Consider the following 56,601-nt stretch of genomic DNA (forward strand, 5'->3'; position numbering starts at 1 on the left):
GGCAGATCATTGCCGTCGGAACGCCTGAAGAAGTGTCCGAGATGAAGCAGTCGCATACCGGCTTCTACCTCAAGCCACTGCTGGAGCGTGATCGGCTAAACGACGAAAGGTCAGCCAGCCACCGCGCAGAAGGCCATGATTTTCTATGGCTTCATACGCGTAGCAGGAACAACTGGGGTAGAAACGACAGTGACTGGCCATCAGGGGACTGATGGCATAGCGATAAAACTGGATCGGAACGAGTGCCAGTTTACGCATCGGGACTGTCTACCCCTACAGTTTCGGTTTTGACTGCTGGTACCGGCTTGCTGCGTGCCAGACGTTTCCAGAGCTTGTCGAAATGCTGAATCAATTCGGGGCTTTCTACGTCACCCAAACCTTTGCGCGCGACGATAACAATGTCCCAACCGACCAGTAAATCCTGGTTCAGGCGAAACGATTCGCGCATCAGACGTTTGAGGCGATTGCGCTCGACGGAGAGCTTTACGCTCTTTTTCCCGATAACCAGCCCGAGACGGGGGTGATCAAGATCGTTATTGCGCGCAAGGAGCAGGAGATTTTTCCCCGGAACCTTGCCGGTAGGGGAGTCAAAGACTGCCTTGAAATGCCGGGGAGTAAGCAGACGCTTTTCCCGACTGAAGTCCTGACTCACCTCCAGTGCCGGATTATCAAACTGCCAGACGCGCACGACCTTTGGCGCGACGACGCGACAGGACGGCACGACCGTTCTTGGTAGCCATGCGAGCACGGAAACCGTGGGTACGAGCGCGTTTGATAGTGCTTGGTTGGAAAGTACGTTTCATTGTCGTGTTACCTGGTTCGTCCACAACGGGCCGGAATGGCCCCCGTTTTAAGAGACCGGGGATTCTAGAGAAAGCAAGCCTCTAGGTCAATTTCCAACCAGCGTTTCCTTATAAATAGATCTCCAGACGATTTGCTCGACGAAGGTCGTTCGCTAGATATAGAAATAAAGAAGGGAATTATTTAAAGCTTTTCTGTAAAGCTTATAAAAGCTAGAGGCACGTTCGTCTGTGGATAACTGCCTTTAGCCCTTCTAAACCGCGATGTACAGAGAATGACAACTACGGTGGAAAACGGTGGTCAGCCTGTGCTGCGCTGTCGGATAAGCTGTGTGTGGAAAGGCTAGTTATCCACAAGCAGCTTATCCACCGAGTTTCGCCCCCACTTGTCCAGTGCCCTCATGGGCGGTTATCCACAGAGCTTATGCACATACCGTTGGTCTTCTTTTCGAGGGTTAACGCATTGATAAATCATGCCCTGTGCGCAACCTGCATGTGGATAAGTGGACGACTGGTCGCTACAATGACTGCTTGTTTTTGCCTCACCGGCTTTCAACTTAGGGGATATCCGTGTCAGTGGAACTTTGGCAGCAGTGCGTAGAGCTTTTGCGCGATGAGCTGCCTGCCCAACAATTCAACACTTGGATCCGTCCACTACAGGTCGAAGCCGAAGGCGACGAGCTGCGTGTCTACGCGCCGAATCGTTTTGTTCTCGATTGGGTCAATGAAAAGTACCTGGGTCGCGTCCTTGAACTGCTCGATGAGCATGGCAATGGCCTGGCGCCGGCGCTCTCCTTATTAATAGGCAGCAAACGCAGTTCGGCACCGCGTGCGGCACCTAATGCTCCATTGGCCGCCGCGGCGTCTCAGGCTCAGGCCGCTCAAGCGCCTGTCAGCGCTCCAGCGCCAGCCCCGGCAGCTGCATCGACCAAACGTGCGACACAAAAGGTTGCTGAAGTCAGTGAAGAGCCGTCCCGCGACAGCTTCGATCCAATGGCCGGTGCCAGTTCGCAACAAGCCCCGGTTCGCTCCGAACAGCGTACGGTGCAGGTCGAAGGCGCACTCAAGCACACCAGCTACCTGAACCGCACCTTCACCTTCGAGAACTTCGTCGAAGGCAAGTCCAACCAACTGGCCCGGGCTGCGGCCTGGCAGGTGGCGGACAACCCCAAGCACGGCTATAACCCGCTCTTCCTTTATGGCGGTGTCGGCTTGGGTAAAACCCACTTGATGCACGCTGTGGGTAACCACCTGTTAAAGAAGAATCCGAATGCCAAGGTTGTGTACCTGCATTCCGAGCGTTTCGTTGCGGACATGGTCAAGGCCTTGCAGCTGAATGCGATCAACGAGTTCAAGCGCTTCTACCGCTCGGTGGATGCGTTGCTGATCGATGACATTCAGTTCTTCGCCCGCAAGGAACGCTCCCAGGAAGAGTTTTTCCACACCTTCAACGCCCTGCTTGAAGGTGGCCAGCAGGTCATTCTTACCAGTGACCGCTATCCGAAAGAAATCGAAGGCCTTGAAGAGCGCCTGAAGTCACGTTTCGGCTGGGGCCTGACGGTTGCCGTCGAGCCGCCGGAGCTGGAAACCCGCGTGGCGATCCTGATGAAAAAGGCCGACCAGGCCAAAGTCGATCTGCCACACGACGCGGCGTTCTTCATTGCCCAGCGTATTCGCTCCAACGTCCGCGAACTGGAAGGCGCGCTCAAACGCGTGATCGCCCACTCGCACTTCATGGGCCGCGATATCACCATCGAGCTGATTCGCGAATCCCTGAAAGACTTGTTGGCGCTGCAAGACAAACTGGTGTCTGTGGATAACATTCAGCGCACCGTCGCCGAGTATTACAAGATCAAGATCTCCGACCTGCTGTCCAAGCGTCGTTCACGCTCGGTAGCACGTCCGCGTCAGGTCGCCATGGCGTTGTCCAAGGAATTGACCAACCACAGCCTGCCGGAAATCGGCGATGTGTTTGGCGGCCGCGATCACACGACTGTTTTGCACGCCTGCCGCAAGATCAACGAGCTTAAGGAATCCGACGCGGACATCCGCGAGGACTATAAGAACCTGCTGCGTACACTGACTACTTGATGAACACCAGCGCAGCTTATTAAGGCAAGGGACTAGACCATGCATTTCACCATTCAACGCGAAGCCCTGTTGAAACCCCTGCAACTGGTCGCAGGCGTCGTCGAGCGCCGACAGACCTTGCCGGTGCTCTCCAACGTGCTGCTGGTTGTCGAAGGCCAGCAATTGTCGCTGACCGGTACCGACCTGGAAGTCGAGCTGGTCGGTCGTGTGCAACTCGAAGAGCCTGCGGACCCGGGCTCCATCACTGTGCCTGCGCGCAAGCTGATGGACATCTGCAAGAGCTTGCCGAACGATGCGCTGATCGACATCAAGGTCGATGAGCAGAAGCTCGTGGTGAAGGCCGGCCGTAGCCGCTTCACCCTTTCGACCCTGCCGGCCAATGACTTCCCGACGGTGGAAGAAGGCCCGGGCTCGCTGACCTGCAGCCTTGAGCAAAGCAAACTGCGTCGTTTGATCGAACGCACCAGCTTCGCCATGGCGCAGCAGGACGTACGTTATTACCTCAACGGCATGCTGCTGGAAGTCTCGGCCGGGATCATCCGCGCCGTGGCCACCGACGGTCACCGTCTGGCCATGTGTTCGATGCAGGCCGATATCGGTCAGCCGGATCGTCATCAGGTGATCGTACCGCGCAAAGGTATTCTGGAACTGGCGCGTCTGCTGACCGAACCGGACGGCAACGTCAGCATTGTGCTGGGCCAGCACCACATCCGCGCCACCACCGGCGAGTTCACCTTCACCTCGAAACTGGTCGACGGTAAATTCCCTGACTACGAGCGTGTTCTGCCTAAAGGCGGCGACAAGCTGGTACTCGGCGATCGCCAAGCCTTGCGTGAAGCGTTCAGCCGTACCGCGATTCTGTCCAACGAGAAGTACCGTGGCATCCGTCTGCAACTGGCCAATGGTCAGCTGAAGATCCAGGCGAACAACCCGGAGCAGGAAGAAGCGGAAGAAGAAGTGGGCGTTGAGTACAACGGCGGCTCTCTGGAAATCGGCTTCAACGTGAGCTATCTGCTCGACGTACTGGGCGTGATGACCACCGAGCAGGTTCGCTTGATCCTGTCCGACTCCAACAGCAGTGCGCTGGTACAAGAGTCCGACAACGACGACTCGGCTTACGTTGTCATGCCGATGCGTCTGTAAACATGCTCAGCAGAACCTAGATGTCCTTAAGTCGCGTCTCGGTCACCGCGGTGCGCAATCTGCACCCGGTGACCTTCTCCCCTTCCCCCCGAATCAACATTCTTTACGGCGCCAACGGCAGCGGCAAAACCAGTGTTCTGGAAGCCATTCATCTGCTCGGGCTTGCCCGTTCGTTTCGTAGCAGCCGTCTATTACCCGTCATTCAATACGAGCAATTGGCGTGTACTGTGTTTGGCCAGGTCGAACTGGCCGAGGGTGGACACAGCGCGTTGGGGATATCTCGTGACCGGCAGGGTGAGTTCCAGATCCGCATTGATGGGCAGAACGCGCGAAGTGCTGCGCAACTGGCAGAGATCCTGCCGTTGCAGTTGATCAACCCGGACAGCTTCCGCCTGCTGGAAGGTGCGCCGAAGATTCGCCGACAGTTTCTCGACTGGGGTGTGTTCCACGTGGAACCCCGATTCATGTCCACGTGGCAGCGCTTGCAGAAGGCCTTGCGCCAGAGAAACTCTTGGCTGCGACATGGTACACTTGACGCCGTTTCGCAAGCGGTTTGGGACAGGGAACTGTGCCAGGCCAGCGCTGAAATAGATGAATACCGCCGCGCTTACATCAAAGCCTTGAAACCAGTCTTTGAACAGACCTTGAGCGAACTGGTTGAGCTTGAGGGCTTAACGCTCAGCTATTACCGAGGTTGGGACAAAGACCGTGAGTTGAGTGCAGTGCTCGCCGGGTCCCTTCAGCGGGATCAGCAAATGGGTCATACCCAAGCCGGACCACAACGCGCTGATTTGCGTCTTAGATTGGGCGCACATAACGCCGCGGACATCTTGTCTCGTGGCCAGCAGAAGTTGGTGGTCTGTGCATTGCGGATCGCCCAAGGGCACTTGGTTAGCCAGGCCCGTCGCGGCCAGTGTATTTATCTGGTGGATGACCTGCCGTCCGAACTGGACGAGCATCACCGTCGCGCGCTTTGCCGCTTGCTGGAAGACTTACGCTGCCAGGTCTTTATCACCTGTGTAGATCACGAATTATTGAGGGAAGGCTGGCAGACGGAAACGCCAGTCGCTCTGTTCCACGTGGAACAGGGCCGTATCACACAGACCCACGACCATCGGGAGTGAAGGCATTGAGCGAAGAAAATACGTACGACTCAACGAGCATTAAAGTGCTGAAAGGCCTGGATGCCGTACGCAAACGTCCCGGTATGTACATTGGTGACACTGACGATGGCAGTGGTCTGCACCACATGGTGTTCGAGGTGGTCGATAACTCGATCGACGAAGCTTTGGCCGGCCATTGCGACGACATCAGCATCATCATCCACCCGGACGAATCCATCACCGTTCGCGACAACGGTCGTGGCATCCCGGTAGACGTGCACAAAGAAGAAGGCGTCTCGGCGGCCGAGGTCATCATGACCGTGCTGCACGCCGGCGGTAAGTTCGACGACAACTCCTACAAAGTATCCGGCGGTCTGCACGGTGTAGGTGTGTCGGTGGTGAACGCACTGTCCAAAGAACTGATCCTGACCGTTCGCCGCAGCGGAAAAATCTGGGAACAGACTTATGTCCACGGTGTTCCGCAAGAGCCGATGAAAATCGTTGGCGAAAGCGAAACCACTGGCACCCAGATCCACTTCAAGCCTTCGGCTGAAACCTTCAAGAACATCCACTTCAGCTGGGACATCCTGGCCAAGCGGATTCGCGAACTGTCCTTCCTCAACTCCGGTGTCGGCATCGTCCTCAAGGATGAGCGCAGCGGCAAGGAAGAGTTGTTCAAGTACGAAGGTGGTCTGCGTGCGTTCGTTGAATACCTGAACACCAACAAGACTGCGGTCAACCAGGTGTTCCACTTCAACATCCAGCGTGAAGACGGCATCGGCGTTGAAATCGCCCTGCAGTGGAACGACAGCTTCAACGAGAACCTGTTGTGCTTCACCAACAACATTCCACAGCGCGATGGCGGTACTCACCTGGTGGGTTTCCGTTCCGCACTGACGCGTAACCTGAACACCTACATCGAAGCTGAAGGTCTGGCGAAGAAGCACAAAGTTGCCACCACCGGTGACGATGCCCGCGAAGGCCTGACAGCGATCATTTCGGTAAAAGTGCCGGATCCGAAGTTCAGCTCCCAGACCAAAGACAAGCTGGTGTCTTCCGAAGTGAAGACCGCGGTTGAACAGGAAATGGGCAAGTACTTCTCTGACTTCCTGCTGGAGAACCCGAACGAAGCCAAGCTGGTCGTCGGCAAGATGATCGACGCGGCGCGTGCGCGTGAAGCAGCGCGTAAGGCCCGTGAGATGACCCGCCGCAAAGGCGCGTTGGACATCGCCGGCTTGCCGGGCAAACTGGCTGACTGCCAGGAAAAAGACCCTGCCCTTTCCGAACTGTACCTCGTGGAAGGTGACTCTGCTGGCGGCTCCGCCAAGCAGGGACGCAACCGTCGCACCCAGGCCATCCTGCCGCTCAAGGGCAAGATCCTGAACGTCGAGAAGGCACGCTTCGACAAGATGATCTCTTCGCAAGAAGTGGGCACCTTGATCACCGCGCTGGGCTGCGGCATTGGCCGCGACGAGTACAACATCGACAAGCTGCGTTATCACAACATCATCATCATGACCGATGCTGACGTCGACGGTTCGCACATCCGTACCCTGCTGCTGACCTTCTTCTTCCGTCAGTTGCCGGAGTTGATTGAGCGCGGTTACATCTACATCGCCCAGCCGCCGCTGTACAAGGTCAAGAAAGGCAAGCAAGAGCAATACATCAAAGACGACGACGCCATGGAAGAGTACATGACGCAGTCGGCCCTGGAAGACGCGAGCCTGCACCTGAACGAAGAAGCTCCGGGTATCTCCGGCGAAGCGCTTGAGCGTCTGGTGAATGACTTCCGTCTGGTGATGAAGACCCTCAAGCGTCTGTCGCGCCTGTACCCGCAGGAACTGACCGAGCACTTCATCTACCTGCCAGCGGTGAGCATGGAGCAACTGTCCGATCACGCAGCGATGCAGGATTGGATGGCTCAGTTCGAAGTTCGCCTGCGCACCGTCGAGAAATCCGGCCTGGTTTACAAAGCCAGCCTGCGTGAAGACCGTGAACGTAACGTCTGGCTGCCAGAGGTCGAGCTGATCTCCCACGGCCTGTCGAACTACATCACCTTCAACCGCGATTTCTTCGGCAGTAACGATTACAAGACTGTTGTGTCGTTGGGCGCTCAATTGAGCACCTTGCTGGACGACGGCGCGTACATCCAGCGAGGCGAGCGCAAGAAGCCGGTCACCGAATTCAAGGAAGCCCTTGAATGGCTGATGGCTGAAAGCACCAAGCGTCATACCATCCAGCGCTACAAAGGTCTGGGCGAAATGAACCCGGATCAGCTGTGGGAAACCACTATGGACCCGAGCCAGCGCCGGATGCTCAAAGTGACCATCGAAGACGCCATTGGCGCAGACCAGATCTTCAACACCCTGATGGGTGATGCGGTCGAACCTCGCCGTGACTTCATCGAAAGTAACGCCTTGGCGGTTTCCAACCTGGACTTCTGATCCGGCAGGACCGCTAAAATAAAAAAGGCCAACGCTTAGCGTTGGCCTTTTTTATTGATCGTCGAAAGGTCGTCATTCGCTAGCAGTGGCCACGCTCTCGAGCCGATACCCATACCCGTAAATCGTCAGCAGTTGCCAACCGCGATCGGCCGTCAGGCCCAGCTTGTTGCGCAGGCGATAAATATGAGTATCCAGCGGGCGGGAAGATACTATTTCTTCGTGGGTCCAAAAGCGCTCATACAAGTATTCGCGGGACAAAGGTCGGCCCAGATTGGCGAACAGGCAGCGAGCGAGCCGGTATTCCCGTTCGGTCAGGCTGATGGGGGTGGCGGCGCGGGTGACGGTGAGTTCGGCGTCGTCGAATTCAAGGTCATTGAAGGTCAGTATTTCGGTGGCCGCGGCGCGTTGCAGCCCATGCCGACGAAGCACCGCGCTGACCCGAGCCATCAGCTCATTGGGACGAAACGGTTTGCTCACGTAATCGTCGGCCCCGGCGTTCAACGCCTGGACGATATCGCTTTCGGTATCGCGACTGGTGAGCATGATCGCGGCCGGTGGCACATCCATGTGTTCACGGGTCCAACGCAACAAAGCCAGACCGCTGATATCGGGCAGTTGCCAATCGAGGATCAGCAAATCGAAGGTCTCCCGCCGGAGTTGCCGTCGCAAGTCCTCTCCCCGCTCGAAACAATGCAGCGTCCACGCCTGCTCACCCGTGACGGGGATCTGTCGCAGTGTCTGTTCAACCCGGCGCAGTTCAGCGGGCTCGTCATCCAGTATTGCGACACGCATGCCGAGTGTTTCCTTCATCTCGTTAGTGCAAAGTGAAAATTCCTACGGGAGTTTAGGCTGATTGATCGAATCTGAACAATTGTGGCGAATTGCTGCGAAGGTCATTTATGCCGGTAAATTCGTTGTCGCTGAGCGGCACAGGGGCATTGGGATGTGCTCCGGCGCAGGGAGCGCCAAGTCACTTTGCAGGCCCATCGATTGCCGGTTTTCGGCGGTAGCCTGCTCAGGGGAAACACACGGAGTGCCTGCTCGGTTCCGACACAGGGATGTGTCATCTCCAATATCCTTTGCTCCCATGGCTATCTGCCAGAGCGTCCGCTCAGGTATCGTGCGTCAAATACTTGTGTGCGTTTCCCGGCATGATTTCCATAAGAGCATAAAAGCCAATCCATGAACCCCATGACCTTATTGCTCTCACGCCGTTCTGGCGTCTGTATCTTACTGATGGTTGGCCTGATGGGATTGTTCGCCCAGAGTGCTGTCGCCTCGGCAAAACGTCTGTCTTATATCGATCAAAACCAACAATGCCGTGGTCAACCGCTGCCGGCGACTGTCGAGCATCTGACCGGCGAAGCCTGGAAGCTGGATGCCAAAGGCAAGCAGACGCCACTGCAGGAAGGTATGTCGATCGACGAGCAGGAAGGCGTCAAAACCTCGCCTTCGGCATTTGTCAGCCTGTCCCTGGGTGATGGCTCGCGGGTGGTGTTGCCCTCCAGTTCCCATATCACCCTGCATCTCAATGAAGAACATTCGATCCCTCAGGTCATTCTAGAGCAGGGCCAGGTTGAGTCGTATGTGATCAAACGTCCCAGCGACCATGATCGCTTTCAGATCGTCACGCCGGTCGGTGTACTGGGCGTACGAGGCACGCACTTTCGGGTGCGCAACGATGACGGTGGCGAGGCGCTGCTGGAGGTTCTGAACGGACACGTGGCGGTCAACCGTGATGAGGAAACGTCGGGCTCCCGCCCTGCCCGGTCGGCTGCCAAACGGACTCAGAGCCCTGAAGACGAGGTCCAGGTCATGGCCCGTCAGGGTTTACGTATTCAGAAACAAGGCACATTGACGCCGATCGACTTGCTACCTGCCCCACGTTTGTTGGGGCAAGCCGGTCAGACGGGTAATGTGCCTGTGTGGCAATTGATCATGAAACCCATCGAAGGGGCCACGCGTTATCGGGCGCAAGTGGCTACCGACGCAGCCTTTCTGGACATCAAGCAAGAGCAGTTTTCCAGTACGCCAGAGGTCAAATTCAGCGGGCTGAAAGCGTTTTTCTACCATGTTCGCCTGTCGGCCTATGACGCTCAGGGGTTAGAGGGAGAGACCGGGGTGTATGACATTTTCTATTACCCCAGGACCACGCGTGTCCAATAGCGCCCTGGCCGACGACCGATGAAGAGACGACCAAGGAAGGATGACCGCGAGCCGACCCAGGCTCAGCGGTTGTTTCAGCGGATGGTGCGCGAGTGGCTGTGGGTCTGTCTGATCCTGTTGCCGCTGACGGCGATGCTGTCCATGAATCAGGGGCTGGCCCTGAGCAATCTGCTGTATGACAACCTGCGCCGGCTGAGTCCGCTGCCGGTAGACCCACGAATACTCATCGTCACGATCGATGACTATAGCTTGCAGCAGCTTGGCCAATGGCCGTGGTCGCGGGCCATGCACGCGCAACTGCTGGATCGGCTCGGCGCCGCGAACGTTAAAGGCGTTCTATTCGACGTTATCTTCAGCGAGCCCGATAGCCATCCCGGCAACGATCAGCTTTTGGCCCAGGCGACCTGTCGAACCGGGAATGTTTTTGTGCCGTTGCTGCGCGAAGGCGTCGCACGTTATGGACAACCCTTGGGGGAAATTGAACCGGTGGCTGCGCTGAGCCATTGCGCCAAAGGCGTCGGGCACATCAATGCCGAAGCGGACGCTGATGGGATCGTGCGCAGCGTGTATTTAAGCGAAGGCCCGGCGCAAAAAGCACGCCCGCAACTGGCCTGGCTGCTGTACGAAGAATCCCTTACCGACAAGGGAAATGTACCGATGCCTGGTACTCCGGCCCTGCCATCGGCGCAGGGCTGGCAGCGAGCCCACGAAATACGGATTCCTTTCATACATTCCGACGCGGGCTTTCCCACGGTGCCCTACGTCAGCGTATTGCGCGGCGAAGTCCCGCCCGAGTTGTTGCGCGATCGCTTGATCCTGATCGGCTCGACCGCTCCAGGCTTGGGCGACCGCTACGTGACGCCGCAATCGGCCAGCATCGGCACCACACCGGGCATCGAGATCCAGGCGAATATCCTCAATGGGCTGCTGCAACAGCGCAACATCGTGGTGCTCGATGAGCGCTTGGCGGCGTTGCTGTCGGTGATGATTGTCGGTGAGTTGCTGGGCCTGTTGCTGGTGCGTCCGCGTCGCGCCTTATGGCTGACTTTGGGTGCAATGGCGGCAGCTCTGCTGGGCTCGGGTGTACTGTTGCGGCTCGGCTGGTGGTGGTCACCGGCGGCGAGCCTGCTAGGGATGATGCTGGGCTACCTGATCTGGAATTGGCGAAGGCTGAACGCGGTGCTCGCCTATTTCGGCTGGGAACTGGCACGCCTGGATGGCGAGCCAAAAGTCTTTCCCGAACGTCGTCGGACCCAGGCCCCGGCCGGCGATGTGCTGCAAGGGCAAATCGTCGCGCTGGAGCAGGCCATGAGCCGGACCCGCGACACCCGACGTTTCATCGCCGATGGACTTGAATACCTGCCGGTGGCGACGCTGATCAGCGATCCGCAAGGGCGCATTCTGCTGGCCAACCGCAAGGCTCGAGAAGTGTTTTGTCATGGCCTGGTGGGCGAGGACATGCTCGAGCAACTGAGCGACTTGGGTTACCCGGTGCCGTCCAACGGAATGCCATCTGCGTTGTCGACCCTGGAGCCGCTGGAGTTTCGTGACACCCAGGCACGCAGCCTGCGTCTGGACCTGGCGCCGCTGTTGCCGGCCGAGGGTGACTCCGTGATTGGCTGGCTACTGAGCCTCACTGACTTGAGCGTCGAGCGGGACGCCGAAGAACAGCGAGCCGTGTTGTTGCGTTTTTTGTCCCATGACCTCAGGGCTCCCCATTCGGCGATACTGGCCTTGCTCGATGTTCAGCGGCATCAGGTGTCCGGCGACACTCAAGTGTTCAGTCAGATCGAGTTACAAGTGCGCAAGGCGCTGAACCTGACCGAGGCTTTTGTGCAGTTGGCAAAAGCCGAGTCCGAGGCCTATCAGTTTCAGCCGAGCATGTTCGCGATGTTGTTACTCGATACCTTCGACCAGGCCTCGAGCATCGCTCATCTGAAGAACATTCAATTACTGCATGACCTCGACGAAGACGCTGAAGCGCTGGTCCTGGCCGATCAATCGCTACTGACACGGGCTCTGTTCAACCTGTTGGAAAACGCCATCAAGTACAGTCCGGCGGGCTCGCGGATCTCAGTGCGGGTGAGTTATGCCGAAGGTTGGCTACTGTGCGAGATCGCCGATCAGGGTCGAGGGATTGCTGTCGATGAACTTCCTGAGTTGTTCAGTCAGTATCGGCGTTTTACCTCGGCTCACGACAGTGACGGCCTGGGACTGGGTTTGTCCATGGTCAAGGCGGTGGTGGATCGTCATGGCGGGAGGATTTCCTGTCGTAGCGTGGTGGGACAAGGCTCGACGTTCAGCATCCAGTTACCGCTATTGAGCGAGTAATCCAGACGTTTTCAGCGAGCATAAAAAAACCGGCTATATCAGCCGGTTTTTTTACGTCCGAAATAAACTTATGCACCTTTTTCGACATTTTATTTGCTTAAGAAATATGTATGTAAATCATAAGCTTAAAAACTAAAAACGACGTTTTTCAACAAAACGGTACACAGGTTATCCACAGAATCTCAGACAGTCACTTGATCGGTGGCGTTGGGTGCCGCCGGGGCTGCTGGCAGCGAACCCATCTCGCGCTGCATCTGTTCGTTCCAGGCCTGCACCCGATCATTCAGGTCGGCAATGGCTCGCGGCCCGTTACCCTCGGCGTACATCGGCGCGCCAATGATCACGGTGATCACGCCTTGCTTCTTTGCCCACCCGGTTTTTGGCCAGAACTTGCCGGCATTGTGCGCAATCGGCAGTACCGGTAATGACGCATTGACGGCCAACGCGGTGCCACCGCGGGAAAACTTGCCGATCGTGCCATAGGGAACGCGAGTCCCTTCCGGGAAGATCAGTACCCAGACCTTGTCCTTGAGCAGCTCATCGCCCTTCTTCGCCACATGCTTGAGCGCAGCTTTCGGATTGCCACGGTCAATGGCGATCGGTCGCAGCATGGCCATGGCCCAGCCGAAGAACGGAACATAGAGCAGTTCGCGCTTGAGCACCTGGCTCAGCGGCTCGAAGTAAGCCGAGAGAAAGAATGTCTCCCAGGTGCTCTGGTGGTTCGACTGAATCACGCAGGGCTGGTCAGGCACGTTCTCGGCACCCTTCACTTCGTAACGGATACCCAGAAAGACTTTGCTCAGCCATAAGGCGCAGCGGCACCAGTACACGTTGATAAAGCGATAGCGCGCCTTGAACGGCAGAAACGGCGCGATAAAAAAGCTCAGGGTGCACCAGAGCAAAGAGCTGGTGCCCAGCAGCAGGTAAAAGAGGAAAGTTCTGATGGCCTGCAGTATCGACATGGCGACATTTACCGTTGCGGGCATTGCCCGCCTATTCAAGCGCACTCCCGATCAGTCCTTGGCCAGGATGTCAGAAGAGCCTTAGTTGTGGATAAGTTCCGCGGCAATCGCCGCCAGATCGTCAAAAATCAAGGTGCCTGCCGGTAGGGTCTTGCCCTGAGTCTTTTCGCCTTTCCCGGTCTTTACCAAAACTGGCTGACAGTCGACGGCTTTGGCGGCTTCCAGGTCACCGAGAGTATCGCCGACGAACCATAGATTCGTCAGCGAAACGTTGTAATGCGCGGCGATGGTTTTCAACATCCCGGGTTTTGGCTTGCGGCAATCGCAGCCATCGTCTGGCCCGTGCGGGCAATAGACGATCAGCCCGACTTCACCGCCCTGCTCCGCCACCAGCTCGCGCAAGCGAGCGTGCATGGCATCCAGGGTGGCGATGTCGTAATAGCCGCGAGCGATGCCCGACTGGTTGGTAGCGACCGCCACCGTCCAGCCGGCCTTGCTCAACTGCGCGATCGCTTCGATCGAACCGGGCAGCGGAATCCACTCTTCCACCGACTTGATGTACGCATCGGAGTCGTAATTGATCACTCCGTCCCGATCGAGAATCAGCAGTTTCAACAGCAACCCCTCAACCCAGCAGCGAAATGTCAGCGACGCCGAGGAACAGCCCACGCAGACGCGACAGCAGCGCATAACGGTTGGCGCGGACCTTGGCATCTTCAGCGTTGACCATTACGGCTTCGAAGAATGCATCCACTGGCTCGCGCAAGGCAGCCAGACGTGCCAGCGATTCGCTGTACTGACGCGCCGCAGCCATCGGCTGGACAGCCTGGTCAGCCTGCTGGATCGCCGAGTACAGAGAGAACTCGTTGGCGTTGTCGAAGTACTTGGCTTCAACGACCGAAGGAACAGAGCCTTCGACCTTGCTCAGCAAGTTCGAAACGCGCTTGTTCACCGCGGCCAGCGCAGCGGCTTCCGGCAATTTGCGGAACGCTTCTACCGCTTGTACACGCTGATCGAAATCCAGCGCCGAACCCGGCTTCAGGGCACGGACCGACAGGTAAGTCCCGACATCAACGCCTTCGTCTTCATAACGGGCACGCAGACGATCGAAGATGAATTCCAGCACCGAGTCATTCAGGCCGGCAGCCTTCACCTTGGTACCGAACGCATTCACGGCAAACGCCACGGCGTCATTCAGGTCGAGGTCGAGCTTCTTGTCGATCAGGATCCGCAACACACCCAGCGCAGCACGGCGCAGGGCGTACGGGTCTTTGCTCCCGGTTGGCAACATGCCGATACCGAAAATACCCACCAGCGTGTCGAGCTTGTCGGCGATGGCCACGGCCGCACCGGTCAGGGTGGTCGGCAGTTCAGCACCGGCACCGCGCGGCATGTACTGCTCGTTCAGCGCCAGGGCGACTTCTTCCGGCTCGCCGTCGTTGAGGGCGTAGTAGTAACCGGCGACACCTTGCATCTCCGGGAACTCGCCGACCATTTCGGTCGCCAGGTCGCACTTGGACATCAGGCCGGCACGGGAAGCCCAGGCCGGGTTGCCACCAATGCGTTGAGCGATGAACGCGGCGAGTCTGGAAACACGTTCGGCCTTGTCGTAGACGCTGCCGAGTTTTTCCTGGAACACCACATTCTGCAGGCGCAGATTGAACTCTTCGAGTTTTTGCTTCTTGTCTTGCTTGAAGAAGAACTCGGCGTCGGTCAGGCGTGGGCGAACCACTTTCTCGTTACCGGCGATGATCTGCTGCGGGTCTTTGCTTTCGATGTTGGCCACGGTAATGAAACGAGGCAGCAACTTGCCGTCGGCATCCAGCAGGCAGAAATATTTCTGGTTGTCCTGCATGGTGGTGATCAGCGCTTCTTGCGGCACGTCGAGGAAGCGTTCTTCGAACGAGCACACCAGCGGCACCGGCCATTCAACCAGCGCGGTCACTTCGTCGAGCAGGCCCGGTGGCACGATCGCCGTACCTTCCTGCAGCGTCGCCAGTTCTTCGGTGCGCTTGCTGATCAGCTCGCGACGCTCGTTGGCGTCGGCCAGCACATAAGCCGCACGCAGATCGCTCAGGTAGTTGGCCGGCGAGGTGATGCGCACGCTTTCAGGATGGTGGAAGCGGTGACCACGGGAATCGCGGCCGGACTTCTGGGCAAGGATGGTGCAGTCGATGACATGGTCACCAAGCAGCATCACCAGCCATTGGGTCGGGCGAACGAATTCTTCTTTGCGAGCACCCCAGCGCATGCGCTTGGGGATAGGCAGGTCGTTCAGGGAGTCTTCAACGATGGTCGGCATCAGGCTCGCGGTCGGCTTGCCGGCGATGCTTTGGCTGTAGCGCAGTTTTGGACCGCTCTGATCGATCTCGCTCAGGTCGACGCCGCACTTCTTGGCGAAGCCCAGGGCTGCTTGAGTCGGGTTGCCTTCGGCATCGAACGCGGCCTGACGTGGCGGGCCGTCGAGGTTGATGCTGCGATCCGGCTGCTGGGTCGCCAGCGCGGTGATCAGCACGGCCAGACGACGTGGCGCGGCGTAGACGGTTTTGGTTTCGTAGTTCAGGCCGGCAGCTTGCAGGCCTTTGTCGATACCGGCCATAAACGCTTCGGCCAGGGTATTCAGGGCTTTGGGTGGCAGTTCTTCGGTGCCCAGTTCAACCAGAAAATCTTGAGCACTCATTGTGCAGCCTCCAGCTTGGCCAGTACTTCATCACGCAGGTCCGGGGTCGCCATCGGGAAGCCCAGCTTGGCGCGAGCCAGCAGGTAGGCTTGCGCAACGGAACGCGCCAGGGTGCGTACACGCAGAATGTATTGCTGACGCGCGGTCACCGAGATCGCCCGGCGCGCATCCAGCAGGTTGAAGGTGTGGGAAGCCTTCAACACCATTTCGTAGCTCGGCAACGGCAATGGCTGATCAAGTTCGATCAGGCGCTTGGCTTCGCTTTCGTAGAAGTCGAACAACTCGAACAGCTTCTCGACGTTGGCGTGTTCGAAGTTGTAGGTCGACTGCTCCACTTCGTTCTGGTGGAACACGTCGCCGTAGGTCACCTTGCCGAACGGACCGTCAGCCCAGACCAGGTCGTAGACCGAGTCCACGCCTTGCAGGTACATGGCCAGACGCTCAAGACCGTAAGTGATCTCGCCGGTCACCGGGTAGCACTCGATGCCGCCCGCTTGCTGGAAGTAAGTGAACTGCGTCACTTCCATGCCGTTGAGCCAGACTTCCCAGCCCAGACCCCAGGCGCCCAGCGTTGGCGACTCCCAGTTGTCTTCGACGAAACGGATGTCGTGCACCAGCGGGTCGAGGCCCACGTGCTTGAGGGAGCCCAGGTACAGTTCCTGGAAGTTGTCCGGGTTCGGCTTCAGGACTACCTGGAACTGGTAGTAGTGCTGCAGACGGTTCGGGTTTTCGCCGTAGCGGCCGTCAGTCGGGCGACGACTGGGCTGCACATAAGCGGCGTTCCAGGTTTCCGGGCCGATGGCGCGCAGGAACGTGGCAGTGTGGAAAGTGCCGGCGCCTACTTCCATATCGTAGGGCTGAAGTACCACACAACCTTGCTCGGCCCAGTATTGCTGGAGGGCGAGGATCAAGTCTTGGAAGGTACGCACGGCTGGCGTAGGCTGGCTCACGAAATTCACCTGTTTCTTGGGCTGCGATTTAAAGAGCGGGAGTATACCCGATTCGAACCTGCGCACGCCCCCTGGAGCCTTATGCCACGCTGCTTTTGGTGTACCGAAGATCCGCTGTACATGGCTTATCACGATCAGGAGTGGGGCACGCCGCTACGCGATGCGCAGGGTTTGTTCGAGTTGCTTTTGCTCGAAGGGTTCCAGGCCGGGCTTTCCTGGATCACTGTGTTGCGCAAACGAGAGCGTTATCGCGAGGTGCTGTTTGGCTTCGACGTGCAGCGTGTGGCACAGATGAGCGATGCGGAAATCGATGAATTGATGCTCGATCCGGGGATCATCCGCAATCGCCTCAAACTCAACGCGGCCCGGCGTAATGCCCAGGCCTGGCTGGCGCTGGAGGACCCGGTGGCGTTTCTCTGGTCGTTCGTCGGTGGCACGCCTGTGATCAATCATTTCAAGGATCGCAGTGAAGTGCCGGCCGTGACACCGGTTGCCGTCGAGATGAGCAAAGGCCTGAAAAAAGCCGGATTCACGTTCGTCGGCCCGACCATTTGTTACGCGTTGATGCAGGCCTCGGGCATGGTCATGGACCACACCCGGGATTGCGATCGCTACGCCACCTTGGCGAACGGCGGTTAGAATAGCCGCCTCGCGCACAGCACAAGATCAGGAGTGACCTGTGGATAAGTTGAAAGGCGCCTTGCTGGTAGGCGCTCTGCGTCTGTTTGCCCTGCTTCCTTGGCGGGCAGTGCAGGCGGTGGGTTCAGCAATTGGCTGGATCATGTGGAAAACCCCCAACCGTTCCCGCGACGTGGTGCGGATCAACCTCGCCAAGTGCTTCCCGCAGATGGACCCGGCCGAACGCGAGCGTTTAGTCGGACAGAGCCTGAAAGACATCGGCAAGTCCCTGACCGAGAGCGCCTGCGCATGGATCTGGCCGGCCCAGCGTTCCATCGACCTGGTGCGCGAAGTCGAAGGTCTCGATGTGCTTAAAGACGCCCTCGCCTCCGGCAAAGGCGTGGTCGGTATCACCAGCCATCTGGGCAACTGGGAAGTGTTGAACCACTTCTATTGCAACCAGTGCAAACCGATCATTTTCTACCGTCCGCCCAAGCTCAAGGCGGTGGATGAGTTGCTGCGCAAGCAGCGGGTGCAATTGGGTAACCGAGTAGCCGCTTCCACCAAGGAAGGCATCCTCAGCGTGATCAAGGAAGTGCGCAAAGGGGGGGCAGTGGGCATTCCGGCTGACCCGGAACCGGCCGAATCCGCCGGGATCTTCGTGCCGTTCTTCGCCACTCAGGCCCTGACCAGTAAATTCGTGCCAAACATGCTGGCCGGCGGCAAAGCGGTCGGCGTGTTCCTGCATGCCCTGCGGCTACCGGACGGTTCGGGTTACAAAGTGATCCTCGAAGCCGCCCCGGAGGCTATGTACAGCACCGATACCGAAACCTCCTGCGCGGCGATGAGCCAAGTGGTCGAGCGCTATGTGCGGGCTTATCCGAGCCAGTACATGTGGAGCATGAAGCGCTTCAAGAAGCGTCCGCCAGGCGAAGAACGCTGGTACTGATGCTGCTGTGGATAATCCCCGGTAAAAATCAAAAGATCGCAAGCTCCTACAAAAGGCGCGGCGTACACCCAGTAGGAGCTGCCGCAGGCTGCGATCTTTTGATCTTTGGCCTGAGTTGCCTCTGATCAGTGCGCCTGACGCTCAAGCTTTTTCAAAAACACCGTCATTTCCTTCTCGGCCTGTTTGTCGCCATGGTTGCGGGCGGCTTCCAGGCCCTGTTCCCAGGCCTGACGTGCCGCCGCGTAATCCGCCAGCGCCAGATGGGCCTTGCCCAATAGCTTCCAGGCCGCCGAATACTTCGGATCGAACTCGACGCAGCGCTGGAAATGCTCTGCGGCCTTGGCATTTTCACCCAGATCCAGATAACCCTTGCCCAGGCCGAAGCGCAGCAGCGAGTTATCCACACCCTTGGCGAGCATTTTTTCCAGGGATTCGATCATGGTGCTTCCTCAGTCAGTGATCGTTCCCACGCTCCGCGTGGGAATGCAGCCCGGGACGCTCTGCGTCCCATTCAAAGCCGAACGCGGAGCGTCCGTTGAGGCATTCCCACGCAGAGCGTGGGAACGATCATCAGAAGAAGCTCAACCCCACATGAAACAGCTTCTCCACATCCCGAATATGCTTCTTATCCACAAGGAACAGAATCACATGGTCGCCAGCTTCGATCACTGTGTTGTCGTGGGCGATGATCACTTCTTCGTCGCGGATGATCGCGCCAATGGTGGTTCCTGGTGGCAGGCCGATGTTTTCAATGGCCTTGCCGATCACCTTGCTCGACTTCGAATCACCGTGGGCGATGGCCTCAATGGCTTCCGCCGCACCTCGACGCAATGAGTGCACGCTGACGATATCGCCGCGCCGCACGTGGGCCAGCAAGGTGCCGATGGTCGCCAATTGCGGGCTGATGGCGATGTCGATGTCGCCACCCTGGATCAGGTCGACGTAGGCCGGGTTGTTGATGATCGTCATCACCTTCTTCGCGCCCAGGCGCTTGGCCAGTAGCGACGACATGATGTTGGCTTCGTCGTCGTTGGTCAGCGCCAGGAAGATATCGGCGTCGGCGATGTTCTCCTCGATCAGCAGGTCGCGGTCGGAGGCACTGCCCTGCAACACCACGGTGCTGTCGAGGGTGTCCGAGAGATGGCGGCAGCGGGCCGGGTTCATCTCGATGATCTTCACCTGATAACGGCTTTCGATGGCCTCGGCCAAGCGCTCGCCAATCTGCCCGCCGCCAGCGATGACGATACGTTTGTAGCTCTCATCAAGGCGGCGCATTTCGCTCATCACCGCGCGAATGTTCGCTTTGGCGGCGATGAAAAATACTTCATCGTCGGCCTCGATCACCGTATCGCCCTGGGGCAGGATCGGCCGGTCACGACGGAAAATCGCCGCAACGCGGGTTTCGACGTTCGGCATGTGTTCACGCAACTGGCGCAATTGCTGACCCACCAACGGACCGCCGTAATAGGCTTTCACTGCCACCAGTTGCGCCTTGCCTTCGGCGAAGTCGATTACCTGCAACGCACCCGGATGCTGGATCAGGCGCTTGATGTAGTTGGTAACGACTTGCTCCGGACTGATCAGCACGTCGACCGGAATCGCTTCGTTATCGAACAGTTCGGCGCGGGTCAGGTACGCGGCTTCGCGGACCCGGGCGATCTTGGTCGGTGTGTGAAACAGAGTGTGAGCGACCTGACAGGCCACCATGTTGGTTTCGTCACTGTTGGTCACTGCAACCAACATGTCGGCGTCGTCGGCGCCGGCCTGACGCAGGATGGTCGGCAGCGAACCGCGACCCTGCACGGTGCGGATGTCCAGCCGATCGCCGAGGTCACGCAGGCGTTCGCCATCGGTGTCGACCACGGTGATGTCGTTGGCCTCGCTGGCCAAGTGTTCCGCCAGCGAACCGCCGACCTGCCCTGCGCCGAGGATGATGATTTTCATCCAGTCACTCCCTTAAAACCGGTTAACCGCGCGCGGCGGCAATCTTGATCAGCTTGGCGTAGTAGAACCCGTCGTGGCCGCCTTCCTGGGCCAGTAATTGGCGACCATGGGGCTGCTTGATGCCGGCCTGACTGGCGATGTCGAGTTCACGGGCACCCGGTGTGCGAGCGAGGAACGCTTCGATGACTTCGGTGTTCTCGGTTGGCAGCGTGGAGCAGGTGGCGTAAAGCAGAATGCCGCCCACTTCCAACGTTATCCACATGGCATCGAGTAGCTCGCCCTGAAGCACCGCCAGCGCGGCGATGTCATCGGGTTGGCGGGTCAGTTTGATGTCCGGGTGACGACGGATCACCCCGGTGGCCGAGCACGGCGCGTCCAGCAAAATGCGCTGGAACGGTTTGCCGTCCCACCAGGTCGCGGTGTCGCGGCCGTCGGCGGCGATCAGTTCGGCGCTCAGGCCCAGGCGTGCAAGGTTTTCCCGCACCCGCACCAGACGCTTGGCTTCCAGATCCACCGCCACCACGCCGGCCAGTTTGGGCTCGGCTTCAAGGATGTGGCAGGTCTTGCCGCCCGGTGCGCAGCAGGCGTCCAGCACCCGTTGGCCTGGCGCCAGGTCCAGCAGGTCGGCGGCCAGTTGCGCGGCTTCGTCCTGCACGCTGATCCAGCCTTCGGCGAAACCCGGGAGGCTGCGCACATCGGCGGCTGCGTCGAGGATGATGCCGTCCTGACTGTAAACGCAGGGCTTGGCAGCGATGCCAGTGTCAGTCAGCAACCCGAGATAAGCATCGCGGGTGTGATGGCGACGGTTGACCCGCAAAATCATCGGCGGGTGAGCGTTGTTCGCCGCGCAAATGGCTTCCCACTGCTCAGGCCAGAAGGCTTTGAGGGATTTTTGCAGCCAGCGCGGGTGAGCAGTGCGCACCACCGGGTCGTGTTCCAGCTCGGCCAGCAGCGCTTCGCTTTCCCGTTGGGCGCGGCGCAGTACGGCGTTGAGCAAGGCTTTGGCCCACGGCTTTTTCAGTTTGTCGGCGCAACCGACGGTTTCGCCGATGGCCGCGTGGGCCGGAACCCGGGTGTAGAGCAGTTGGTAGAGACCGACCAACAACAGCGCCTCGACATCGGCATCAGCTGCCTTGAACGGCTTTTGCAGCAACTTGGCCGCCAACGCCGACAAACGTGGCTGCCAGCGAGCCGTGCCGAACGCCAGGTCCTGGGTGAAGCCGCGATCGCGGTCTTCGACCTTGTCCATTTGCGTCGGCAGAGAACTGTTGAGTGAGGCTTTTCCGTTAAGAACAGCAGCAAGAGCCTTGGCGGCAGCCAGACGTGGATTCATTGAGCGTCCGCCGCTTGACCGAGAACGGTGCCGACGGCGAATTTCTCACGACGGCTGTTGAACAAGTCGCTGAAGTTCAGCGCCTTGCCGCCGGGCAATTGCAGACGGGTCAGGCACAGCGCCTGTTCACCGCAGGCGACGACCAAGCCGTCCTTGCTGGCACTGAGGATTTCACCCGGCGCGCCCTGCCCTTCGGCCAGGCTCGCAGCCAACACTTTCAGCGCTTCGCCGTTCAGCGTGCTGTGGGTGATCGGCCAAGGGTTGAAGGCGCGAACCAGACGCTCCAGCTCAACCGCCGGACGGCTCCAGTCAATGCGTGCTTCGTCCTTGTTCAATTTGTGTGCGTAGGTGGCGAGGCTGTCGTCCTGCACTTCGCCTTCCAGAGTGCCTGCAGCCAGGCCGGCAATCGCCTGCACCACGGCCGGTGGGCCCATCTCTGCGAGGCGATCATGGAGGCTGCCGCCGGTGTCTTCCGCGCTGATCGGCGTGGTGACTTTGAGCAACATCGGCCCGGTGTCGAGGCCCAGCTCCATGCGCATCACGGTCACGCCGCTTTCTCTGTCGCCCGCTTCGACGGCGCGCTGGATCGGCGCCGCACCGCGCCAGCGTGGCAACAATGAGGCGTGGCTGTTGATGCAACCCAGGCGCGGGATATCCAGCACCACTTGCGGCAGGATCAGGCCGTAGGCGACCACCACCAGCAAATCCGGTTTCAGTGCGGCCAGTTCAGCCTGAGCGTCTTCGTTGCGCAGGGTCGGTGGTTGCAACACCTGGATGTTGTGCTCCAGAGCCAACTGCTTGACCGGGCTCGGCATCAGCTTCTGCCCACGGCCTGCCGGACGGTCCGGTTGGGTGTAGACCGCAACGATCTCGTAAGGACTGTCGAGCAGAGCCTTGAGGTGTTCGGCGGCGAATTCCGGGGTACCGGCAAAGACAATGCGCAGTGGCTCAGTCATGGGAAGCTCTCAATTACAAAGCAGTCGCAAAAGAAAAAGGCTTGCCGCAGCAAGCCTTTGAAAGAAGGGCATCAAGCGTTCTGGCGATGGAGCTTTTCCAGTTTCTTCTTGATCCGGTCGCGTTTGAGCGTGGACAGGTAATCAACGAACAATTTGCCGTTGAGGTGGTCGCATTCATGCTGGATGCATACCGCAAGCAGGCCTTCGGCGATCAGTTCGTACGGTTGGCCGTCGCGGTCCTGGGCCTTGATCTTGACCTTTTGCGGGCGATCGACGTTTTCGTAGAAGCCCGGCACCGAGAGGCAGCCTTCCTGGTACTGGTCCACCTCGTCAGTCAGGACTTCGAACTCGGGGTTGATGAACACTCGCGGTTCGCTGCGGTCTTCGGAGAGGTCCATTACGACGATACGTTTGTGCACGTTGACCTGGGTCGCGGCGAGGCCGATGCCTGGCGCTTCATACATTGTTTCAAACATGTCATCGACCAACTGACGCACTTCGTCGTCCACTACAGCCACTGGTTTGGCGATAGTACGCAGGCGCGAGTCGGGGAATTCGAGGATGTCTAAAATGGCCATAAGCTCAATTGCTGCACGTGTGAGGTAAAGTCGGGTCGATGGCCTGGCGAGTCCGAGGATGCAGGCTACCGTTGTGAACGTAGCTTCCCGCTTTTCAATAATGAGCCGGAAGCGAGCCACGAGGGCTCTGGCGTTTCACGCGAACGTACATAATAAAGGGATTCACCGCATGAGGAAATCACTACTCGCCTTGCTCCTTCTGGCCTCGGCCGGTTTTGCGCATGGGCAAGTGCAACTCAGGGAAGGTTTTCCACAGCAATACACCGTGGTGGCAGGGGACACACTCTGGGACATTTCCGCCAAATACCTGCGTGAGCCATGGGAGTGGCCGCAGCTTTGGCAGGCCAATCCACAGATCGAAAACCCCAATCTCATCTATCCGGGCGATACGCTGTCGCTGGTCTACGTCAACGGTCAGCCACGCCTGACCCTCAATCGCGGCGCTTCCCGGGGCACCATCAAGCTTTCGCCACGAATCCGCAGCTCGCCGGTGGCCGATGCCATTCCGAGCATCCCGCTGAAATCGATCAACAGCTTTCTGCTGAGCAATCGCATCGTCGACAAGGCGGAGGATTTCGACAGGGCGCCCTACATCGTCGCCGGCGATGCCGAACGGGTGCTCAGTGGCACCGGTGATCGAATTTTCGCGCGTGGCCATTTCGACCCGGCACAACCGGTGTACGGCATCTTCCGTCAGGGCAAGGTCTACACCGATCCGCAGAGCAAGGAGTTTCTGGGGATCAACGCCGACGACATCGGTGGCGGCGAGATCATTGCCACTGAAGGCGACGTCGCCACCCTGGCCCTGCAACGCACCACTCAGGAAGTGCGACTCGGCGACCGCTTGTTCGGCGGCGAAGAACGCTCGATCAATTCGACCTTCATGCCCAGTGCCCCGACAACCGAAATCAACGGCTTGATTATTGATGTGCCGCGTGGGGTCACCCAGATCGGCGCGCTGGATGTCGTCACGCTGAACAAAGGGCAGCGCGATGGCCTGGCCGAAGGCAATGTGCTGGTGGTGATGAAAACCGGTGAAACCGTGCGTGACCGGATTACCGGTCAGCCATTGAAAATTCCCGACGAGCGGGCCGGGCTGCTGATGGTATTCCGCACCTACGACAAGCTCAGCTACGGGCTGGTCCTTAACGCATCGCGCTCCCTGGCGGTGATGGACAAGGTGCGAAATCCTTAAGCCTGCTAACAAGTTACCAACAGAGTTATCCACAGCTTATTCCCGATTCGACGGGACTATATAACGATCAAGGATGATCCATGTCGCTGTCTGCCTGTACGTCCATTTCCCCTGCGGAACTGGAAGCTCGTTTACGCCTGCACCGTTTGCCGGGACTCGGTCCTGCGCGTTTCAAGAAGTTGCTAGAGGCCTTCGGCTCTGCCTCCAAAGCCATCAGCGCACCGGCTAGCGCCTGGCGTGCATTGGGCCTGCCACTCGCCTGCGCGGAAGCCCGGCGCTCCAGCGAAATTCGTGACGGCGCCAGTCACGCATTAGCCTGGTTAGAGCGCCCGGGCCAGCATTTACTGATGTGGGACCAACCTGACTACCCCGCGTTGCTGGCGCAAATAAGTGATGCGCCGCCGCTGTTATTCGCCGCAGGCGATCCGGGAATACTGGAAAAACCACAGCTGGCGATGGTCGGCAGCCGTCGTGCTTCGCGACCGGGCATGGACACCGCCGCCGCGTTTTCCCGCACGCTGGCCGGCGCCGGTTTTGTCATCACCAGCGGTCTGGCCCTGGGCATCGATGCTGCGGCGCATCAGGCGGCTCTGGATGTTGGCGGGCAAACGGTCGGCGTACTTGGCACGGGGCTGGAAAATTTTTATCCACAGCGAAATCGGCGACTGGCGGACACCATGATCGCCTCGGGAAGCGCGGTCCTTTCGGAGTTCCCGCTGGACGCCGGCCCTTCCCCCAGCAACTTCCCCCGGCGCAATCGAATCATCAGCGGTTTGTCCCTCGGCGTGCTCGTGGTCGAGGCGAGTGTTGCCAGTGGTTCGTTGATCACTGCCAGGCTGGCGGCGGAACAGGGGCGTGAGGTGTATGCGATTCCAGGATCGATCCATCACCCTGGGGCAAAGGGTTGCCATCAGCTGATCCGCGACGGTGCGGTGCTGGTGGAGACCATAGAACACATCCTCGAAGCCTTGCGCGGCTGGCAACGGCTGCCGTTATCCACAGAAACACCGACAGAAACTCACCCGCTGCTCATATTGCTCCATGCAGCGCCCCACACCAGTGAAGCCTTGGCGGTCACCAGTGGCTGGGCGTTGTCAAAAGTGCTGGCAGCGCTGACGGAACTGGAAATGGACGGCCGGGCGGTCTGCGAAAGCGGCCGATGGTTTGCGCGGGTAAACTAGGTTTTATAAGCAAGATCGGTAAACTGCGCAGAGTCTTATTCCGGAGAGTCTTTCATGGTCAACAGTTGGCGTGTGCAACAAGCCGCACGAGCCATTCGCGCAGGCGCGGTGATTGCCTACCCAACCGAAGCGGTCTGGGGCCTGGGTTGCGACCCATGGGACGAAGAGGCGGTCTATCGTCTGCTGGCGATCAAGGGGCGGTCGGTGGAAAAAGGGTTGATTCTGGTGGCCGACAATATTCGCCAGTTCGACTTCCTCTTCGAAGACTTCCCTGAATTGTGGATGGACCGCATGGCCAGCACTTGGCCGGGCCCGAACACCTGGCTGGTGCCGCATCAGAATATGTTGCCCCAGTGGATTACCGGTGTGCATGAAACGGTGGCGTTGCGGGTTAGCGATCACCCATTGGTGCGGGATTTGTGTGCGTTGGTCGGGCCGTTGGTTTCAACCTCGGCCAACCCTCAGGGACGACCGGCGGCGCGGACGCGGATTCGCGTGGAGCAGTATTTCCGCGGGCAGGTTGATTGGGTGCTGGGTGGCAATCTGGGTGGGCGCAAGAATCCGAGCGTGATTCGCGATCTGGCGACCGGCCACGTGGTGCGCCCGGATTAATGTGGCGAGGGGGCTTGCCCCCGTTCGGGTGCGAAGCACCCGCCAATGAGCGCTGTGTTCTAGCTGACAGACCGCATTATCACGTTGGGGACTGCTACGCAGTCCAACGGGGGCAAGCCCCCTCGCCACAGTCTGGTGTCAAGGCAATAGAATCGTCGAGCCAGTCGTACGCCGCGCCGACAATTCGATCTGCGCTTTGGCCGCTTCAGCCAATGGATACCGCTGGCTGATGTCCACCGTAAGCTTCCCGCTGATGATCATCTCGAACAGCTCATCGGCCATGCTTTGCAGGTTTTCAGCGTTGTTGGCGTAGGTCGCCAGGGTCGGCCGGGTCACGTACAGCGAACCCTTCCCCGCGAGAATCCCCAGGTTCACTCCGTCTACTGCGCCCGAAGCATTACCGAAACTCACCACCAGCCCCCGAGGCGCGACGCTGTCGAGCGACGTCAGCCAGGTATCTTTGCCTACGCCGTCGTACACCACCGGCACTTTTTTACCGTCAGTCAATTCCAGCACGCGTTGTGCGACGTTTTCATGGCTGTAATCGATGGTCGCCCAGGCACCATTGGCTTTCGCCAGGGTGGCTTTCTCTGCTGAACTGACCGTGCCAATCAGCTTCACGCCCAAGGCCTTGGCCCATTGGCAGGCCAGGGAACCGACGCCCCCCGCCGCTGCGTGAAACAGGATGGTTTCGCCACCCTTGAGTTCATATGTCTGACGCAGCAGGTACTGCACGGTCAGGCCTTTGAGCATCACGCCGGCGGCTTGTTCGAAGCTGATGGCATCTGGCAGATGCACCAGATTGGCTTCCGGCAATACATGAACGTCGCTATAAGCGCCCAATGGCCCACTGCCGTACGCCACGCGATTGCCAATTTTGAAGCGGGTGACTTCGCTGCCGACTGCTTCGACCACGCCCGCGCCTTCAGCGCCCAGGCCTGACGGCAAGGCGGGTGGCGCATAGAGGCCACCGCGGTAATAGGTGTCAATGAAGTTCAGGCCGATAGCCTTGTTGGTCACGCGCACCTGCAGCGGGCCGGGTTCGGCGGGCTGGTAATCGACATGCTCAAGCACTTCGGGACCGCCATGGGCGCGGAACTGGATACGCTTTGCCATCTGCACTTTCCTTAAGTATTAGCTTCTAGAGTTGTAGCGCCAAGCGCCCTATCGGACTCTTAAAGCTTGACCTTCGTCAACTGCGACGGCACAAGGTGCAGTGTTATCCTACGCAGCAATTTGCCGCCGGCCTGTATGAGCGCCGCGTAGCTTTGCCCGATTCAAGGTGATGCCATGACTACCCGCACCGAGGCCGTAAAAGCCTACCTGCTCGACCTGCAAGACCGCATTTGCGCTGCCTTGGAAGCTGAAGACGGCGGAGCGCATTTCGTCGAAGACGCCTGGACCCGCCCTGCCGGCGGTGGCGGTCGCACCCGGGTGATCGAAAACGGTGCGGTCATCGAAAAGGGCGGCGTCAACTTTTCCCACGTCTTTGGCAGTGGACTCCCACCCTCCGCCAGCGCTCATCGGCCAGAACTGGCCGGCCGAGGCTTCGAAGCCCTGGGCGTGTCTTTGGTGATTCACCCGCACAATCCCCATGTACCGACGTCCCACGCCAATGTGCGCTTTTTCATCGCTGAAAAAGAAGGTGAAGAGCCGGTCTGGTGGTTCGGTGGCGGCTTCGACCTGACCCCTTATTACGGTAATGAGGAGGACTGTGTGCACTGGCACCGCGTCGCCGAACAGGCCTGCGCGCCGTTCGGGCCAGACGTCTACCCGCGCTACAAAGCCTGGTGCGACAGTTACTTCCACATCAAGCATCGCCACGAGCCGCGTGGCATCGGCGGCCTGTTTTTCGATGACTTGAACGAGTGGGACTTCGACACCAGCTTCGCCTTCATGCGCGCCATCGGCGATGCGTTTATCGACGCTTACCTGCCAATCGTGCAGCGCCGCAAGAACGATGCGTTCACGGCCAAACAGCGTGAATTCCAGGAGTTTCGCCGTGGTCGTTACGTCGAGTTCAACCTGGTCTATGACCGCGGCACGCTGTTCGGCCTGCAATCGGGCGGGCGTACCGAGTCGATCCTGATGTCGCTGCCACCGCAAGTGCGCTGGGCCTACGACTGGAAAGCCGAGCCGGGCAGCGAAGAAGCGCGCCTGACCGAGTACTTCCTGCAAGACCGCGATTGGTTGGCCAAGGCCTGATTCCAGGGTTTGAGTTTTTGCATCGTCGGGGCTGCAGTCAAGATCGCAGCCTTCGGCAGCTTCTACGGTTGAGGAATGTAGATGGATCGTTACGTCGTATTCGGTAATCCGATTGGCCACAGCAAGTCGCCGCTGATCCACCGTCTGTTCGCCGAGCAGACGGGGCAAAAACTGGACTACAGCACCTTGCTGGCGCCCCTCGATGATTTTTCCGGCTGTGCCCAGGCATTTTTCCGTGAAGGGCGTGGGGCGAATGTGACGGTGCCGTTCAAGGAAGACGCCTATCGTTTGGCGAACAGCTTGACCAAGCGAGCGCAGCGGGCCGGCGCGGTGAATACCCTGAGCAAACTGGCCGATGGCAGCCTGCTGGGCGACAACACCGATGGCGCCGGGCTGGTACGGGACCTGACGGTCAATGCCGGTTTCAGTCTCAAGGGCAAACGCATTCTGCTGCTCGGGGCCGGCGGTGCGGTGCGCGGGGCGCTGGAGCCGTTGCTGGCGGAGCAACCGGCGTCAGTGATCATCGCCAACCGCACGGTGGAAAAAGCCGAATTGCTGGCCGAATTGTTCGCGGATCTGGGGCCGGTATCGGCCAGTGGTTTCGATTGGTTGCAGGAGCCGGTGGACCTGATCATCAACGCTACGTCGGCGAGCCTGTCAGGCGATGTACCGCCGATTGCCAGCAGCTTGATCGAGCCGGGCAAGACGGTTTGCTACGACATGATGTACGGCAAGGACCCGACCTCCTTCTGCCGCTGGGCCAGCGAGCACGGCGCGGCGGTGGCGATGGATGGCTTGGGAATGTTGGCCGAGCAGGCGGCGGAAGCTTTCTTCCTGTGGCGCGGTGTGCGCCCGGATACAGCGCCAGTGCTGGCCGAACTCCGACGGCAATTGGCCGCTTAGTTCTCTGTGGCGAGGGAGCTTGCTCCCGTTGGGTTGCGAAGCGACCCTGAAATCTGCGGGCGCTTCGCACCCCAACGGGGGCAAGCCCCCTCGCCACAGGGCGGTGTTTATTCCAGGGTTGGGTGTTTCAATCCTCGAAGCGGATCGGGCATTTCTCCGCGCCTTCGAGCTTTCTCAATTCCTCCACCACCTGCGGTCGTGCCCGCCGCAGGGTCAGGCTGCGATCCTGGCGCAGCAGCCGTCGCGCTTCCTGGTGCAGCATTTCCACGCCCGAATAGTCGATGAAGTTGATCTGCTGCGCCTCGATCACTACCCGCGCGCCGTGCATCCGTTGCAAACGCACTTGCAGGTAATGGCTGGCGCCGAAAAAGATCGAACCGCCGACTCGCAGAATGTCTTCGTCGCCCTCACGCCAATGCTGCACCCGAGGTTGCGAAGTGCGTTTGAGGTAAAAGAACAACGACGCCAGCACTCCGGCGTAGATCGCCGTTTGCAACTCCAGCAACAGCGTCGCGACACAGGTCAGCGCCATGACCAGAAACTCGGCACGGCTGACCCGCAACAACGCGCGAATGCCGCGATGGTCGACCAATCCCCAAGCGATCAACAAAATGCTGCCGGCCATGGCCGGGATCGGAATGTGCGCGATCAATACCGCACCGAAGATAGCGAATAAGGCCACCCACACCGCGGAAAAGACCCCCGCCAACGGTGAGCAGGCACCGGCGTCATAGCTCAGGGCCGAGCGGGTGAAGGAACCGGCTGACAGCGACCCGGAAAAAAACGCACCGACCATGTTCGAAAAACCCTGCGCGCGGACTTCTTGATTGGCGTCGAGCAACTGTTGCGAACGCGCCGACAAGGAGCGGGCAATCGACAGGCTCGTCACCAGCCCGAGCATGCCGACCGCCACCGCGCTGGGCAGCAGGCGCAACACCAGATCCAGATCCAGCGGCAACGGGCTGAAGGGCGGCAGCCGTCCGACAAAGGCGCTCACCAACTGCACATGGCCGAACATCGCTGGCCACAGCCACACCAGCAATCCGCTCAAGGCCAGAGCGATCAACAACGTCGGCCAGCGCGGCACCAGCAGTTTCAGCGCGATGCCCACCCCGACCGTGGCCAGACCCAGTACCAGCGAGGGTTTGTCCACCTCACTGAGATGACTGAACAACAGCAGCAGGCTGTTCAGCGCCGTGGCCTGGTTGGGCACATCCAGCCCAAGCAAGTTCGGCAGTTGCCCAATGGCAATCACCACCGCTGCGCCGAGGGTGAAGCCCAGCACCACCGAGTGAGAGACGAAATTCACCAAGGCGCCGAAACGCAGCAAACCCAGGAGCCACTGGAATATGCCCGCCAGGAGTGTCAGAAGCAGGATCAGCGTGACGTAGTCCTGCGACGCAGGGACGGCCAGAGGACTGACGCTGGCGTACAGGACGATGGAAATGGCCGCCGTAGGACCGCAGATCAAATGCCACGACGAACCCCAGAGGCAGGCGATCAGCACCGGGATAATCGCGGCGTACAACCCGTATTCCGGTGGGAGACCGGCGATCAGGGCGTAGGCAATGGATTGTGGCAACGCGAGAATCGCACCGCTCAGGCCGACGATCAGGTCACGACCGACGCTGGCGCGGGTTTGCCGGGGCAACCAGGTCAGGAAGGGGAAGAGTGAGTGGCGGCTGGGGAAGGCCATGGGTCCTCTCGGGCGGGGTTTTGCGCAAGGGTAGCAGGACGAGACACCGATCGCTGATCGTTCCCACGCTCCGCGTGGGAATGCCGCCATGGACGCTCCGCGTCCGCTTCTGAATGTGACGCGGAGCGTCACGGGATGCATTCCCACGCGGAGCGTGGGAACGATCGGCGCAGGGAGTTACAGCTTCGCTTTCACAGCCGGCAATGCATCCTTCCCGTCCACGGTCTTCACACCGTCCAGCCACTTATCCAGCACCGCCGGGTTGGCCTTGATCCACGCCTTGGCCGCCTCGGCGTTGCTGACCTTTTTGTTCACCACTTCGGCCATGATGCTGTTCTCCATTTCCTGGGTAAAACTCAGGTTGGCGAGCAGCTTGCCGACGTTCGGGCAGGCCTGTGCATAACCTTTGCGGGTCAGTGTATAAACGCTGCCGGTGTCGCCGAAGTACTTCTCGCCGCCCTTCAGGTAATGCATTTTCAGCTGCACGTTCATCGGGTGTGGCGTCCAGCCGAGGAAGGTCACGAATTTCTGTTTCTTCACCGCGCGAGACACTTCGGCCAGCATCGCCTGCTCGCTGGATTCGACCAGCTTCCACTGACCCATATCGAAGTCGTTCTTCTTGATGATCTCCTGCAGCGAAATGTTCGCCGGGGCGCCTGAGCCGATGCCATAGATCTTCTTGTCAAACTTGTCGGCGTACTTATTCAAGTCATTAAAGTTATGCACACCCGCGTCCCAAACGTAATCCGGGACCGCCAGCGTGAACTCGGTGCCGTCGAGGTTCTTCGCCAGTTGAGTAACGTCGCCATTGGCCACGAACTTGTCGTAGAAGCCCTGCTGCGCCGGCATCCAGTTACCCAAAAACACGTCCACCTGGCCATCCTTCAGGCCGCCGAAGGTGATTGGCACCGCCAGCGTGTCGACCTTGGCCTTGTAGCCCATGCCGTCCAGCAGAAACCCGGTGATGGCGTTGGTTGCAGCGATGTCGCTCCAGCCAGGGTCGGCCATTTTCACCGTCTCGCAGCTTTGCTCGGCGTAGGCCGAGGCACTGCCCAGAGCCAGAAGCCCGACCGTCAGTACTGTGGATAACCTTTGCATGGACTTCCCCTTAACGTTATTGGTTTTGGCAGGGTTGTGGATAACGTGCTTTACGTTCCAGATCGTCGAGGTCGATGTGGTTGCGCATGTACTGCTGACTGGCGTCCACCAGAGGCTGGTGATCCCAGCTCTTCAGCTTGCCGATGGTCAGGGCGTCGGCGACGAAACGCCGGCGTCGCTGACTGGCGAGCACCTGTTGGTGGATCGACGGGATATCCCATTTGGCGCGCGCTTCGGCGATAAACTCATCGAAAAGCTGCCGATATTGCGGCGATTGGCTGAGTTCTTCCTGTTCCTTCGGGTCGTTATGTACATCGAAGAGTAGGCAAGGGTCGTCTTCGCTGTAGATGAATTTGTAGGCGCCACGGCGAATCATCATCAACGGGCTGATGGTGCCTTCGGCCATGTACTCACCAAACACTTCGTCGTGACCGCCCTGCCCTTGCAGATGCGAAACCAGAGAGCGGCCGTCCAACGGCAGACCAGGCTCCAGTGAGCCGCCGGCCATTTCCACAAACGTCGGCAGCAGGTCGGCAGTGGACACCGCTGCGCTGACCCGCCCAGCCCCGAATTGCCCCGGTGCACTGATCAACAGCGGTACACGGGCAGCCATTTCGTACCAGTGCATTTTGTACCAGAGGCCGCGCTCGCCGAGCATGTCGCCGTGGTCACCGGAGAATACGATGATGGTGTCATCGATCAGCCCGGTTTCCTCGAGTGTTTGCAGAAGTTTGCCGACGTTGCTGTCGATATAGCTGCACGCACCGAAGTAGGCGCGGCGCGCGTCGCGAATCTTATCCACAGGCAGCGGCTTGTCCCACAGGTCATAGACCTTGAGCAAACGCTGGGAGTGAGGATCGAGTCCGGTTTGGGCCGGGGTTTCCGGTAAAGGGATGTCGGCGTCGTCGTACAGATCCCAAAAAGCTTTGGGAATCGTGTACGGATCGTGTGGGTGAGTCATCGACACGGTCAGACAAAACGGCTGATCGCCCTCCTCGCGGATGTGGTCGAACAGGTATTGCTGGGCCTTGAATACAACCTCTTCGTCGAAATCCAGCTGATTGGTGCGCACGCACGGCCCGGCTTGCAGGACCGACGACATGTTGTGATACCAGGTTGGACGCACATCCGGCTCATCCCAGTTCACCGACCAACCGTAATCGGCCGGGTAGATGTCGCTGGTCAGGCGTTCTTCGTAGCCGTGCAACTGATCTGGGCCGCAGAAATGCATCTTGCCCGACAGCGCGGTGCGATAACCAAGGCGCCGCAGGTAGTGGGCATAGGTCGGAACATCGGCGGGGAAGTCGGCCGCGTTATCGTAGGCGCCGATCTTGCTCGGCAGCTGACCACTGACCAGAGTAAAACGCGACGGCGCGCAAAGAGGGCTATTGCAATAAGCGGCGTCGAACACCACGCCTTCGGCGGCGAGGCGGCTGAGATTCGGCAGTTTGATCGGCGAAGGGCCGTAGAACGGCAACATTGGCGCGGCCATTTGATCGGCCATGATGAAAAGAATATTTTTGCGCTTCATGTGATCGCGGCATTCCATAGTGGATATTTATGCGAGAGTGCTGTGATCGAGCATGGAGTCCATAATCTTTGTGGTAAAGCCCATGCCAGGCAATGACTAGGATAAGCACAGCTTATGTATGACGCCCTCGGTGATTTGTCCCTGGACCTGCTGCGTGCCTTTGAAGCCGCAGCCCGGCAGCGCAGCTTCACCGCCGCCGCGGTGGAACTCGGCACCACGCAACCGGCCATCAGTCAGCAGATCAAGCGATTGGAAGAACAGCTCGCTACACGGTTGTTCGATCGTATCTATCGCGGTATTGAGCTGACTGAGGCCGGCACCATTCTGTTCGAGCAAGTTCAGCTCGGTTTGCAGAATATCGAAGCAGGATTGAGCGCAATCAGCGCACAGCAACAGCACGAAGTGTTGCAAGTGGCCACTGACTTTGCCTTCGCCGCGTACTGGCTGATGCCGCGTCTGCACCGCTTCCATACCGCCAACCCTCAAGTGGACGTCAGCCTGGTTACCAGCGAACGCAGCCACAACATGCTGCGTACCGATATTGATGTGGCGGTGCTGTTCGGCGATGGCCGGTTCAAGCAGGGTGAGAGCCACTGGCTGTTCAGCGAAGAGGTGTTTCCGGTGTGCAGCCCGCTGCTATTGAAGGACCGTGCCCTGCCCTTGCCGGCCCAGTCATTGCTGGAGTTTCCGTTGTTGCACCTGCGAGGCGAACACAGCAGTAACTGGTTCGACTGGAGCGGCGTGTTTCGCGAGCTGGGGATCACATCGGCCCCGGCTCCGGGGCAACTGCGCTTCGACAATTACACCTTGCTGATTCAGGCGGCGATTGGCGGCCAGGGCGTTGCGATCGGTTGGCGGCACCTTGTGGATAACTTGCTGGCGCAAGGTCTGTTGTGTCGCCCGATTGCCGACACGGTGATTTCCAGGCTGGGGTATTACGTGGTCCTGCCCCAGCGCAAACGACGTGGGGCGTTGATTCAGCTGTTTGTGGATTGGTTGATGGCGGAACAGGCCTGCAGTGCGCAATCGCTCAATGGTCTTCCTTTACCTTCGATTGCGGTGTGAGTGCGAAAAGATCGCAGCCTTCGGCAGCTCCTACGCGCCTGTGGGCGCTGCCGAAGGCTGCGGTCTTTTACTATTCCGAAGTCCCAACAAAACTCACATGCTCACCCACATGCAGGTTCAGGTGTAGCTCATCGGCAATCCCTACGGCTACCCTGTTCAGCCGTTCCAGCGCTGCGGCCAGACCAGGTTCCAGGCTACTGCTGACGTGGCTGAAATGCTCGATGGTCAGCCCGGGCACGCGGCGTGGTGCATTCACCAAGGTCCAGCGCAACGAGCTGCTTTGTAGAGACTCGCGGATTTCTTCGGCGGCGTGGCGTTGCAACGGGTCTTCTATTTCCGGGTCGTCCAGCACCTCGAAATCGCCCACCACAAACAGCCGGGCAATGCCTGCGGCCTGCATGCCGTCGATCAGTGCATCCACCGCCAGCACCTCCTCGACCGGGCCGGGCACGATGGATTTTTCGATGTGTTCACTGTTCATCGGCAACCCTGGCGCATCGAGCAGGCAGATCACCGCCGAACAGCCGGCCACGCTCTGCTTGACCCGCTTGGCATCGAACAGATCGCCGGTCTTGGTACGCAAACCCGGGCGCGGCGCGAGCGCGTTCAGGTCATCGAGAATCGCGATCACTTCATGCTGGCGTCGCAGCATTTCAGCCATCAGCGCACTGCCCAGGCTACTCATGGCACCATAAAGCACCACCTTCACCACTGGGGTTTCGGCATTTTTCATGGATGTGCTCCGTACTTGCTGCCTATATAGCGTGTGACCTGCGGGAAGCGGGGTGGGTTCGACAAGTAGTTTTAGAGGGGGGTTGAGATGCAACAGATCAAGGGTTACCACGCCCATGTCTACTTCGATGCCAGCACCCTGCCACAGGCTCGGGCCTTGTGTGAGCAGGCAGCGCAATTGTTTCCACTGAAGATGGGGCGCGTGCACGAGCGCCCGGTCGGCCCGCACCCGGACTGGAGCTGCCAATTGGCTTTCGAGCCGCAATACATTGGCGAGGTGTTGCCGTGGCTGGCGCTCAACCGCAAGGGTTTGGTGGTCTTCCTGCACCCGGACACGGGCGACGATCTGCTCGACCACACCGAACATGCGATCTGGATGGGCGCGATCCGGCCGCTGAACTTGTCTATTTTCTAATCAGAGTTGTTCTTGGGCCTCACCGGGCAAGTGCTCGTCCAGATGCAGCCACGGCAAACGGCTGTCGGTCCAGATATGCCGCTCGGCCGGGGCTTGTTCGGGATGGTCAAGGGTGGCGATGGTCACGTCGATGCTCTCGGGGCTGAGCTTCGTCACCAAGGCCAGTTGTGCCCCACAATTGCGGCAGAAATACCGCACGCAGGTGGACGAAGACTCATACCGGGACGGCGTACCCGCCATCCATTCAAATGCTGAGGCGGGCACGGTGATCCAGGTGGTCACGATTCCACCGCTGACCCGCCGGCAAATTGAGCAATGGCAGTGCGCGATATCGTGCAATGGCCCGCTGAATTGATAGCGCATTTGTCCGCAGTGGCAGCCGCCGGTGTGAAGTTTGCCCATGTCTTTTGCTCCTGACCCCGTGTTTACGGACTCTCAACCCGGCCGACGACCGGTCGTACATTCGGTCAATGCTTTCACTCGCGAAAGCTGGCTGAAAGCTTCCCCGATTAGGATCGCCCTCACTGCCGGCAACAGACCGGTTGGCCAATGCGAGTGTTTTATCGCCCGCCCGGTCCATTAAACAACAACAATGGTGATTCTGATGTCCGCTACTACCCGCCTCTTCGCTGTCACTCCGCCCGTACGTCTCGTGCTTCCCGTTCTGCGCTGACCCCATCCGGTTCGCCATTCCCTAGCCGCGCTACGCCTGGAGTATTCCTATGCTGACTTTCCTTGGCTTCGCCATGGTCATCACGTTCATGTTCCTGATCATGACCAAGCGCCTGTCCGCGCTGATCGCTCTGATCATCATCCCGATTATCTTCGCCCTGTTCGGCGGTTTCTCGCCGAAGATCGGTCCGATGATGCTTGAAGGCATCACCAAGCTCGCGCCGACCGGCGTGATGCTGATGTTCGCCATTCTCTACTTCGCCCTGATGATCGACTCCGGTCTGTTCGACCCGGCCGTGCGCAAGATCCTCAAACTGGTCAAGGGCGACCCGCTGAAAGTTTCGGTCGGTACCGCCGTACTGGCGCTGATCGTGTCCATGGACGGTGACGGCGCGACCACTTACATGATCTGCGTAGCCGCCATGCTGCCGCTCTACAGCCGCATCGGCATGAGCCCGCGGATCATGGCCGGTCTGATCATCCTCGCCGGCGGCGTGATGAACATGACCCCTTGGGGCGGCCCGACGGCTCGTGCGGCCAGTGCGCTGCATGTCGATCCGTCCGACATCTTTGTGCCAATGATTCCAGCAATGCTGGCCGGCGTGGTGGCTATCCTGGCGATTGCCTACTTCTACGGTAAACGCGAGCGTGCGCGTCTGGGTGAACTGCACCTGGTCGGTGATGAAGTCGATCACAGCGAAATCAGCGTTTCGCAGTTCCCGGATGCCCGTCGTCCAAAGCTGATCTGGTTCAACGGCGCCTTGACCCTGGGGCTGATGTGCACGCTGGTCGCCGGCCTGTTGCCGCTGCCAGTGCTGTTCATGGTGGCGTTCAGTATCGCGATGATCGTCAACTACCCTTGCCTGCAAATGCAGAAGGATCGCGTTGCGGCCCACGCCGGTAGCGTGCTGGCGGTGGTCGGGTTGATCTTTGCCGCGGGTATCTTCACCGGTATCCTGTCGGGCACCGGCATGGTCGATGCCATGTCGAAAAGCCTGCTGGCGGTTATCCCCGATTTCCTCGGCCCGTACCTGGCTGTGATTACCGCGCTGGTAAGCATGCCGTTCACGTTCTTCATGTCGAACGATGCATTTTATTATGGCGTGTTACCGGTACTTGCCGAAGCCGCCAGTCATTACGGTATAACCGCGGTGGAAATGGCACGTGCCTCGATCGTCGGTCAGCCCGTCCACTTGCTGAGCCCGCTGGTACCATCGACTTACCTGTTGGTGGCCCTGGCCGGTATCGAATTCGGTGATCATCAGCGGTTCACCTTGAAGTGGGCAGTGCTGGTTTGCCTGTGCATACTGGTCGCTGCATTGCTGATGGGGATTTTCCCGCTGTTCAGCACTCTATAAGCCCAAGACTCACCATGACGGGTCCAGGCTTTGTTGTTTGAAGCCTGGGCCCTTTGTGGTTTAAACACTCGCTCAAAGGAATACACATGGAATGGCTGACCAACCCTGAAATCTGGGTTGCCTTCTTCACCCTGACTGCCCTGGAGATCGTCCTGGGCATCGACAACATCATCATGATCTCGATCCTGGTCAGCCGCATGCCCAAGCACATGCAGGCGCGCACCCGGATTTTCGGCCTGGCGTTGGCCATGATCACGCGGATCCTGTTGCTGCTGTCGATCACCTGGGTCATGCGCCTCACCGCCGACCTGTTCGAAGTGTTCGGCCAGGGTATTTCCGGGCGTGACCTGATCCTGTTCTTCGGTGGTCTGTTCCTGCTGTGGAAGAGCTCGCAAGAGATGTACCACGCGCTGGAAGGTGAAGATGAAGTCGGCGACGAGCCTTCGGGCAAGGGCGGCAATTTCCTGTACACCATCATCCAGATCGCGATCATCGACATCGTGTTCTCGCTGGACTCGGTGATCACCGCGGTGGGCATGGTGTCCCACGTACCGGTCATGGTCGCGGCGATTGTCGTTGCAGTACTGGTGATGATGTGGGCTTCTGGCACCATCAGCGAGTTCATCGACAAGCACCCGTCGCTGAAGATGCTGGCGTTGTCGTTCCTGTTGCTGGTCGGTACCGTGCTGATTGCCGAATCGCTCGATGTGCACTTGCCAAAAGGCTACGTCTACTTCGCCATGGCGTTCTCGTTGGCGGTGGAAGCGATCAACATCAAGATGCGCACCGCGATGATGAAAAAGAGGAAGCAGCAGGAGCCAGTGAAACTGCGCAAGGATGTTCCGGGGCAGTAACCGGTCCCAATGGGGTCTCTGTGGCGAGGGAGCTTGCTCCCGCTGGGCCGCGAAGCGGCCCTGAAACCAGTCACTGCGATTACTCAATAAAACCGCGGAGACCTGTATTGCGGCTGCTTCGCAACCGAGCGGGAGCAAGCTCCCTCGCCACAAGAACAAAGGGCCTACGGCCCTTTGTTCGTTTCTGAAGCAAACTGTTTTCATGACAGTTTTGTTTCAATCGCCTCTTTAGCTATGCGATGCTGGCGCCCAGACCGTTAGCCAACTACAGCTTATGTAAAGAACGTAGAAAAACGCGCGGCACCGTCGACTTGCCCCACTGGGGCGCTACCACCACAGGGGGCCTGCATGCTCACCCTGCTCAATTTGTTATCGGCCGTGGCCCTTTTGATCTGGGGCACGCACATCGTTCGAACCGGCATCCTGCGGGTTTATGGCTCCAACTTGCGCCACGTGATCGCCCATAACATGTCCAGGCGCTGGCTGGCGTTTGTCGCCGGGATCATGGTGACCGCCATGGTCCAGAGCAGCAATGCCACTGCCATGCTCGTGACCTCGTTTGTCGGTCAGGGCCTGATGGCGCTGACTCCGGCTTTGGCGACCATGCTCGGTGCCGACGTGGGTACCGCGCTGATGGCGCGGGTACTGACTCTCGACTTGTCGTGGCTGTCGCCGCTGCTGATTTTCCTCGGGGTGATTTTCTTTCTGTCGCGCAAGCAAACCCGGGTCGGACAGATGGGCCGGGTCGGCATCGGTCTGGGGCTGATCATTCTGGCGCTGCAACTGATCGTCGAGGCCGCCGCGCCGATCACTCAGGCGCAAGGGGTGAAGGTCATCTTCGCCTCCCTGACCGGCGATATTCTGCTCGATGCCTTGGTCGGCGCGCTGTTTGCGATGATTTCCTACTCCAGCCTGGCCGCCGTTTTGCTGACCGCGACCCTCGCCGGTGCCAGCGTGATCAGCCTGCCAGTGGCCATCGGCCTGGTGATCGGCGCCAACATCGGCAGTGGCATTCTCGCCTTCCTCAGCACCAGCATGCAGAACGCGGCCGGCCGTCAGGTGGCGCTCGGCAGCCTCTTGTACAAACTGATCGGCCTGCTACTGATCATTCCGGTGCTCGACCCGTTGGTGCACTGGATCGACAGCCTCGACTTCAGCCCTCAGGAAATGGTCATCGGCTTCCACCTGCTCTACAACACCGTGCGTTGCCTGATCCTGTTGCCCAGCGTCGGGCCGATGGCCAAGCTCTGTGCGTGGTTGCTGCCAGAGCGGCCAGACATCAATGGCACGGCCAAACCACGGCATCTTGACCCGACGGCATTGGTCACCCCGAGTCTGGCGCTGGCCAATGCTGCCCGGGAAACCCTGCGCATCGGCGATCTGGTCGACAGCATGCTCGAAGCCATGCTCGCCGTGCTGCGCGGCAAGCAGACCGCCGTCACCCAGGAAATTCGTCGCCTGACCGATGATGTTGAAGCGCTCTACAGCGCCATCAAACTCTATCTGGCACAAATGCCCCGCGAAGACCTCAGCGAGCAGGACAGTCGGCGCTGGGCGGAAACCATCGAGCTGGCGATTAACCTGAAACTGGCCAGCGACCTGATCGAGCGCATGCTGCGCAAGGTTCAGCAGCAGAAAACCTCGCAACGCCGGTCTTTTTCCGAGGTGGGCCTGGAGGAGCTGGCGGGGCTGCATAGCCAGCTGATTGCCAACCTGCGTCTGGGGTTGTCAGTGTTCCTTAGTGCCGACCCGGAAAGTGCTCGCCAGTTACTGCGTGAGAAACGTCGCTTTCGCGCACAGGAGCGCCGTCTGGCCCACGCTCATGTCAGCCGTTTAAACCGTAAGATCGTACAAAGTATCGAGACCAGTTCGCTGCACCTGGAACTGATTGCTGACATGAGACGCTTGAATTCGTTGTTCTGCAGCAGCGCCTATGCAGTGTTGGGTACTTCGGATACTGGCGCTCTGGCGGTCGACGATTTGACTGACATCACTCATTCACCCTGAACGTCCACAGTTGCCTGAAGTCTGTTGAACTTACGCGGGTCGTACGGAAATTCGTTATGCGTTGTCTGCTGTTCGCTTGTCTGCTGCTCGGCTCACTGCCTTCATTTGCCCTGGATCGCTTTCAGGTCGAGGGCTACACGTTGCGCAACGGCCTGCAATTGGTCCTCAAACCGGGCACCGAGCGCGGGCATGTGGCAATCCGGTTGGTGGTTGGCGTGGGCCGGGATGATTTCAGCTGTGCCGACAAGGAACTGCCGCATCTGCTCGAACATTTGCTGTTCAGCGGCATCGACGCCACCGGCGAAGGCGGCCTGGAAGAACGCATGCAGGCCCTGGGCGGTGAATGGAATGCCTACACCAGCAATGCCGACACGACCTTCGTCATCGAAGCCCCGGCGAAAAACCAGCGCAAGGTCCTCGACCTGTTGTTGGCGCTGCTGACCCAGACCCGTATCGACGACAATGCGATCAACGTCGCCAAGCAAGTGGTCGAGCGCGAAGACGGAGGTCATTACTCACACCTGCAACGTTGGCTGGATCGCCAGGATCTGGGGCACACCGCCAGTAATCAGTTGGCGGTGGAACTGGGCCTCAAATGCCCCGAGCGCGCGCAAGTCGATCACCTGACCCGCGAGCAACTGGAGAAGGTGCGCCAGGCCTGGTATGCGCCCAACAATATGACCCTGATCGTGGTCGGCGACCTGGACCGCCTCCTGCCGGCCTATCTGGAACGGGCCTATGGCGCACTCGAAGCGGTTGAGCCTAGCACTCACCTGCCGCTGCCAGACATTCAGGCCAGCGCGGCCCATGAGCGCAATTTGAGTAACGGTTTCGTCGGTGGCGGTGCCAAATTGCATTGGCTGGTGCCGGAACCGGTGCTGGAAGACCAGCACGACGAAACCTTCGACCTGCTCAAGGACTATCTGGATTGGGCGCTCTATCGCCAGTTGCGCCTGGTTCATGGATTGTCTTACGGGCCTTCGGCCGAGCGCGAGGTGTTTGGCGGGGTGGGTTTCATGAGCCTGAACGCCGACCTTGATCGCGGCGACGTGCTGGCAGCGGAACAGGTGCTGGATGAGCTTAAAGCCGATCTGCTCAAGAACGGCCTCGACGCCGCCACCTTCGCCCGTCTCAAGCAAGCCGCCATCGCTCGCCAGGCCTGGGCCGTGCAAGGCAACAGCGCCCTGGCGGACTATTACTGGAGCGCTCTTGGCGACTACGAGGACGGCCATTTCGTCAACCCGGCCAAGGCGCTGCAAGACGTGACACTGACCGAGGCGAACAAGGCAATGCGCGAGTTGCTGCTGCAGCCGGGGTATCTGCGGATCGAGAAGCCGCTGATGAGTTATGACCAGGTGATGTGGGCGATTGTCGGGGGATTTGGACTGATGGTGCTCGGGTTATTGGCTTGGCGCGTCCATCGCAGACGATAGCCAATCCCTGTGGCGAGGGAGCTTTGTGGCGAGGGGGCTTGCCCCGTTCGGCTGCGCAGCAGTCGTAATATCGTTGATGCGGCGTGCCTCGTAAACCGGGGGAGGCTTTTTTCGGGGCCGCTTCGCAGCCCAACGGGGGCAAGCCCCCTCGCCACAGGGCCCCTCGGGCGGTACCCTGTCGAGGATTTTTCCCACGACTATTGTGAATCGCCGAATGCCGAACCTGACCCTGTACGTACAGCGCCTCCTGGAGTTGATGAAGCGCTATCCCGGGGTCATTGCGCTCGGCGGCTTCATTTCAGGGGTCGGCAGCTTCATGCTGGTGGATCGCCAACAAGGTCTGGCGACGTGGATCACCACCATCATGCTGATCAGCTGGGTCTGGTTGATGCTGGAAAACAGCCTCACCAAGCTGTTCGCCAGGGTCTTCAAGCGCGAAATACCCCAGCCACTGCTGCGTTACGCAACGCAGATGATCCATCAGGAAAGCCTGTTCTTCGTCCTGCCGTTCTTTTTAATCACCACCACCTGGAACAGCGGCCAGTTGTTCTTCACTGGATTACTGAGCATGGCGGCGCTGATTTCGATCATCGACCCGCTCTACTACAAATGGCTGGCACCGCGCCGCTGGGCGTTCCTGGCACTGCACACCCTGACCCTGTTTGCGGTCCTGTTGACCGCCCTGCCCGTCATTTTGCACCTGACCACCGCCCAGAGCTTCAAGCTGGCGCTGGGCATTGCCATGTTGCTGTCGTTCCCGAGCCTGGCCTCGATCTTCCCGATTCGCACTGTGCGCAATGCGCTGGCGATCCTCAGCATCACCGTCGGCATCGGCGCCGCTGGTTGGGTGCTGCGCTCCTGGGTTCCACCGGCGACGCTGTGGATGACCGATGTGGCGATCAGCACCCAAATGCAGGACCGCACCCCCGGCAAGAGCCTGGAGGAAGTCAGCGCCGAACAGATTCGCGGAGGTGGGCTGTACGCGTACACCGCGATCAACGCTCCGCGGGGTCTGGCCGAGCGGATTTATCACGTCTGGATATTCAACGGTAAAGAAGTCGACCGTATTCCCCTGGACATCCACGGCGGGCGCAAGGAAGGCTACCGCGCCTGGACCCACAAGCAGAACTTCCCCGGCAACCCCGCAGGTAAATGGCAGGTTCGGGTGCTGACTGAAGACGGTCAGTTGATTGGCGTGTTGCGCTTCAAAGTCATGGACAGCACACCCATCAAAGAAAAGTAACGCGGTTCGTGCTATTAGTCAGATCTGCGTAATAGCCGAACAAGCACGGAGCTTATGACTAGCAGCACAATGCCTGGCAGTGCCCGACTGGACACCTCGCACAGCCCTGCCCTGTTGCGGGTCACGGGTGACTGGACGCTCGCCCATTACGCCGATCTCAGCCGCCTGAGTGAAAAGCTCCGTGGCCAATACGACAACAACACCCACATCGATCTCAATGGCCTCGGCGCGCTCGATACGGCGGGTGCGTCATTGTTGGTGGAGCTGCTGGGGGCCGAGCGTCTGGGCAAATCTGCCGAACACCCCGATTGCACCCTTTCCTCCGCGGATCGCGCCTTGTTGCAGACGGTGTACTGCTCGCTGACCGATTTCTGCGTGCCGATCAAAGAACCGGAAATCAGCGTCGGCATTCAACTGCTGACCCGTATTGGCCGTGCGGTCGACGCGGTCTGGCAGGACACGTTGCAACTGTTGGGTTTCGTCGGCCTGATCCTGGAAACCATCGCTCGCGGGTTGTTTCGGCCCAAACGCTGGCGTCTCACACCGATGGTCGCTCACATTGAACAGACCGGCCTCGACGCCGCCCCCATCGTCGCCTTGCTGACGTTTTTGGTGGGGGCTGTGGTGGCGTTTCTCGGGGCGACGGTGCTGGCGAGTTTCGGTGCGAGTATTTTCACCGTGGACCTGGTGGCGTTCTCTTTTCTGCGGGAGTTCGGCGTGTTGCTCACGGCCATCTTGATGGCCGGTCGCACCGCCAGCGCGTTCACCGCGCAGATCGGTTCGATGAAGGCCAACGAAGAAATCGACGCGATCCGCACCCTCGGCCTCGACCCGATGGAGTTGCTGGTAGTCCCCCGCGTCCTGGCGTTGCTGGTGGCGCTGCCGATGTTGACCTTTCTGGCGATGTTGTCAGGGATTGTCGGCGGTGGCGTAGTCTGTGCGCTGTCGCTGGATATCTCGCCGGCGATGTTCCTGTCACTGCTGCAATCGGACATCGGCGTTCAGCACTTTCTGGTGGGGATCGTCAAAGCGCCGATTTTTGCGTTCCTGATTGCCGCCATCGGCTGCCTCGAGGGCTTCAAGGTTAGCGGCAGCGCCGAGTCCGTCGGCGCGCACACCACGTCCAGTGTGGTGCAGTCGATTTTCGTGGTGATCGTGCTCGACGCCGTGGCTGCGTTGTTTTTCATGGAGATGGACTGGTGAGTCGTTTACCCCGAGCGCCTTCAGAGGCGGTGATCGAAGTCCGTGGGCTGTGCAATCGCTTCGGCCGCCAGAGCGTGCACGAGAACCTCGACCTGGACTTGTACAAGGGCGAGATTCTGGCGGTGGTCGGCGGTTCTGGCAGCGGCAAATCGGTGCTGCTGCGCAGCATTGTCGGCCTTCGTCAGCCCAGCGAAGGGCTGGTGAAGGTCTTCGGCAAGAACTTGCCGAGCCTGTCGGAACACGAGCGCTCGCTGGTTGAACGGCGGTTCGGTGTGTTGTTCCAGAAAGGCGCCTTGTTCTCTTCGCTCACCGTGACCGAGAACGTCGCCCTGCCCCTGATTGAACACGCCGGCCTGAGCCGTGCCGACGCCGAGCACCTGGCGGCAGTGAAAATGGCGTTGGCCGGGCTGCCGTTGTCGGCGGCCGACAAATACCCTGCTTCACTGTCCGGCGGCATGATCAAGCGCGCGGCCCTGGCCCGAGCGCTGGCGCTGGACCCGGACATCCTGTTCCTCGACGAGCCCACCGCCGGTCTAGACCCGATTGGCGCCGCAGGCTTCGATCAACTGATCCTGACTCTGCGCGATGCCTTGGGCCTGAGCGTGTTTCTGGTGACCCACGACCTCGACACGCTCTACACCATCACCGACCGGGTGGCAGTGCTGGCGCAGAAGAAAGTGCTGGTGGCGGACGCCATCGACAAGGTATCGGAAACCGATGATGCGTGGATTCACGAATACTTCCATGGCCCTCGCGGCCGCGCGGCGCTGACGGCCGCTAACCAGCTCAATGAGGTCTGACATGGAAACCCGAGCCCATCACGTATTGATTGGCCTGTTCACCGTCATAGTGGTGGCAGGCGCCCTGCTCTTCGGTCTGTGGCTGGCCAAATCCAGCGTCGATACCGAATTCAAGGATTACGAAATCGTCTTCAACGAGGCGGTCAGCGGCCTGTCCAAGGGCAGCGCCGTGCAGTACAGCGGGATCAAGGTCGGCGACGTGGTGATGCTGCGCCTGGACCCGAACGATCCGCGCCGGGTGTTGGCGCGGATTCGCCTGGGCGGAGACACTCCGATCAAAGAGGACACTCAGGCCAAGCTGGCGCTGACCGGGATCACCGGGACCTCGATCATCCAGCTCAGCGGTGGCACGCCACAAAGTCCGACGCTCAAGGGCAAGGACGGCAATTTGCCGACAATCGTTGCATCGCCCTCGCCCATTGCCCGGTTGATGAATGACAGCAACGATCTGATGGCGGGCGTGAACGTGTTGATGCACAACGCCAATCAGTTGTTTTCCTCGGAGAACGTCGCGCGTATCAGCAGCACCCTGGAGAACCTGGAGCAAACCACCGGCACCATTGCCGATCAGCGCGGCGATATTCGTCAGGCGATGCAGCAACTGGCTTCGGTTGGCAAGCAGGCCAGCGCCACCCTGGAACAGACCACCGCGTTGATGCGCAACGCCAACGGCCTGCTCAACGATCAGGGCAAGCAGATGTTCGGCAGTGCCGAGCAAGCCATGAAGTCCCTGGAACAAAGCAGTGCGACCATCAACACATTGCTCTCCGCCAATCAGGATTCCCTCAACAGCGGCATGCAGGGCCTCAATGGCCTGGCACCGGCGGTGCGTGAGCTGCGCGATACCTTGAGTTCGTTGCGGACCATTTCCCAGCGGCTTGAGGCCAACCCCAGCGGTTACCTGCTGGGCAGCGACAAAAACAAGGAGTTCACGCCATGAAACTGGCTCATCTCGCCCTCCTCGCCGGTTTTGCGTTGATCGCTTCCTGTTCGATTTTCCCCAAGACCGAGCCGTCCGATGTCTATCGACTGCCGTCGGCACAGCGCGACGCATCGGCCCAACACGGCACGCCGCAGCGCTGGTCGTTGCGGCTGGCCAAGTTTCAAACCAGCGAAGCCTTGAACAACCCGAAAATCGCCGTAATCCCTCAGGGTGATCTGATCAGCAGCTACAAGGCTTCACGCTGGAGCGATCCGGCACCGGTGCTGTTGCGCAATCGTCTGCTCGATGGTTTCCAGCGTGACGGTCGCGTGCCGTTGCTCAGCACCGATGACAGTAATTTCCAGGCAGACCTGGAACTGGGCGGCAACCTGCAAGCGTTCCAGACCGAGTACCAAGGTACGGCTGCGAGCGTGGTCGTGCGCCTGGATGCGTTGTTGGTGCGTGGGTATGACCAGCGAATCCTCGCCAGCCGACGCTTTGAAGTGCGTCAGCCGTTGAGCGATGTGAAGGTGCCGGCGGTGGTGACCGGTTTTGGTTTGGCCAGCGACCAGTTGACGGCGCAGGTAGTGGCCTGGACGGTGGAGCAAGGTCAGAATGTTGCGCCGCCGCTGAGGCCTTGAAGACCTACACACACATCAGTGTGGGAGCGAGCCTGCTCGCGATGAGGTCGGCACATTCAACAATTCTGTTGGCTGTTAAACCGCCATCGCGAGCAGGCTCGCTCCCACAGGGTTCTTTGGTTTAACCAAAGAACCAGTAGCACACCCCGATCGCGCCAAGCACCCCCGCCAACTCCGCCAGCAACGCACACCCCACGGCATGTCGTGCACGCTGAATGCCCACCGCGCCGAAGTACACCGCCAGTACATAAAAGGTTGTTTCAGTACTGCCCTGAATCGTCGCCGCCACCAGCGCCGGGAAGCTGTCGACTCCAGAGGTTTTCATGGTTTCGATCAGCATTGCCCGTGCGGCGCTGCCGGAGAAGGGTTTGACCATGGCCGTCGGCAGCGCGTCGACAAAGCGGGTGTCCCAACCGGCCCACTCCACCAGATGACGGATCCCGTCCAGACCGAAATCCAGTGCCCCGGATGCTCGCAGCACGCCCACGGCACAGAGCATCGCCACCAGATACGGCAGCAGGTTCTTGGCCACGTCGAAGCCTTCTTTGGCGCCTTCGATGAACGCCTCGTAGACCTTCACTTTGCGTAATGCGCCGATCACCAGAAACAGCATGATCAGCCCGAACAGCGTCACGTTGCCGAGGATCGATGACAGGCTCGCCAGAGCGGTCGCCGAGAGCGTCGCCAGCAGCGCCATGAACGCACCGAGGGCCAAGGCACCGGGAATGAAGTAGGCGAGCACCACCGGGTCCCACAGGCGCAGACGCTGCATGAACGCCACCGACAACAAGCCCACCAGGGTCGAACAACTGGTGGCCAGCAGGATTGGCAGGAACACCAGGGTCGGATCGGGCGCACCTTGCTGGGCGCGGTACATGAAGATGGTCACCGGCAGCAGCGTCAGGGACGAGGCGTTGAGTACCAGGAAGAGGATCTGCGCGTTGCTGGCGATGGTGTCGCTTGGGTTGAGCTCTTGCAGCGCCTTCATGGCTTTGAGGCCGATCGGCGTGGCGGCGTTGTCCAGCCCCAGGCCGTTGGCGGCGAAGTTCAGCGTGATCAGGCCAATGGCCGGGTGACCGGCCGGCACTTCCGGCATCAGGCGCAGGAATAGCGGGCCCAGCGCCTTGGCCAGCCATTCGACGATGCCGGCCTTCTCGGCAATTCGCAGAAAGCCCAGCCAGAGAGTGAGGGTGCCGAACAACAGGACCATGACCTCGACCGACAATTTGGCCATGGCGAAAATGCTTTCCACCATCGCCGCGAAGATCCCGGCGTTACCGCCGATCAGCCATTGCGCTAGTGCCGAAACGGCAGCCACGATGAAGAAGCCAAGCCACAGGCCATTAAGCATCAGTCAAATCCCCCGGAAGATGCGGCGAATGATAACGGGGTAGACAGAAACGACAAACCCCGGATTTCTCCGGGGTTTGTTTAGTACCGCTAGCAAAAGACCAATGTGGGAGCGGGCTTGCTCGCGAAGAGGCCGGAACATTCAACATCTTTGTTGACTGATCCACCGCTTTCGCGAGCAAGCCCGCTCCCACAGGTTTTTGCATCAGTTGCTGGAAATTTCACCAACCGGCAGCTTTTCCTTGCTGCGCCAGTGCGGCAGGGAGTTCCAGTAGCGCTGGCCCTTGGCGTCGTCGTACATGCCTTCCCAACGTGCGATGACCAGCACGGCGAGGGCGTTGCCGATCACGTTCAGTGCGGTACGGGCCATGTCCATGATGCGGTCGACACCGGCGATGAACGCCAGGCCTTCCAGCGGAATACCGACGCTGCCCAAGGTGGCCAGCAGCACCACGAAGGACACGCCCGGTACGCCGGCGATGCCTTTGGAGGTGACCATCAGTGTCAGCACCAGCAGCAACTGTTGGCTGATCGACAGGTCGATGCCGTAGAGCTGGGCAATGAAGATCGCCGCGATACTTTGGTACAGGGTCGAACCGTCGAGGTTGAACGAGTAGCCGGTCGGCACCACGAAACTGCAAATGGCTTTCGGCGCGCCGTAGGCTTCCATCTTCTCGATCACGCGCGGCAGCACGGTTTCGGAACTGGCGGTGGAGTAGGCCAGTACCAGCTCATCCTTGAAGATGCGCATCAGCTTGATCACCGAGAAACCGAACAGGCGAGCGATCAGGCCCAGCACCACAAAGGCGAAGAAGGCGACGGCGAAGTAAACCAGGACGACCAGTTTGGCCAGCGGCAGCAGAGAGGCGAAACCGAAGTTGGCCACGGTCACCGCGATCAATGCGAACACGCCGATCGGGGCGTAGTTCATGATCATGTGGGTGACTTTGAACATGCTTTCCGATACGCCCTGGAACATCTTCACCAGCGGTTCGCGCAGGTCCGATTGCAGGCTCGACAGACCGAGACCGAACAACACGGAGAAGAAGATGATCGGCAGCATCTCGCCGCGGGCCATGGCCGCAAAGATGTTCGACGGGATCAGGTTGAGGATGGTCTGGATGAACGCGTGTTCATGCTGCACCTCGGCGGCAGTGGCCTGGTACTTGGAAATATCCACCGTACCCAGGGTGCTCATGTCGATGCCGCTGCCCGGATGGACCACGTTGGCCAGCACCAGACCGACCAGAATGGCGATGGTGGTGACGATCTCGAAGTAAATGATGGTCTTCAGACCGATGCGACCGAGTTTCTTCGCGTCACCCACGCCAGCGATGCCGACGACCAGCGAGGACACCACGATCGGGATCACGATCATCTTGATCAGACGGATAAAGATATCGCCTGCCGGTTGCAGTACGTTGCTGATCCACCAGGCTTTTTCGGCACTGAAATGGTTGAGCAGTGCACCAATTGCTATCCCCAGAACCAGACCGATGAGGATCTGCCAGGCGAGGCTAAGCTTTGCCTTCTTCATATCTTTACCCTTACTTGCGTTTGACTCAGGCTGATGCATGAACTGAAACGCTCAATGGCGAACACGTCTTGCATCGGCCCCCGTATAAGGTCCCCGCGAGCGAGCATTTACAGCTCTCAGGCAGCGAAAAAGGCGCAACTATTCCGATGCAGGGAAGCGCCGTCTAATGCCGTAAACGCCTACCCTATGCCGAATCGGCATGAGATTTTCTAACTGAAACCCGCGTCCCAACCGGTTTGAATGCGACATTCAGGCGGGCATAAGTGCCGTATGCCGGCCATTTCAGCGCAGGACGAAGGTTTTTAAATAAGCGGAAATTTAGGAAAAAGCCTACGTTTGGCTGCGAATTCTCTTATCGGGAAAGTCGGAGCTTTCTCGATATACGGTCACGAAGAAACACCGCGAAACGGTTTTGCGGGGAATATGCACCAATAACAGATGAGCTGAATGCTCTAGATCAACGTTTTGCACGTTGAAGCTCCGCAAGTTCGTCGAGCCGTTCTGGCCCCGGCGAACTTGCGTCGCAGCTTTGCCTGACCCGGCCCTTGCGCAGGTACTCCCTGTACCCGTAGGTCACTCCGACCCTGAAACAATCAGAACGTCCCGACCCCTTGGTCATGCGTCTACCGTCCTCGGGTAGCGCAGTGGAAAAAGGCGCTGTGGCCTCTTTCGTGTTTCGAAACTCAGTACCCGTGGATCTTTTTTAATTGGCACTGCCGCCCAGAAGCAGGGCGGCTGCCAATGACTTTAACGAAATGCTCATGGTCAGCCTCGACCGCGGCGGCCAAAGAAGAAGGAGGCAATGAACATCACCAGGAATACGACAAAGAGAATCTTGGCGATACCCGTGGCGGTGCCCGCGATACCACCGAAGCCCAATACTGCAGCGATGATGGCAATGATCAGGAATGTGATTGCCCAGCTCAACATGGTGATTCTCCTTACGCTTCTATTTAAAGGTGTTGCTTGTGGTGCTTATCCCGGCGCGTTGAGCGCGCCAAGTTCGTTTATTTAAAACACCCAACGCTCCTGAGGCGTCTCGTCCACAGGCTGGGCCTGGTCGACGTCCATCATTCGCATCGAGTCGCTGTCAGCCAGGTTGCTGCTGACCGAGCTGAAATGGGTTTGGGGTGCGTGTGGAATCGACAGGTGCGGCGTCTCTGGCTGCTGGCTCTGTTCCCAGCGCAAGAACTGCTGGCCGCCAATCAAGGTGATCAACAATGCCAGCAGGGCGAACAATCCTTGCTGGATATGCAATGGCGAGATACGCAATTGGACGGCACCTTGGCGATTCATCCTGAAGTTCCTCCCTCTAGGGGTAGGTTGGCGGGCACTGATTTATTAAATGCCCTGATTACTCAGACACCTGCAGCCTGCATGCCACCTTTTTTGTCAGGTTTAATCTGATTTAAATCAATGAGTTACATGATTTGTGAGAATAGGTTTGGACGCATCCTGCACGATGGCCCATTCAAGGCCGTGCGTAATGCACGATGGATTCGCCAAAACGTTCAATATTTTTGGAATTGAAGGAAGGGCGCGGATGTCAGAAAGGGACGCAGGCAATTACCGAAGAACGGTTAATGAATAAAAAATTAAATAAATCAGTTGGTTATCTTGTTATGAAGTAGATAGCACCGCTGATATGGTCGAAATCGGCCACAATCAATCATGCAACTTGCCCGATTTTTCCGGGCCTAACCCATTTCAACAATTAAAGGAGCGCAGGAACATGGAATCAGCCACTGAGCATCAAGGCCGCATTCTGTTGGTAGACGACGAGTCCGCCATCCTTCGAACCTTTCGCTATTGCCTCGAAGACGAAGGCTATAGCGTGGCTACGGCGACCAGCGCGGCTCAGGCTGAAGCCTTGTTGCAGCGCCAGGTTTTTGATCTGTGCTTCCTCGATTTGCGTCTGGGCGAAGATAATGGCCTTGATGTGCTGGCTCAGATGCGCATCCAGGCGCCATGGATGCGGGTGGTGATCGTCACTGCTCACTCGGCCGTGGACACTGCCGTGGATGCGATTCAGGCCGGTGCCGCCGACTATCTGGTCAAACCTTGCAGCCCCGATCAGTTACGCCTGGCCACTGCCAAACAGCTGGAAGTTCGGCAACTCTCGGCGCGCCTGGAAGCCCTCGAAGGTGAAGTGCGCAAACCCAAGGAGGGCCTGGATTCGCACAGTCCGGCGATGAAAGTGGTGCTCGAAACAGCGCGCCAGGTCGCCAGTACTGACGCCAACATCCTGATTCTCGGCGAGTCCGGCACCGGTAAAGGTGAACTGTCACGGGCAATTCACGGCTGGAGCAAACGCCAGAAGAAGTCCTGCGTCACCATCAATTGCCCATCCCTGACTGCCGAATTAATGGACAGCGAGCTTTTCGGCCACAGCCGAGGAGCATTCACCGGTGCCAGCGAAAGCACGTTGGGTCGTGTCAATCAAGCCGACGGAGGGACACTTTTTCTCGACGAGATCGGCGATTTTCCCCTGACCTTGCAGCCAAAATTGCTGCGTTTCATTCAGGACAAGGAATACGAGCGCGTGGGCGACCCGGTGACCCGTCGCGCCGATGTGCGAATCCTCGCCGCCACGAACCTCAACCTGGAAGACATGGTTCGCGATGGTCGTTTTCGTGAGGACTTGCTCTATCGTCTCAACGTCATCACCTTGCACCTGCCGCCGCTTCGCGAGCGCCGAGAAGATATTTTGAACCTGGCTGACCGCTTCCTGGCGCGCTTCGTCAAGGAATACTCGCGTCCAGCCCGGTGTTTCAGCGACGAGGCGCGCGAAGCGCTGCTCAGCTACCGCTGGCCGGGCAACATTCGCGAGCTGCGCAACGTGGTGGAGCGCGCGAGCATTATTTGTCCGCAGGAGCGGGTAGAGCTCAGCCACTTGGGCATGGCCGAAACCCCGACCAACCACACGCCACGAATTGGTGCTGCGCTGAGCCTGGATGAATTGGAAAAAGCTCACATTGGCGCGGTTCTCGCCACGGCCGACACGCTGGATCAGGCGGCCAAAACCTTGGGTATCGATGCCTCGACCCTGTACCGCAAACGCAAGCAGTACAACTTGTGAGTCGTAACCGATGAAACTGGCGATGACGTTGCGCACCCGGCTGTTTCTGAGTATTTCCGCACTGATTACTGTGGCGCTGCTTGGGCTCTTGCTCGGGCTGGTCAGCGTGATGCAGATGGCAGGGACTCAGGAAGCCCTGATCCGTGACAACTTCGTCACGCTGGATCTGGGATTGAAGCTGCGTCAGACCCTGGGTGATCAACTGATCATCATGCTCGACGAGCAACCGGACCCTGCGGCGTTCGAGGCGTCCAAGCAGCATTCCCTTGAATTGTTTGACGAAGGCATTGCTCGCGAACCGTCCAGCGAGGGTGCCCAGTATGGTTTCAAAAAGGCCAAGGCTGACTATCAGAACCTACTGCGGTCCTTTGATCTTTCCAGTGCTCCTATCCAGGTCGTCGGTGGTGAAGGGGATCTCGCGGAAAAATTCAACGCGTTGCGTAACGGTTTGATCTTTGAACAAAAACGCGCACTGGATAACATCACTGAGATCGAACGCAAGGCCCGGGAGCGAGCACTGTTGATTGCCGGCCTGCTTGGGTTGGTCGGGGTGGGGGTGCTGTTCATCGGCTTCATTACCGCCCATGGGATCGCCCGGCGGTTCGGGGCTCCGATCGAGGCCTTGGCCGCAGCGGCTGACAACATCGGCCAGGGTAATTTCGAAGTGGCCCTGCCGATTTCTTCCGCGGTGGAAATCAACCAACTGACCCACCGCTTCGGCATCATGGCCGAGGCCTTGCGTGAGCACCAGGCTACCAATATCGACGAACTGCTCGCCGGTCAGCAACGCTTGCAAGCGGTGCTCGACAGCATCGACGACGGTTTGCTGATCATTGATCGTCAAGGTCATCTTGAGCACCTCAACCCGGTGGCTCAGCGTCAGTTAGGCTGGGACACCGATCGTCTCGGCCAAGGGCTGGGGACGGCGCTTGAGCGTCCCGAACTGGATGAACAACTGCAACTGGTATTACGCGGTGGCACCCTGGAACGAGCGCCGGACGACCTGAGCATCGAAGTCGATGGAGAGTCGCGATTGCTGACATACAGCCTGACGCCGGTCAGCCATACCCAGGGGCATATTCTCGGCGCTGTGATGGTGTTGCATGACGTTACCGAACAGCGGGCTTTTGAAAGAGTGCGCAGCGAGTTCGTCTTGCGCGCCTCCCATGAGTTGCGCACACCGGTTACCGGGATGCACATGGCATTCGGCCTGTTCCGCGAGCGGACGCATTTTGCCGAAGACTCCCGCGAAGCTGACCTGCTGGACACCGTCAACGAAGAAATGCAGCGCCTGATGCAGTTGATCAACGACTTGCTGAATTTCTCTCGCTATCAAAACGGCCTGCAAAAACTCACCCTGGCACCATGCTCCATCGAAGACTTGCTGGATCAGGCCCAGACACGTTTTGCCCGCTTGGCGCAGGAGAAGGGTATCGAGCTGCTGGTGGAAGTGCAGGGGCCGTTGCCGCGGTTGCAAGCCGATCAGGCGCAGCTGGAACGGGTGCTCGACAACTTGATCGACAACGCCTTGCGCCATACCGCCCACGACGGACTGATACGTTTGCAGGCCCGGCGCCATGGTGAACGGATGATTATCAGCGTCGAGGACAACGGCGAAGGCATTGCCTACGGCCAGCAGGGACGGATCTTCGAACCCTTCGTTCAGGTCGGTCGCAAAAAGGGCGGTGCCGGGCTGGGTCTGGCGCTGTGCAAGGAAATCGTGCAGTTGCACGGCGGACGGATGGGTGTCTATTCGCGGCCGGGGCAGGGGACGCAGTTCTACATGGCGCTGGCGATATAAGCCGGTGCCCTCTCAGGCTTCGTCATCCTGGCGTCGCGTAGTCAGTCGGCGGCCACGGGTAATCAGTTCGATGAACTGCACGGCGCTCAGGGCGTGGGCGAACAGCCAACCCTGACCGAATTTCACCCCTTCGCTGCTCAGAAACACCGCTTGGGCTTCATGTTCAATGCCTTCGGCAATCACCTTGAGTTGCAGGGCCTGAGCCATGCGAATGATGTGCGGTGCCACGCCGCTGCTGGCGGCGTCATGCCCCAGCGCGTCGATAAATGCCTTGTCGATTTTCAGGCAGTCCACCGGTAGGGTTTGCAGGTAGGCGAGGCTGCAATAGCCGGTGCCAAAATCGTCGATCAGCACTTGATGCCCGACATCCCGCAGGGCTTGCAGGTTTTCTCTGGCCACCACCACGTCCACCAATCCGCGCTCGGTCACTTCAAAGGCAATTTGCCTGGCCGCTACCCGGTGCATGCTCAGCAGACGCGCCATCACCTGACCGATACGCGGCACCATGACATCGCAGGCCGCCAGGTTGACCGAGATGTAAAGCTGCGGATTGGACCGCAACAGTTGCCCGAGCTGTTCCAGCAGGCGCTGTAACACGAAGTCGGTCATCTGGCGAATCTGGCCGGTATTCTCTGCCATCGGAATGAATAGATCGGGACTGGTCAGCGTGCCGTCCGGCCTGCGCCAGCGCAGCAGGGCTTCAGCGCCGACGCAGTTGCGGCTGTCGAGGTCGAAGATCGGTTGATACAACACCTGTAGCTCGCCTCGCCGCATGGCGCCTTGCAGTTCGGCATCCAGCGACTGACGCTGGCGTACCAGCAAAAACACCAGAATGCCTACACAGGCACTCAGCGCCAGGCTGGCCGGCAGTAGCCACCACCATACCGCCGGTACATGCATTCCGGTACGTGGGGTGATCAGTACCAGTTGGTATTCGGGGGTGTTAGTGGGCATTCGGTAAATCAGGCGGGTAGGGGTGACTTGCAGCGCATCGGGGCTTTTCGGGGGCCAGGGCTCCGCGGGGGGCCAGGCCTGAGCGACACCGAGCACCGGAATCGCCCGGGTGCCATGGTCGAGCACCACCAACAGGCTGCTCCCCGGAGACAGATCGACCATGTCGGTCAAATGCCCGCGGGACGTCGCAACCCGGAAATTGCCACGCCCAAGCATCAGTGCGGCGCGGTTCTCATCGGGTTCGGTGGTGGTGTTCAGCCAATAGCTGTAGGTGGGACCCTTGATGTCCGGCGGTCGGATCAGCGATACCCCTTCCTGGCGGGGGCGGTTGGAGCAGGTTCGAGCCGTGTCCATATAAGCGGCTTCATAAACGAAGCGGTAATTGAAGCTGACCTGCTGCAGGGTGGCGATCATTTCGTCATCGCAACCTCGCAGCGGTTGCGCTTCCAGGTCATCGAGGCTTTCGCGCAATTGCCCGAACAGCTGCTCCAGCCGGACCAGAAAGCGTTCTCCCTGGGCATTCATTTCCTGGCTTTCGTTTTGCTCAACCTGATGCATCGCCACGAACAAACTGCCGACCGTTAGAAGCGTTGCGCTCAAGGCAGTAGCCAGCATCGCCAAAAACCAAGGGCGATAGAACCAGCTATGCAGTCTCTCCCGAGCAGCAGGCATCATGGAATATCCGAAGAATTACCAATGAGTTATAGCTGCTGATTTGGAAAAAGCGCTGACCGTCGGGCGGGCGTCATTATTTTGTCTGATTCAACACCTGAAGAATCGCCGCGGTCTGGGCGTCCGGTGTCCCATCGAAACGGGAAGGGCGAAAATGCAGCTGGAAGGCCGCCAGCACATTGCGTGTCGCTACATCCAGTTCGCCGGTTTGCGGCGTGGCATAGCCCAAGCGGGCAAGCTGCGCCTGAAACCAACTGATGCTGGGTAATTGCACCGCGAACTGCGCTTGCTGTCGCGCCACGGCCTGCTCGTTCGGCCATATTCCCAGGCCTTCGGCGGCCAGGCGCTTCCAGGGGAACAGCGGGCCGGGGTCGAGCTTGCGCATCGGTGCGAT

At 59.3% G+C, this 56,601-nt stretch carries 50 protein-coding genes and 2 pseudogenes (1 of these 52 only partly in view); 27 read left to right on the plus strand and 25 right to left on the minus strand.

Annotated elements, in window-relative coordinates; translation table 11 throughout:
- Positions 1–95 (plus strand): annotated as a pseudogene (locus ACQKPC_RS20310) (hypothetical protein); the annotation flags it as partial.
- 1 nt (position 96) lies between these two features.
- Here ACQKPC_RS20310 and yidD read toward each other — a convergent pair.
- The 3 genes and pseudogenes from yidD to rpmH form a co-directional block, all read right to left on the minus strand.
- A pseudogene (gene yidD, locus ACQKPC_RS20315) lies at positions 97–258 on the minus strand (membrane protein insertion efficiency factor YidD); the annotation flags it as partial.
- The gene (gene rnpA, locus ACQKPC_RS20320; protein WP_038983561.1) at positions 251–652 is read right to left on the minus strand and encodes a ribonuclease P protein component; all 402 of its coding nucleotides are present in this window, start codon (positions 650–652) and stop codon (positions 251–253) included. The pseudogene yidD and the gene rnpA, both read right to left, overlap by 8 nt.
- 16 nt (positions 653–668) lie before the next feature.
- A complete protein-coding gene (gene rpmH, locus ACQKPC_RS20325) occupies positions 669–803 on the minus strand; it encodes a 50S ribosomal protein L34 (protein ID WP_003213577.1) in 135 nt (44 codons plus the stop codon).
- 567 nt (positions 804–1,370) lie between these two features.
- Between rpmH and dnaA the strand changes: the two genes are divergently transcribed.
- The 4 genes from dnaA to gyrB are packed head-to-tail and all read left to right on the plus strand — an operon-like array spanning position 1,371 to position 7,581.
- Positions 1,371–2,891, plus strand: coding sequence for a chromosomal replication initiator protein DnaA (dnaA, locus tag ACQKPC_RS20330; protein ID WP_008007897.1), 1,521 nt, complete (start codon positions 1,371–1,373; stop codon positions 2,889–2,891).
- Between the two features lie 39 nt (positions 2,892–2,930).
- On the plus strand, positions 2,931–4,034 hold the full coding sequence (gene dnaN, locus ACQKPC_RS20335; RefSeq protein ID WP_007903001.1) for a DNA polymerase III subunit beta: 1,104 nt from the start codon (positions 2,931–2,933) through the stop codon (positions 4,032–4,034).
- Between the two features lie 20 nt (positions 4,035–4,054).
- Complete coding sequence (gene recF, locus ACQKPC_RS20340; protein ID WP_008007898.1) at positions 4,055–5,158, plus strand: DNA replication/repair protein RecF; 1,104 nt, start codon at positions 4,055–4,057, stop codon at positions 5,156–5,158.
- A gap of 5 nt (positions 5,159–5,163) precedes the next feature.
- Complete coding sequence (gene gyrB, locus ACQKPC_RS20345) at positions 5,164–7,581, plus strand: DNA topoisomerase (ATP-hydrolyzing) subunit B (RefSeq protein WP_007902994.1); 2,418 nt, start codon at positions 5,164–5,166, stop codon at positions 7,579–7,581.
- 72 nt (positions 7,582–7,653) lie between these two features.
- On the opposite strand, the gene ACQKPC_RS20350 is transcribed toward gyrB, so the two are convergent.
- A complete protein-coding gene (locus ACQKPC_RS20350) occupies positions 7,654–8,373 on the minus strand; it encodes a response regulator transcription factor (protein ID WP_427626046.1) in 720 nt (239 codons plus the stop codon).
- 456 nt (positions 8,374–8,829) lie between these two features.
- Here ACQKPC_RS20350 and ACQKPC_RS20355 point away from each other — a divergent pair, with 456 nt between their 5' ends.
- Positions 8,830–9,747 (plus strand): FecR family protein, encoded by a 918-nt coding sequence (locus ACQKPC_RS20355; protein WP_427626047.1) that lies wholly within the window; start codon positions 8,830–8,832, stop codon positions 9,745–9,747.
- An 18-nt stretch (positions 9,748–9,765) separates the two neighbouring features.
- Positions 9,766–12,078, plus strand: coding sequence for a CHASE2 domain-containing protein (locus ACQKPC_RS20360; RefSeq protein WP_427626048.1), 2,313 nt, complete (start codon positions 9,766–9,768; stop codon positions 12,076–12,078).
- Positions 12,079–12,260: 182 nt separating this feature from the next.
- On the opposite strand, the gene ACQKPC_RS20365 is transcribed toward ACQKPC_RS20360, so the two are convergent.
- From ACQKPC_RS20365 to glyQ, 4 genes are all read right to left on the minus strand, one after another.
- Positions 12,261–13,040, minus strand: a complete 780-nt coding sequence (locus ACQKPC_RS20365) for a lysophospholipid acyltransferase family protein (protein WP_427626049.1) — start codon at positions 13,038–13,040, stop codon at positions 12,261–12,263.
- A gap of 81 nt (positions 13,041–13,121) precedes the next feature.
- On the minus strand, positions 13,122–13,661 hold the full coding sequence (gmhB, locus tag ACQKPC_RS20370; RefSeq protein ID WP_162830932.1) for a D-glycero-beta-D-manno-heptose 1,7-bisphosphate 7-phosphatase: 540 nt from the start codon (positions 13,659–13,661) through the stop codon (positions 13,122–13,124).
- A 4-nt stretch (positions 13,662–13,665) separates the two neighbouring features.
- Complete coding sequence (gene glyS / locus ACQKPC_RS20375; protein WP_427626050.1) at positions 13,666–15,720, minus strand: glycine--tRNA ligase subunit beta; 2,055 nt, start codon at positions 15,718–15,720, stop codon at positions 13,666–13,668.
- The gene (gene glyQ / locus ACQKPC_RS20380; RefSeq protein WP_003213601.1) at positions 15,717–16,670 is read right to left on the minus strand and encodes a glycine--tRNA ligase subunit alpha; all 954 of its coding nucleotides are present in this window, start codon (positions 16,668–16,670) and stop codon (positions 15,717–15,719) included. The genes glyS and glyQ overlap by 4 nt, the downstream gene beginning before the upstream one ends.
- 81 nt (positions 16,671–16,751) lie before the next feature.
- On the opposite strand from glyQ, the gene tag reads away from it, so the two are divergent.
- Entirely contained in the window at positions 16,752–17,309 is a 558-nt protein-coding gene (tag, locus tag ACQKPC_RS20385; protein ID WP_007902964.1) for a DNA-3-methyladenine glycosylase I, read from the plus strand.
- Positions 17,310–17,349: 40 nt separating this feature from the next.
- A complete protein-coding gene (locus ACQKPC_RS20390) occupies positions 17,350–18,237 on the plus strand; it encodes a lysophospholipid acyltransferase (protein WP_008007909.1) in 888 nt (295 codons plus the stop codon).
- 125 nt (positions 18,238–18,362) lie between these two features.
- Here the strand turns inward: ACQKPC_RS20390 and ACQKPC_RS20395 are convergent, their stop codons facing one another.
- The 5 genes from ACQKPC_RS20395 to def form a co-directional block, all read right to left on the minus strand.
- A complete protein-coding gene (locus ACQKPC_RS20395; RefSeq protein WP_008007911.1) occupies positions 18,363–18,677 on the minus strand; it encodes a tetratricopeptide repeat protein in 315 nt (104 codons plus the stop codon).
- Positions 18,678–18,807: 130 nt separating this feature from the next.
- The gene (trkA, locus tag ACQKPC_RS20400) at positions 18,808–20,181 is read right to left on the minus strand and encodes a Trk system potassium transporter TrkA (protein ID WP_008076315.1); all 1,374 of its coding nucleotides are present in this window, start codon (positions 20,179–20,181) and stop codon (positions 18,808–18,810) included.
- Positions 20,182–20,203: 22 nt separating this feature from the next.
- On the minus strand, positions 20,204–21,514 hold the full coding sequence (gene rsmB, locus ACQKPC_RS20405) for a 16S rRNA (cytosine(967)-C(5))-methyltransferase RsmB (RefSeq protein ID WP_427626051.1): 1,311 nt from the start codon (positions 21,512–21,514) through the stop codon (positions 20,204–20,206).
- On the minus strand, positions 21,511–22,470 hold the full coding sequence (gene fmt, locus ACQKPC_RS20410; protein ID WP_427626052.1) for a methionyl-tRNA formyltransferase: 960 nt from the start codon (positions 22,468–22,470) through the stop codon (positions 21,511–21,513). Before fmt ends, rsmB begins: the two co-directional genes overlap by 4 nt.
- Before the next feature lie 71 nt (positions 22,471–22,541).
- Entirely contained in the window at positions 22,542–23,048 is a 507-nt protein-coding gene (gene def, locus ACQKPC_RS20415) for a peptide deformylase (RefSeq protein ID WP_007902944.1), read from the minus strand.
- A gap of 169 nt (positions 23,049–23,217) precedes the next feature.
- On the opposite strand from def, the gene ACQKPC_RS20420 reads away from it, so the two are divergent.
- The 3 genes from ACQKPC_RS20420 (at position 23,218) to ACQKPC_RS20430 (ending at position 26,036) form a co-directional block, all read left to right on the plus strand.
- Positions 23,218–24,243, plus strand: coding sequence for a LysM peptidoglycan-binding domain-containing protein (locus ACQKPC_RS20420; protein WP_427626053.1), 1,026 nt, complete (start codon positions 23,218–23,220; stop codon positions 24,241–24,243).
- Between the two features lie 80 nt (positions 24,244–24,323).
- Positions 24,324–25,424 (plus strand): DNA-processing protein DprA, encoded by a 1,101-nt coding sequence (gene dprA, locus ACQKPC_RS20425; protein WP_427626054.1) that lies wholly within the window; start codon positions 24,324–24,326, stop codon positions 25,422–25,424.
- A 54-nt stretch (positions 25,425–25,478) separates the two neighbouring features.
- Complete coding sequence (locus ACQKPC_RS20430) at positions 25,479–26,036, plus strand: L-threonylcarbamoyladenylate synthase (RefSeq protein WP_008007923.1); 558 nt, start codon at positions 25,479–25,481, stop codon at positions 26,034–26,036.
- Between the two features lie 138 nt (positions 26,037–26,174).
- Here ACQKPC_RS20430 and ACQKPC_RS20435 read toward each other — a convergent pair whose 3' ends face one another.
- Positions 26,175–27,152 carry an NADPH:quinone reductase gene (locus tag ACQKPC_RS20435; protein ID WP_427626055.1) on the minus strand — a complete coding sequence of 326 codons (978 nt, stop codon included), beginning with the start codon at positions 27,150–27,152 and terminating at the stop codon, positions 26,175–26,177.
- Positions 27,153–27,326: 174 nt separating this feature from the next.
- On the opposite strand from ACQKPC_RS20435, the gene hemF reads away from it, so the two are divergent.
- Entirely contained in the window at positions 27,327–28,241 is a 915-nt protein-coding gene (gene hemF / locus ACQKPC_RS20440; RefSeq protein ID WP_008076302.1) for an oxygen-dependent coproporphyrinogen oxidase, read from the plus strand.
- A gap of 81 nt (positions 28,242–28,322) precedes the next feature.
- Complete coding sequence (gene aroE / locus ACQKPC_RS20445) at positions 28,323–29,144, plus strand: shikimate dehydrogenase (RefSeq protein WP_427626056.1); 822 nt, start codon at positions 28,323–28,325, stop codon at positions 29,142–29,144.
- A gap of 127 nt (positions 29,145–29,271) precedes the next feature.
- On the opposite strand, the gene ACQKPC_RS20450 is transcribed toward aroE, so the two are convergent.
- From ACQKPC_RS20450 to betC, 3 genes are all read right to left on the minus strand, one after another.
- The gene (locus ACQKPC_RS20450) at positions 29,272–30,840 is read right to left on the minus strand and encodes a SulP family inorganic anion transporter (protein WP_427626057.1); all 1,569 of its coding nucleotides are present in this window, start codon (positions 30,838–30,840) and stop codon (positions 29,272–29,274) included.
- Positions 30,841–31,017: 177 nt separating this feature from the next.
- A complete protein-coding gene (choX, locus tag ACQKPC_RS20455; RefSeq protein ID WP_427626058.1) occupies positions 31,018–31,938 on the minus strand; it encodes a choline ABC transporter substrate-binding protein in 921 nt (306 codons plus the stop codon).
- A gap of 16 nt (positions 31,939–31,954) precedes the next feature.
- On the minus strand, positions 31,955–33,469 hold the full coding sequence (gene betC, locus ACQKPC_RS20460) for a choline-sulfatase (protein WP_427626059.1): 1,515 nt from the start codon (positions 33,467–33,469) through the stop codon (positions 31,955–31,957).
- Positions 33,470–33,583: 114 nt separating this feature from the next.
- Between betC and ACQKPC_RS20465 the strand changes: the two genes are divergently transcribed.
- Positions 33,584–34,534 (plus strand): choline sulfate utilization transcriptional regulator, encoded by a 951-nt coding sequence (locus tag ACQKPC_RS20465; protein WP_427626060.1) that lies wholly within the window; start codon positions 33,584–33,586, stop codon positions 34,532–34,534.
- Positions 34,535–34,604: 70 nt separating this feature from the next.
- On the opposite strand, the gene ACQKPC_RS20470 is transcribed toward ACQKPC_RS20465, so the two are convergent.
- Positions 34,605–35,267, minus strand: a complete 663-nt coding sequence (locus ACQKPC_RS20470; RefSeq protein WP_427626061.1) for an NAD(P)-dependent oxidoreductase — start codon at positions 35,265–35,267, stop codon at positions 34,605–34,607.
- An 87-nt stretch (positions 35,268–35,354) separates the two neighbouring features.
- On the opposite strand from ACQKPC_RS20470, the gene ACQKPC_RS20475 reads away from it, so the two are divergent.
- Entirely contained in the window at positions 35,355–35,681 is a 327-nt protein-coding gene (locus tag ACQKPC_RS20475; RefSeq protein WP_427626062.1) for a DOPA 4,5-dioxygenase family protein, read from the plus strand.
- Here ACQKPC_RS20475 and ACQKPC_RS20480 read toward each other — a convergent pair whose 3' ends face one another.
- Positions 35,682–36,083 (minus strand): GFA family protein, encoded by a 402-nt coding sequence (locus ACQKPC_RS20480; protein WP_427626063.1) that lies wholly within the window; start codon positions 36,081–36,083, stop codon positions 35,682–35,684.
- A 320-nt stretch (positions 36,084–36,403) separates the two neighbouring features.
- Here ACQKPC_RS20480 and ACQKPC_RS20485 point away from each other — a divergent pair, with 320 nt between their 5' ends.
- The 9 genes from ACQKPC_RS20485 (at position 36,404) to ACQKPC_RS20525 (ending at position 46,814) form a co-directional block, all read left to right on the plus strand.
- Positions 36,404–37,711 carry a CitMHS family transporter gene (locus ACQKPC_RS20485; protein WP_427626064.1) on the plus strand — a complete coding sequence of 436 codons (1,308 nt, stop codon included), beginning with the start codon at positions 36,404–36,406 and terminating at the stop codon, positions 37,709–37,711.
- An 86-nt stretch (positions 37,712–37,797) separates the two neighbouring features.
- On the plus strand, positions 37,798–38,565 hold the full coding sequence (locus ACQKPC_RS20490) for a TerC family protein (RefSeq protein ID WP_008076283.1): 768 nt from the start codon (positions 37,798–37,800) through the stop codon (positions 38,563–38,565).
- 348 nt (positions 38,566–38,913) lie between these two features.
- On the plus strand, positions 38,914–40,572 hold the full coding sequence (locus ACQKPC_RS20495; protein WP_427626065.1) for a Na/Pi cotransporter family protein: 1,659 nt from the start codon (positions 38,914–38,916) through the stop codon (positions 40,570–40,572).
- 56 nt (positions 40,573–40,628) lie between these two features.
- On the plus strand, positions 40,629–42,005 hold the full coding sequence (locus ACQKPC_RS20500; RefSeq protein WP_427626066.1) for a M16 family metallopeptidase: 1,377 nt from the start codon (positions 40,629–40,631) through the stop codon (positions 42,003–42,005).
- A 214-nt stretch (positions 42,006–42,219) separates the two neighbouring features.
- Positions 42,220–43,248, plus strand: coding sequence for a DUF5924 family protein (locus tag ACQKPC_RS20505; protein ID WP_427626067.1), 1,029 nt, complete (start codon positions 42,220–42,222; stop codon positions 43,246–43,248).
- Between the two features lie 54 nt (positions 43,249–43,302).
- The gene (locus ACQKPC_RS20510) at positions 43,303–44,451 is read left to right on the plus strand and encodes an MlaE family lipid ABC transporter permease subunit (RefSeq protein WP_427626068.1); all 1,149 of its coding nucleotides are present in this window, start codon (positions 43,303–43,305) and stop codon (positions 44,449–44,451) included.
- Positions 44,448–45,251, plus strand: coding sequence for an ABC transporter ATP-binding protein (locus ACQKPC_RS20515; protein ID WP_063342006.1), 804 nt, complete (start codon positions 44,448–44,450; stop codon positions 45,249–45,251). Before ACQKPC_RS20510 ends, ACQKPC_RS20515 begins: the two co-directional genes overlap by 4 nt.
- Position 45,252: 1 nt before the next feature.
- Positions 45,253–46,191 (plus strand): MlaD family protein, encoded by a 939-nt coding sequence (locus ACQKPC_RS20520; protein WP_427626069.1) that lies wholly within the window; start codon positions 45,253–45,255, stop codon positions 46,189–46,191.
- Complete coding sequence (locus tag ACQKPC_RS20525; protein ID WP_427626070.1) at positions 46,188–46,814, plus strand: ABC-type transport auxiliary lipoprotein family protein; 627 nt, start codon at positions 46,188–46,190, stop codon at positions 46,812–46,814. The genes ACQKPC_RS20520 and ACQKPC_RS20525 overlap by 4 nt, the downstream gene beginning before the upstream one ends.
- Before the next feature lie 121 nt (positions 46,815–46,935).
- On the opposite strand, the gene ACQKPC_RS20530 is transcribed toward ACQKPC_RS20525, so the two are convergent.
- The 4 genes from ACQKPC_RS20530 to ACQKPC_RS20545 form a co-directional block, all read right to left on the minus strand.
- Positions 46,936–48,165 carry a nucleoside recognition domain-containing protein gene (locus tag ACQKPC_RS20530; RefSeq protein WP_427626071.1) on the minus strand — a complete coding sequence of 410 codons (1,230 nt, stop codon included), beginning with the start codon at positions 48,163–48,165 and terminating at the stop codon, positions 46,936–46,938.
- A 204-nt stretch (positions 48,166–48,369) separates the two neighbouring features.
- Positions 48,370–49,701, minus strand: coding sequence for a glutamate/aspartate:proton symporter GltP (gene gltP, locus ACQKPC_RS20535; protein ID WP_427626072.1), 1,332 nt, complete (start codon positions 49,699–49,701; stop codon positions 48,370–48,372).
- Between the two features lie 765 nt (positions 49,702–50,466).
- Positions 50,467–50,631, minus strand: coding sequence for a DUF1328 domain-containing protein (locus ACQKPC_RS20540; protein WP_003177151.1), 165 nt, complete (start codon positions 50,629–50,631; stop codon positions 50,467–50,469).
- Positions 50,632–50,712: 81 nt separating this feature from the next.
- Entirely contained in the window at positions 50,713–50,997 is a 285-nt protein-coding gene (locus ACQKPC_RS20545; protein ID WP_427626073.1) for a hypothetical protein, read from the minus strand.
- A gap of 436 nt (positions 50,998–51,433) precedes the next feature.
- Here ACQKPC_RS20545 and algB point away from each other — a divergent pair, with 436 nt between their 5' ends.
- Together algB and ACQKPC_RS20555 are read left to right on the plus strand one after the other, a co-directional pair.
- Entirely contained in the window at positions 51,434–52,780 is a 1,347-nt protein-coding gene (gene algB / locus ACQKPC_RS20550; protein ID WP_063342002.1) for a sigma-54-dependent response regulator transcription factor AlgB, read from the plus strand.
- Between the two features lie 10 nt (positions 52,781–52,790).
- Positions 52,791–54,581 (plus strand): ATP-binding protein, encoded by a 1,791-nt coding sequence (locus tag ACQKPC_RS20555; RefSeq protein ID WP_427626074.1) that lies wholly within the window; start codon positions 52,791–52,793, stop codon positions 54,579–54,581.
- Positions 54,582–54,593: 12 nt separating this feature from the next.
- Here the strand turns inward: ACQKPC_RS20555 and ACQKPC_RS20560 are convergent, their stop codons facing one another.
- Positions 54,594–56,210 (minus strand): EAL domain-containing protein, encoded by a 1,617-nt coding sequence (locus ACQKPC_RS20560; RefSeq protein ID WP_427626075.1) that lies wholly within the window; start codon positions 56,208–56,210, stop codon positions 54,594–54,596.
- A 73-nt stretch (positions 56,211–56,283) separates the two neighbouring features.
- A protein-coding gene (locus ACQKPC_RS20565) for an N-acetylmuramoyl-L-alanine amidase (protein ID WP_008076261.1) crosses the window boundary here: on the minus strand, positions 56,284–56,601 show its 3' portion. Its footprint extends 462 nt past the window's final position; 318 of the gene's 780 nt are visible here — the last part of the coding sequence; the start codon falls outside the window, past its right edge — the gene reads right to left on this strand; it ends in the stop codon at positions 56,284–56,286.

The organism is Pseudomonas sp. NPDC089918, assembly GCF_050280605.1.
Lineage (GTDB): Bacteria > Pseudomonadota > Gammaproteobacteria > Pseudomonadales > Pseudomonadaceae > Aquipseudomonas.

Bases quoted from the DNA above. Each gene is read 5' to 3' on its own strand.
- ACQKPC_RS20430 (WP_008007923.1), top strand. From the start codon at position 25,479: ATGGTCAACAGTTGGCGTGTGCAACAAGCCGCACGAGCCATTCGCGCA.
- def (WP_007902944.1), bottom strand. From the start codon at position 23,048: ATGGCCATTTTAGACATCCTCGAATTCCCCGACTCGCGCCTGCGTACT.
- ACQKPC_RS20555 (WP_427626074.1), top strand. From the start codon at position 52,791: ATGAAACTGGCGATGACGTTGCGCACCCGGCTGTTTCTGAGTATTTCC.
- ACQKPC_RS20480 (WP_427626063.1), bottom strand. From the start codon at position 36,083: ATGGGCAAACTTCACACCGGCGGCTGCCACTGCGGACAAATGCGCTAT.
- ACQKPC_RS20355 (WP_427626047.1), top strand. From the start codon at position 8,830: ATGGGATTGTTCGCCCAGAGTGCTGTCGCCTCGGCAAAACGTCTGTCT.
- ACQKPC_RS20530 (WP_427626071.1), bottom strand. From the start codon at position 48,165: ATGCTTAATGGCCTGTGGCTTGGCTTCTTCATCGTGGCTGCCGTTTCG.
- ACQKPC_RS20500 (WP_427626066.1), top strand. From the start codon at position 40,629: ATGCGTTGTCTGCTGTTCGCTTGTCTGCTGCTCGGCTCACTGCCTTCA.
- rpmH (WP_003213577.1), bottom strand. From the start codon at position 803: ATGAAACGTACTTTCCAACCAAGCACTATCAAACGCGCTCGTACCCAC.
- glyS (WP_427626050.1), bottom strand. From the start codon at position 15,720: ATGAGTGCTCAAGATTTTCTGGTTGAACTGGGCACCGAAGAACTGCCA.
- ACQKPC_RS20470 (WP_427626061.1), bottom strand. From the start codon at position 35,267: ATGAAAAATGCCGAAACCCCAGTGGTGAAGGTGGTGCTTTATGGTGCC.
- ACQKPC_RS20540 (WP_003177151.1), bottom strand. From the start codon at position 50,631: ATGTTGAGCTGGGCAATCACATTCCTGATCATTGCCATCATCGCTGCA.
- ACQKPC_RS20465 (WP_427626060.1), top strand. From the start codon at position 33,584: ATGTATGACGCCCTCGGTGATTTGTCCCTGGACCTGCTGCGTGCCTTT.
- trkA (WP_008076315.1), bottom strand. From the start codon at position 20,181: ATGAAAATCATCATCCTCGGCGCAGGGCAGGTCGGCGGTTCGCTGGCG.
- ACQKPC_RS20420 (WP_427626053.1), top strand. From the start codon at position 23,218: ATGAGGAAATCACTACTCGCCTTGCTCCTTCTGGCCTCGGCCGGTTTT.
- ACQKPC_RS20495 (WP_427626065.1), top strand. From the start codon at position 38,914: ATGCTCACCCTGCTCAATTTGTTATCGGCCGTGGCCCTTTTGATCTGG.
- betC (WP_427626059.1), bottom strand. From the start codon at position 33,469: ATGAAGCGCAAAAATATTCTTTTCATCATGGCCGATCAAATGGCCGCG.
- ACQKPC_RS20560 (WP_427626075.1), bottom strand. From the start codon at position 56,210: ATGATGCCTGCTGCTCGGGAGAGACTGCATAGCTGGTTCTATCGCCCT.
- ACQKPC_RS20450 (WP_427626057.1), bottom strand. From the start codon at position 30,840: ATGGCCTTCCCCAGCCGCCACTCACTCTTCCCCTTCCTGACCTGGTTG.
- aroE (WP_427626056.1), top strand. From the start codon at position 28,323: ATGGATCGTTACGTCGTATTCGGTAATCCGATTGGCCACAGCAAGTCG.
- ACQKPC_RS20525 (WP_427626070.1), top strand. From the start codon at position 46,188: ATGAAACTGGCTCATCTCGCCCTCCTCGCCGGTTTTGCGTTGATCGCT.
- dnaN (WP_007903001.1), top strand. From the start codon at position 2,931: ATGCATTTCACCATTCAACGCGAAGCCCTGTTGAAACCCCTGCAACTG.
- choX (WP_427626058.1), bottom strand. From the start codon at position 31,938: ATGCAAAGGTTATCCACAGTACTGACGGTCGGGCTTCTGGCTCTGGGC.
- ACQKPC_RS20510 (WP_427626068.1), top strand. From the start codon at position 43,303: ATGACTAGCAGCACAATGCCTGGCAGTGCCCGACTGGACACCTCGCAC.
- recF (WP_008007898.1), top strand. From the start codon at position 4,055: ATGTCCTTAAGTCGCGTCTCGGTCACCGCGGTGCGCAATCTGCACCCG.
- ACQKPC_RS20520 (WP_427626069.1), top strand. From the start codon at position 45,253: ATGGAAACCCGAGCCCATCACGTATTGATTGGCCTGTTCACCGTCATA.
- hemF (WP_008076302.1), top strand. From the start codon at position 27,327: ATGACTACCCGCACCGAGGCCGTAAAAGCCTACCTGCTCGACCTGCAA.
- ACQKPC_RS20545 (WP_427626073.1), bottom strand. From the start codon at position 50,997: ATGAATCGCCAAGGTGCCGTCCAATTGCGTATCTCGCCATTGCATATC.
- tag (WP_007902964.1), top strand. From the start codon at position 16,752: ATGCCACGCTGCTTTTGGTGTACCGAAGATCCGCTGTACATGGCTTAT.
- fmt (WP_427626052.1), bottom strand. From the start codon at position 22,470: ATGACTGAGCCACTGCGCATTGTCTTTGCCGGTACCCCGGAATTCGCC.
- dprA (WP_427626054.1), top strand. From the start codon at position 24,324: ATGTCGCTGTCTGCCTGTACGTCCATTTCCCCTGCGGAACTGGAAGCT.
- ACQKPC_RS20490 (WP_008076283.1), top strand. From the start codon at position 37,798: ATGGAATGGCTGACCAACCCTGAAATCTGGGTTGCCTTCTTCACCCTG.
- gltP (WP_427626072.1), bottom strand. From the start codon at position 49,701: ATGAAGAAGGCAAAGCTTAGCCTCGCCTGGCAGATCCTCATCGGTCTG.
- ACQKPC_RS20505 (WP_427626067.1), top strand. From the start codon at position 42,220: ATGCCGAACCTGACCCTGTACGTACAGCGCCTCCTGGAGTTGATGAAG.
- ACQKPC_RS20395 (WP_008007911.1), bottom strand. From the start codon at position 18,677: ATGATCGAATCCCTGGAAAAAATGCTCGCCAAGGGTGTGGATAACTCG.
- ACQKPC_RS20360 (WP_427626048.1), top strand. From the start codon at position 9,766: ATGAAGAGACGACCAAGGAAGGATGACCGCGAGCCGACCCAGGCTCAG.
- ACQKPC_RS20365 (WP_427626049.1), bottom strand. From the start codon at position 13,040: ATGTCGATACTGCAGGCCATCAGAACTTTCCTCTTTTACCTGCTGCTG.
- ACQKPC_RS20485 (WP_427626064.1), top strand. From the start codon at position 36,404: ATGCTGACTTTCCTTGGCTTCGCCATGGTCATCACGTTCATGTTCCTG.
- ACQKPC_RS20350 (WP_427626046.1), bottom strand. From the start codon at position 8,373: ATGCGTGTCGCAATACTGGATGACGAGCCCGCTGAACTGCGCCGGGTT.
- algB (WP_063342002.1), top strand. From the start codon at position 51,434: ATGGAATCAGCCACTGAGCATCAAGGCCGCATTCTGTTGGTAGACGAC.
- rsmB (WP_427626051.1), bottom strand. From the start codon at position 21,514: ATGAATCCACGTCTGGCTGCCGCCAAGGCTCTTGCTGCTGTTCTTAAC.
- ACQKPC_RS20435 (WP_427626055.1), bottom strand. From the start codon at position 27,152: ATGGCAAAGCGTATCCAGTTCCGCGCCCATGGCGGTCCCGAAGTGCTT.
- ACQKPC_RS20475 (WP_427626062.1), top strand. From the start codon at position 35,355: ATGCAACAGATCAAGGGTTACCACGCCCATGTCTACTTCGATGCCAGC.